The organism is Stenotrophomonas sp. GD03794 (genome assembly GCF_029842145.1).
GTDB lineage: Bacteria > Pseudomonadota > Gammaproteobacteria > Xanthomonadales > Xanthomonadaceae > Stenotrophomonas > Stenotrophomonas riyadhensis.
Map to the genome: position 1 here is coordinate 1 of NZ_JAOCFV010000026.1, position 57,671 is coordinate 57,671.

At 61.6% G+C, this 57,671-nt stretch carries 44 protein-coding genes and 2 pseudogenes (1 of these 46 running past the window's edge); 23 read left to right on the forward strand and 23 right to left on the reverse strand.

Features of this window, described 5'->3' with window-relative positions; translation table 11 throughout:
- From N5D91_RS14430 to N5D91_RS14440, 3 genes are all read left to right on the forward strand, one after another.
- Positions 1 to 896, forward strand: an 896-nt coding sequence (locus N5D91_RS14430) for a site-specific integrase (RefSeq protein WP_279907121.1), incomplete at its 5' end; no start/stop codon positions are given.
- 208 nt (positions 897 to 1,104) lie between these two features.
- Positions 1,105 to 2,832: a hypothetical protein gene (locus tag N5D91_RS14435; RefSeq protein ID WP_219634971.1), complete on the forward strand. Its 1,728-nt coding sequence runs from the start codon at positions 1,105 to 1,107 to the stop codon at positions 2,830 to 2,832.
- Positions 2,833 to 2,861: 29 nt separating this feature from the next.
- Positions 2,862 to 4,988 carry an integrase gene (locus N5D91_RS14440; RefSeq protein ID WP_180854296.1) on the forward strand — a complete coding sequence of 709 codons (2,127 nt, stop codon included), beginning with the start codon at positions 2,862 to 2,864 and terminating at the stop codon, positions 4,986 to 4,988.
- Positions 4,989 to 5,468: 480 nt separating this feature from the next.
- On the opposite strand, the gene N5D91_RS14445 is transcribed toward N5D91_RS14440, so the two are convergent.
- The 4 genes from N5D91_RS14445 to N5D91_RS14460 all read right to left on the reverse strand — a co-directional run bounded on the left by N5D91_RS14445 (position 5,469) and on the right by N5D91_RS14460 (position 8,403).
- Entirely contained in the window at positions 5,469 to 5,627 is a 159-nt protein-coding gene (locus N5D91_RS14445; RefSeq protein ID WP_180854295.1) for a hypothetical protein, read from the reverse strand.
- Positions 5,628 to 5,706: 79 nt separating this feature from the next.
- Complete coding sequence (locus N5D91_RS14450; RefSeq protein WP_180854294.1) at positions 5,707 to 6,342, reverse strand: SDR family oxidoreductase; 636 nt, start codon at positions 6,340 to 6,342, stop codon at positions 5,707 to 5,709.
- Positions 6,343 to 6,387: 45 nt separating this feature from the next.
- Positions 6,388 to 7,359, reverse strand: coding sequence for an alpha/beta hydrolase (locus N5D91_RS14455; protein ID WP_180854293.1), 972 nt, complete (start codon positions 7,357 to 7,359; stop codon positions 6,388 to 6,390).
- 117 nt (positions 7,360 to 7,476) lie between these two features.
- Complete coding sequence (locus N5D91_RS14460) at positions 7,477 to 8,403, reverse strand: alpha/beta hydrolase (protein ID WP_180854292.1); 927 nt, start codon at positions 8,401 to 8,403, stop codon at positions 7,477 to 7,479.
- Between the two features lie 163 nt (positions 8,404 to 8,566).
- On the opposite strand from N5D91_RS14460, the gene N5D91_RS14465 reads away from it, so the two are divergent.
- The 5 genes from N5D91_RS14465 to N5D91_RS14485 all read left to right on the forward strand — a co-directional run bounded on the left by N5D91_RS14465 (position 8,567) and on the right by N5D91_RS14485 (position 14,414).
- Complete coding sequence (locus N5D91_RS14465) at positions 8,567 to 9,475, forward strand: LysR substrate-binding domain-containing protein (protein ID WP_180854291.1); 909 nt, start codon at positions 8,567 to 8,569, stop codon at positions 9,473 to 9,475.
- Between the two features lie 112 nt (positions 9,476 to 9,587).
- Complete coding sequence (locus N5D91_RS14470; RefSeq protein ID WP_180853448.1) at positions 9,588 to 10,091, forward strand: MerR family transcriptional regulator; 504 nt, start codon at positions 9,588 to 9,590, stop codon at positions 10,089 to 10,091.
- A gap of 3 nt (positions 10,092 to 10,094) precedes the next feature.
- Positions 10,095 to 11,651, forward strand: coding sequence for an MFS transporter (locus tag N5D91_RS14475; RefSeq protein WP_219634969.1), 1,557 nt, complete (start codon positions 10,095 to 10,097; stop codon positions 11,649 to 11,651).
- 245 nt (positions 11,652 to 11,896) lie between these two features.
- Positions 11,897 to 12,910 (forward strand): zinc-binding dehydrogenase, encoded by a 1,014-nt coding sequence (locus N5D91_RS14480; RefSeq protein ID WP_219634966.1) that lies wholly within the window; start codon positions 11,897 to 11,899, stop codon positions 12,908 to 12,910.
- Positions 12,911 to 12,956: 46 nt separating this feature from the next.
- Entirely contained in the window at positions 12,957 to 14,414 is a 1,458-nt protein-coding gene (locus N5D91_RS14485; protein WP_180854289.1) for an aldehyde dehydrogenase, read from the forward strand.
- Between the two features lie 234 nt (positions 14,415 to 14,648).
- On the opposite strand, the gene N5D91_RS14490 is transcribed toward N5D91_RS14485, so the two are convergent.
- Positions 14,649 to 15,101, reverse strand: coding sequence for a protein-tyrosine phosphatase family protein (locus N5D91_RS14490; RefSeq protein WP_258011530.1), 453 nt, complete (start codon positions 15,099 to 15,101; stop codon positions 14,649 to 14,651).
- Between the two features lie 188 nt (positions 15,102 to 15,289).
- Positions 15,290 to 15,745: an NIF family HAD-type phosphatase gene (locus N5D91_RS14495; RefSeq protein WP_180854287.1), complete on the reverse strand. Its 456-nt coding sequence runs from the start codon at positions 15,743 to 15,745 to the stop codon at positions 15,290 to 15,292.
- A gap of 960 nt (positions 15,746 to 16,705) precedes the next feature.
- Between N5D91_RS14495 and N5D91_RS14500 the strand changes: the two genes are divergently transcribed.
- The gene (locus N5D91_RS14500; RefSeq protein ID WP_180854286.1) at positions 16,706 to 16,981 is read left to right on the forward strand and encodes a helix-turn-helix transcriptional regulator; all 276 of its coding nucleotides are present in this window, start codon (positions 16,706 to 16,708) and stop codon (positions 16,979 to 16,981) included.
- A 325-nt stretch (positions 16,982 to 17,306) separates the two neighbouring features.
- Here N5D91_RS14500 and N5D91_RS14505 read toward each other — a convergent pair whose 3' ends face one another.
- The gene (locus N5D91_RS14505) at positions 17,307 to 17,957 is read right to left on the reverse strand and encodes a hypothetical protein (protein ID WP_180854285.1); all 651 of its coding nucleotides are present in this window, start codon (positions 17,955 to 17,957) and stop codon (positions 17,307 to 17,309) included.
- Between the two features lie 837 nt (positions 17,958 to 18,794).
- Positions 18,795 to 20,132 carry an AAA family ATPase gene (locus tag N5D91_RS14510; protein WP_219634964.1) on the reverse strand — a complete coding sequence of 446 codons (1,338 nt, stop codon included), beginning with the start codon at positions 20,130 to 20,132 and terminating at the stop codon, positions 18,795 to 18,797.
- 605 nt (positions 20,133 to 20,737) lie between these two features.
- Here N5D91_RS14510 and N5D91_RS14515 point away from each other — a divergent pair.
- On the forward strand, positions 20,738 to 21,319 hold the full coding sequence (locus tag N5D91_RS14515; protein ID WP_180854284.1) for a hypothetical protein: 582 nt from the start codon (positions 20,738 to 20,740) through the stop codon (positions 21,317 to 21,319).
- 12 nt (positions 21,320 to 21,331) lie between these two features.
- On the opposite strand, the gene N5D91_RS14520 is transcribed toward N5D91_RS14515, so the two are convergent.
- Positions 21,332 to 22,234: a WYL domain-containing protein gene (locus N5D91_RS14520; protein ID WP_258011529.1), complete on the reverse strand. Its 903-nt coding sequence runs from the start codon at positions 22,232 to 22,234 to the stop codon at positions 21,332 to 21,334.
- Positions 22,235 to 22,344: 110 nt separating this feature from the next.
- On the opposite strand from N5D91_RS14520, the gene N5D91_RS14525 reads away from it, so the two are divergent.
- From N5D91_RS14525 to N5D91_RS14550, 6 genes and pseudogenes are all read left to right on the forward strand, one after another.
- Positions 22,345 to 23,520, forward strand: a complete 1,176-nt coding sequence (locus N5D91_RS14525; protein WP_180854283.1) for a metallohydrolase — start codon at positions 22,345 to 22,347, stop codon at positions 23,518 to 23,520.
- 68 nt (positions 23,521 to 23,588) lie between these two features.
- Positions 23,589 to 25,769 (forward strand): ThiF family adenylyltransferase, encoded by a 2,181-nt coding sequence (locus N5D91_RS14530; protein WP_180854282.1) that lies wholly within the window; start codon positions 23,589 to 23,591, stop codon positions 25,767 to 25,769.
- Between the two features lie 326 nt (positions 25,770 to 26,095).
- Positions 26,096 to 26,950, forward strand: a pseudogene (locus N5D91_RS14535) (PA0069 family radical SAM protein); the annotation flags it as partial.
- 349 nt (positions 26,951 to 27,299) lie between these two features.
- Positions 27,300 to 30,401 carry a DUF6531 domain-containing protein gene (locus tag N5D91_RS14540; protein WP_239496510.1) on the forward strand — a complete coding sequence of 1,034 codons (3,102 nt, stop codon included), beginning with the start codon at positions 27,300 to 27,302 and terminating at the stop codon, positions 30,399 to 30,401.
- Positions 30,402 to 30,416: 15 nt separating this feature from the next.
- Positions 30,417 to 32,579, forward strand: a complete 2,163-nt coding sequence (locus N5D91_RS14545) for an RHS repeat-associated core domain-containing protein (protein WP_180854281.1) — start codon at positions 30,417 to 30,419, stop codon at positions 32,577 to 32,579.
- Entirely contained in the window at positions 32,576 to 32,941 is a 366-nt protein-coding gene (locus N5D91_RS14550) for a hypothetical protein (RefSeq protein WP_162621978.1), read from the forward strand. Before N5D91_RS14545 ends, N5D91_RS14550 begins: the two co-directional genes overlap by 4 nt.
- A 10-nt stretch (positions 32,942 to 32,951) precedes the next feature.
- Here N5D91_RS14550 and N5D91_RS14555 read toward each other — a convergent pair.
- The 4 genes and pseudogenes from N5D91_RS14555 to N5D91_RS14570 form a co-directional block, all read right to left on the reverse strand.
- Positions 32,952 to 33,182 (reverse strand): annotated as a pseudogene (locus N5D91_RS14555) (hypothetical protein); the annotation flags it as partial.
- 695 nt (positions 33,183 to 33,877) lie between these two features.
- On the reverse strand, positions 33,878 to 34,588 hold the full coding sequence (locus tag N5D91_RS14560; protein WP_180854280.1) for a 2OG-Fe(II) oxygenase: 711 nt from the start codon (positions 34,586 to 34,588) through the stop codon (positions 33,878 to 33,880).
- Positions 34,589 to 34,696: 108 nt separating this feature from the next.
- Positions 34,697 to 35,713 carry a class 1 fructose-bisphosphatase gene (locus N5D91_RS14565; protein WP_180854279.1) on the reverse strand — a complete coding sequence of 339 codons (1,017 nt, stop codon included), beginning with the start codon at positions 35,711 to 35,713 and terminating at the stop codon, positions 34,697 to 34,699.
- 265 nt (positions 35,714 to 35,978) lie between these two features.
- On the reverse strand, positions 35,979 to 37,181 hold the full coding sequence (locus N5D91_RS14570; protein WP_180854278.1) for an amino acid aminotransferase: 1,203 nt from the start codon (positions 37,179 to 37,181) through the stop codon (positions 35,979 to 35,981).
- 171 nt (positions 37,182 to 37,352) lie between these two features.
- On the opposite strand from N5D91_RS14570, the gene N5D91_RS14575 reads away from it, so the two are divergent.
- Positions 37,353 to 39,443: a TonB-dependent receptor gene (locus N5D91_RS14575; RefSeq protein WP_180854277.1), complete on the forward strand. Its 2,091-nt coding sequence runs from the start codon at positions 37,353 to 37,355 to the stop codon at positions 39,441 to 39,443.
- A 154-nt stretch (positions 39,444 to 39,597) separates the two neighbouring features.
- Here the strand turns inward: N5D91_RS14575 and N5D91_RS14580 are convergent, their stop codons facing one another.
- On the reverse strand, positions 39,598 to 39,942 hold the full coding sequence (locus N5D91_RS14580) for a hypothetical protein (RefSeq protein ID WP_180846556.1): 345 nt from the start codon (positions 39,940 to 39,942) through the stop codon (positions 39,598 to 39,600).
- A 146-nt stretch (positions 39,943 to 40,088) separates the two neighbouring features.
- Here N5D91_RS14580 and N5D91_RS14585 point away from each other — a divergent pair, with 146 nt between their 5' ends.
- Positions 40,089 to 40,487: a hypothetical protein gene (locus N5D91_RS14585; RefSeq protein WP_180854276.1), complete on the forward strand. Its 399-nt coding sequence runs from the start codon at positions 40,089 to 40,091 to the stop codon at positions 40,485 to 40,487.
- Positions 40,488 to 40,586: 99 nt separating this feature from the next.
- On the opposite strand, the gene N5D91_RS14590 is transcribed toward N5D91_RS14585, so the two are convergent.
- The 5 genes from N5D91_RS14590 to N5D91_RS14610 form a co-directional block, all read right to left on the reverse strand.
- Positions 40,587 to 43,391: a TonB-dependent receptor gene (locus N5D91_RS14590; protein WP_180854275.1), complete on the reverse strand. Its 2,805-nt coding sequence runs from the start codon at positions 43,389 to 43,391 to the stop codon at positions 40,587 to 40,589.
- 117 nt (positions 43,392 to 43,508) lie between these two features.
- Positions 43,509 to 43,907 (reverse strand): hypothetical protein, encoded by a 399-nt coding sequence (locus N5D91_RS14595; protein WP_180854320.1) that lies wholly within the window; start codon positions 43,905 to 43,907, stop codon positions 43,509 to 43,511.
- A 127-nt stretch (positions 43,908 to 44,034) separates the two neighbouring features.
- Entirely contained in the window at positions 44,035 to 45,063 is a 1,029-nt protein-coding gene (adhP, locus tag N5D91_RS14600; protein ID WP_180854274.1) for an alcohol dehydrogenase AdhP, read from the reverse strand.
- 96 nt (positions 45,064 to 45,159) lie between these two features.
- Positions 45,160 to 45,798 (reverse strand): bifunctional 4-hydroxy-2-oxoglutarate aldolase/2-dehydro-3-deoxy-phosphogluconate aldolase, encoded by a 639-nt coding sequence (gene eda / locus N5D91_RS14605; RefSeq protein ID WP_180854273.1) that lies wholly within the window; start codon positions 45,796 to 45,798, stop codon positions 45,160 to 45,162.
- Positions 45,799 to 45,914: 116 nt separating this feature from the next.
- Positions 45,915 to 46,505 carry a cysteine dioxygenase family protein gene (locus N5D91_RS14610; protein ID WP_180854272.1) on the reverse strand — a complete coding sequence of 197 codons (591 nt, stop codon included), beginning with the start codon at positions 46,503 to 46,505 and terminating at the stop codon, positions 45,915 to 45,917.
- A 239-nt stretch (positions 46,506 to 46,744) separates the two neighbouring features.
- Here N5D91_RS14610 and N5D91_RS14615 point away from each other — a divergent pair, with 239 nt between their 5' ends.
- Positions 46,745 to 47,800, forward strand: a complete 1,056-nt coding sequence (locus N5D91_RS14615; protein ID WP_049399006.1) for a LacI family DNA-binding transcriptional regulator — start codon at positions 46,745 to 46,747, stop codon at positions 47,798 to 47,800.
- Between the two features lie 110 nt (positions 47,801 to 47,910).
- Here the strand turns inward: N5D91_RS14615 and phhA are convergent, their stop codons facing one another.
- Entirely contained in the window at positions 47,911 to 48,804 is an 894-nt protein-coding gene (phhA, locus tag N5D91_RS14620; RefSeq protein ID WP_110710638.1) for a phenylalanine 4-monooxygenase, read from the reverse strand.
- A gap of 125 nt (positions 48,805 to 48,929) precedes the next feature.
- Here phhA and N5D91_RS14625 point away from each other — a divergent pair, with 125 nt between their 5' ends.
- Together N5D91_RS14625 and N5D91_RS14630 are read left to right on the forward strand one after the other, a co-directional pair.
- Positions 48,930 to 49,412 (forward strand): Lrp/AsnC family transcriptional regulator, encoded by a 483-nt coding sequence (locus N5D91_RS14625; protein WP_004153377.1) that lies wholly within the window; start codon positions 48,930 to 48,932, stop codon positions 49,410 to 49,412.
- 87 nt (positions 49,413 to 49,499) lie between these two features.
- The gene (locus N5D91_RS14630) at positions 49,500 to 51,500 is read left to right on the forward strand and encodes a hypothetical protein (RefSeq protein WP_180854271.1); all 2,001 of its coding nucleotides are present in this window, start codon (positions 49,500 to 49,502) and stop codon (positions 51,498 to 51,500) included.
- 39 nt (positions 51,501 to 51,539) lie between these two features.
- On the opposite strand, the gene N5D91_RS14635 is transcribed toward N5D91_RS14630, so the two are convergent.
- Together N5D91_RS14635 and N5D91_RS14640 are read right to left on the reverse strand one after the other, a co-directional pair.
- Positions 51,540 to 52,532, reverse strand: a complete 993-nt coding sequence (locus tag N5D91_RS14635) for a patatin-like phospholipase family protein (protein WP_180854270.1) — start codon at positions 52,530 to 52,532, stop codon at positions 51,540 to 51,542.
- A gap of 183 nt (positions 52,533 to 52,715) precedes the next feature.
- Positions 52,716 to 53,729 carry a TIGR00266 family protein gene (locus tag N5D91_RS14640; protein WP_180854269.1) on the reverse strand — a complete coding sequence of 338 codons (1,014 nt, stop codon included), beginning with the start codon at positions 53,727 to 53,729 and terminating at the stop codon, positions 52,716 to 52,718.
- Positions 53,730 to 53,887: 158 nt separating this feature from the next.
- Here N5D91_RS14640 and N5D91_RS14645 point away from each other — a divergent pair, with 158 nt between their 5' ends.
- Positions 53,888 to 56,158 (forward strand): TonB-dependent receptor, encoded by a 2,271-nt coding sequence (locus N5D91_RS14645; RefSeq protein WP_164162959.1) that lies wholly within the window; start codon positions 53,888 to 53,890, stop codon positions 56,156 to 56,158.
- Between the two features lie 189 nt (positions 56,159 to 56,347).
- Here N5D91_RS14645 and N5D91_RS14650 read toward each other — a convergent pair whose 3' ends face one another.
- Positions 56,348 to 57,193: a phosphatase PAP2 family protein gene (locus N5D91_RS14650; protein ID WP_180854268.1), complete on the reverse strand. Its 846-nt coding sequence runs from the start codon at positions 57,191 to 57,193 to the stop codon at positions 56,348 to 56,350.
- A gap of 261 nt (positions 57,194 to 57,454) precedes the next feature.
- On the opposite strand from N5D91_RS14650, the gene N5D91_RS14655 reads away from it, so the two are divergent.
- Positions 57,455 to 57,671 carry the beginning of a hypothetical protein gene (locus N5D91_RS14655; RefSeq protein WP_164162922.1) on the forward strand. Its footprint extends 662 nt past the window's final position, so the window shows 217 of its 879 coding nt (coding positions 1-217); it begins with the start codon at positions 57,455 to 57,457; its stop codon lies beyond the right edge, outside the window.

The window sequence follows — 57,671 nt, forward strand, 5'->3', positions numbered from 1 at the left end:
GCTGGTCAACATTGACCAAGGCAATCCGGTTCTGCCAGAGCCGTGGCTACCTGAAAAACCGCTTCGCTATCGTGGAGGTGCAGACGCCACAGGGCACCGCTCTCAACCTCGACGTTGGAGTGAAGCTTCCGGGTCTCAATGAGGCGGACGAACACGTTACCGCGCTGCATATAGACACACTCAATGGTGTGTTCGATCAGCTTGGGCCCAGTCCAACCCATGTGGAGGACGGGGAACTCATCATCAACGATGGTCTGACCGGCCCACGCCTTATGGCAGAGCTCTGCAGGCATGCTGGACTTAGAAGAGCAGAAGTCTGCGATCTGAAAGTTCAGACAGTCCTGAACGCGATCACGAATGGAAAGGACAACTTTGTTCAAGTCGCGATCCAGGTGATGGGCAAGGGATCGAAGAAGCGGAAGGTGCCGGTTCCCGTCTGGCTTCTCAACGCGCTCAAAAGATATGCCGTGGAGGAGAGAGCCCGCCTACTTGGGCCGAGGACAGCCAGGGGCGGAATGGACCACGGCTTCCTCTTCGTTCAAAGGACCAAGAACTCGCGCTACAAAGGCAAACCAGTCACTCCCGAAACACTCAATCGCGTCTTCGCCAGAGCGCGAGACGAGTATCTGAAGAAGCTGGCAAGCAAAGACGATATAGCTTATGAGCGTGCATCCCGCGAGCGAATCACGGTCCACGCGCTCCGGCACACGTTCGCCCTACACACCTATGTGGCGCGACAGACAGCCGGCGATCCAGATCCCATCAAGTACATCCAGCTGGTTCTCGGTCATGCCATGCGTCAGACCACTGAGTCCATCTACCTCCGAAGCTGCGAGGCTCACTACAGCGAGCTGGAGAGCGAAATCCTGCAAAGAATCAACGCCAGCTTGAAATGAGCTCAGGCATAAGCCCTCCGTGCAGTACCGCCACTTAGAGTACGAGTGGACACTTCTATCGCTGAACCAACTGAGTCCGATGGCTGGTAAACGAATCTCTCATGCAAGGCACACTCCGCAGCAAGATCGCCAACGCCAAGCCTCTCCACAGCAGGATGCTCAGAGCACAACTCAGTATGGGTGGAGGGTTGATACTACCGATCAGAAGATGGTGGCGGTTTTCGATAGAGAAGCCGGCTTAGAGCCGAACATCGTGAACCTCACCCGCTGGAAGCAAATAGGCACCGCGGCGCCAATCTTTGCCCAAGCCTACTGCCTCGCCTTTCGACACGACGCTAGGTCTACCAGAAGTAGTTCAGCAAACAACTTCATCAGCGGCTTCGTGAAATTTGCGCGGGAGCATCGAATAGAGATCAACTCTCCAAGCGACGTCCCCGAGGGCATCGGAAGCGCCTTCGTCGAGTTCCTCGATGCAACTGAGGATGGCAAAAAGCGGTTCTCGATCAACACACAGCTGAACTATCACAAGACCTACAAGAAAGTGGCTGAGGCGCTGCACAAGCTGGACCCGGCTTGGAAACGCCTATCAGTAGCTCACCAGCCGTTTGCCGGGAAACCGGCCGTCAGCATGCCCAAGGAAGACCCGACCGAAAGGCTTGGGGTGGTGATGACCGCAGCTGCCAAACAGGCGAAGGAGACCATGGATGATGTCTGGACATCCTTACCCAGGCTGCATGAGGAGCTAGCGGCGCTGATGGACGGTGGAAAGCCTAGAACTTCCAGTCCCGAAGCGAAGGTAGCCTGGATACTCGATGAGTTCGGCGGCAACTATCCGCTGCTCAAGACAGTCAGAACCCTGCCGGGCCTGAGGGATATGAAGGAGGATGAGTACGTCGAACTACGCCGAATCGCCCATCCCATCGGCATTGACCTAGTGCCTTTCTTTCTGCTGTTAAGCATGCACACGGGATTCAATGAGCAGACTCTGCGAGAGCTGACGTTGAGTGGGATTGTCCCGATCGAGTTCCTCGGAGAAGCCAGGCTTCTAATCAAATCGTCCAAAAGAAGGGCCGGGCCCAGCCAGATTGGTGCCCCGCAAAGGCGCGCCATTCCTGCCAGCGACTACGAGTTGGCACCCGAACGCCTTATCCAGTTCGTGAGAGATTGGACTGCTCGAATTCGAAGCTTCGCAATTCCCCAGATCCAAGATGACCTGTTTATGCACGTCACCTCTGAGGGTGGGAAGAACAATCGTCGCGGACTCCGCGTCGACAGCTATGCCGGAATCAACGACAACTACAACACCAAGGTCGCCAACTTCATCATGAAGTTCTGCGAGGTTCGCAACATTAAGTACTCAGCGACCAGAGACAGCAGGCTCGCATTCTCCAACTTGATCGACGAGCTATCGGGAGGTGATGCGCTCGAGCTGAAGAGGTTACTGGGCCACAAGCGAATCTCTACTGGACAGGATTCTTATCAGACCTGGGAGATGCAGAAGCGAGGCGCAGAGAAGCTAGCGGGAGCTATTGCAGCGCACCAGCGGTTCATCAACTCTGGAGGAAAGATTGACTCTCGGAGGAGCACTACACAGCACGATCGGACGGCTGCTACACCTGGCTTCATCTGTGCTGATGTATTTCAGAGCCCCCAGTTTGGAGAGCGGGAGGGAAGGATGTGCGCAAGCTACGCGAAATGCCCGGCCTGCCCGCTAGCCGCTTCAGACGCGAACAAGGCTTATGCACTAGCAAGGTTCCTCCAGCTCAAAGAACTTTACGAGTCGAGCATTGGCGAGCTTGGCATCGAGATCTGGAAGAGCAAGTTCAGCGACAGCTACGAAACCCTGACCACCAAGTGGATCCCCGCGGTCGACAGCGAGAAGAACCGGGAAGCAGCCAGTCGAGTCGTTCTGGCGACGCTGCCGTCGCTCGAATAGAAGACCAGCCGTCAGTTCAACTGCCACTAATGCGAGATGAGAACGTGCCAAGTAGCGCGCTGAACGAAGAATCGAAGTTCCTCCACCCAAAGTTCAATGTCGAAGCCAGTTCGAAGCTCTGGCGGTTCGCGTATGACCTCGCTGGCTCCAACCGGGAAGAGGTAATCCTCGACTGGGAGTTTGAGGTTGGGGCGAAGTCGAAGTTCACGGACATCCAGAACAAAGGGCTTCTCCTGGAGTTTCAGAACTTCATGCAAACCGCGATTACGGCAGACGATGCCGGGATCCGTATGGAAGTCGGCAGCATTCCCAGTACCTTCATGGGTCTACGAGAGCTTGCCGTCTTCATGGTCTCTCGCGGACTGAAGAGCATTCGTGAAATGACCTCGGCACTAAGCTGGGAGTACGTGGAAGAGCTAGATGATCAGTACACCGACGTAGTGAACGTGCAGGGACGTGAGCGCAAATGGACGTTCTCGTCTGCCTTCAAGCTTCTGCATCCTCTCGTTCAGTTTCACACTGTGTCTCGAGTGTGCAAGAGCAGGCCAATTGCAGGACCTAGCGAGGCACCATTTGATGGGAGGAGCACCTACAACGTAGTGGTCCATTCCCTGGGCCTCCAGAAGAATGGCCGCCTGGGCCCAATTGAAGACGACATCTCCGTCCCCGCTCTGTCCGAGGCACAGATGTGGATTGAGTGTGGAGCGGAAGATCTTGTAGATCTTGTTAACGATGTGATGCCCGCACTAGAGCAGGCGAGATCGCAAACAGGACCTAGAAGGAATGAAGTTCTGAAGGAAATTCGATCTCGAATCGAGCGCTTTGAGATGAGTACCAATCCTTTGACAGGATTGGCTTGGCACGAATCCCTTGAGCCCTATGAAAGGACGACGGAATACGGCGAGTTCGAAGTGAGCGGGCTTCAAGTACTCAGAAGAGCGATCATAGAGATGCAGAGTGCGTGCACGACCGTCATCCAGGGATGCACTGGAATTAGGTCGCATGAGCTGATGGGACTAAAAGTCTCAAACGAAGCGGCGATTGGCGGAGGCATTGTGGAGACCAGCCGATCGACAGATCTGGTGATGGATATCTTCTCGCTGGTTGGGATCTCTGCCAAGCGTCAGGAAACCCAGCATCGCTGGACCGCGGGCTTTCGACCGTCGGGGACGAACAGTTTGCCAATTATCGTCGTCGCTGTAGACGTGCTCTGTAGGTTGTTCGCCTACTGGAGAGAGCTGTCGGGAAGAAGCGATCTACTCCTTTCGTTCACTTCTGCGAAGTCACTGCCGACTGATGCGTCGAACGTTGGGCGCATGCATACGGCCAAGCATGCCATCCATCAGCGTGAGTTCGCGGCGAATGCTCTGGTGCGCCGTTTAGGCATCTCAAAGGAACAAGCAATTTCCCTGGTGCGCGCAGTGCGTCCGCAGCGTTGGCGCCCCACCTTTGCCCATTTCGTCTATAGATCCAATCCGAAGCTCATCACTCAGCTACGACATCACTTCCGCCACATGAGCGAGCAGATCACAGACCACGGCTACATTGGCAACGATCCAGAGCTGCTCGCAGAGCTTGAGGGTGAGCGGACAATGGAGACTGCCCGCATGATGCTTGAGATCAGCGCCGGAAAGATGGTGGTGGCAGGGCCGGCAGCGGCGCTCCTAAAGAAGCATGCAAGCTCGGTCACGCAGCTGGTGGAAAAAATGGAGGGTGAAGATTCGCTCCAGAAGGCCGCAGCATTGGTGGAGCTTGCGGATATCCGCCTCTGGACGGGTACGTACGCAAGTTGCCTTATCAACATTATTCCTGGCAAGTCCAGCTGCAACTCGCAAGCTGCAATGCTGCCTCGGGCTGCACGCCCCAACTTTGGCGCTCGATCACCAGGTCTCTGCTCATCGTGTCAGTGCTGCGTAATCCTTCCCGAACATCAGGACTTCTGGGAGCAAAGGTTGAAGGCGAATGAGCGTCTCGTCGCGGAGGAACAACGCGGACAAACCTTCAGTAAAGGCTCTGCTGCTGGAAGGCGGGTCGCACAGAGCAGAAGCATCCTCGCTCGACTGACTGAGGTTAGCGAGGTCGTGTCCGCCGATTCTGACGAAACGCCGTCACGTTGTCAGAGTCTGAATGAACCGGCGAACTACGAAGACGATTGAGTTCGAACTTGAGCGAAGCATTCTGCAGATCACTCTTGTGGAGCTGCTCGCGCAACCTGGCGATCTCCGAGCGGGCCTGCTCCAGTGCAGCCCCATTGACTGTCTGGGTCTCCTCCTTGCTGGCTCTCTGGATTGCCTCGTAGACGTGGGCGTGGCGTTCCAAGCCGGGGCGGAAATTGTTACGGCTTATGCCCGCTTCGATTGCGACGGTACGTACAAAGATGATCTTGTGGCCAGCCATCATTCTTGCTCTGATGGTTGGATGAGTTGGCTTTCCAGCCACCAGACGCTTCAGTGCATCCAGTGCGCGGCGTTCAATGCTGTCCAAGAGGCTGTCCACTCCGCTGTCTCAAACTGCGATCGGGTCGTTGCTTACAGCGACCCAGGATCTCCACCCGGTTCGTAAGTTCTCGGGAGGTAAGAATGCTAGCGGAGGAAGGGTCTCACGAGGCGCCTGAGACGCGAAGTTGTGAATTCCGTCTAGAATTCTTCATTGCTGGACGATCCAACGCGGAATCTGATCTGCGCCAGGTAGTCGCGCATTGGCTCCGAGCCACATTGTTCGGCCGCCTGGGCGGCGAAGGATACGGCGGCGGTCCCCAGTTCAACCGCGGCCACTTTGGCGAACTTCTCAAGCATCGGATTCTTCATGGGAGCTGAGCACATTTATCAAAGTCGCCGCCCAGCCCCGAACATCGGGGCTGAGCAATTCGACCCTTCACATGAAGTAGGGCTTGTCGCCATCGGTCCCGGGCTTGTTTGCGCCGATGTTGCCCCTGCTGTGGAGAGTGGGGTTCTCGATGATCTTCACAACCAAATCCGCAACGCTCTTGCGTGAAATGACCGTGCCCTTGAAGGGTTCGTCCTTCTCGGTCGTTTCATAGTCAACCTCATCTTCGTCGGTCAACCACGCCGCACGAATGATCGTGTAGTCGAGGCCTGAGGCTTCAATCAGGTCGGCCGAGGTTCGATAGGGCGGCAGGTACTGGCCAATCTCTTCCTTGTTCCACTCGCCGAAGGCACCAGGCACCTCATCGTAGATCCCCAGGGAGTTGACGAAGATCAGGCGCTTCACACCCTGCGACTTCATCACCGAAATGATGGTTTCGGTCTGCTTGTCCACGTTGCCGGCGAGGTTGGCGTAGACAATGTCCTTACCGTGCATTGCCAGCGCCAAGCCCTTCTTGTCCAGAACGTCGCCGATGACCACTCTCGCGTTGGCAGGCTCGCTGCCTGTGACGTTCTTTGGGTTCCGCAGATACAAGGTCTGCTCGACGTCCGGGTACTGGCCTAGCATCTGGACTGCCCAACGGGCGATCTGCCCACTTGCTCCAAGTACAAGTACGTTGTTCATGTCTTTTAATCTCACTCTGTCGTATGTATCTCGAGACCTAATGCCTCAGCGCATGTGCTTATCCAAGAACTGAAGAACAAGTTCTGGATGCCTGCCAAACCAGTTGTAGCCATCCTTGAAGCGACGCGACGTACCATCGATCCAGATGAGCTGCTTCTCGGCGCTGCCGATCAAGTCAAAGGTCTCTTGGGCATCCCGCGGGTTGGGCGCCGCAGCGTCATCGGTCAGCTGCCACATCAGAACCGGCATCTGCACGTCTGGGGCATAGGGACGGGGGCTCATCGCAGCCGCTGGGAAGCCCCCCAACTTCATGAACTCAAGATCGACAAGCTCCCGATAGCGCTCGATTCCCATTCGCTCGGTGGCCCGGTTCACCAAGCCCTCGGGAGTGGGAACCATCGGACTGCACATGCACAGAACGTTCTCAAACAGTTCCGGGTGCTTTGAGATGGCGACGTACTGGGAGATTCCTCCCAGGCATTGACTGAAGAGCCCCACCTGCATCTTTCCAAGCAGAGGGTGCGCATCCACAAAGCGCTTCACGCCGACGCAGTCACGCCATTCCCACTGGCCAAGCCCACTGACGCCATTGTTGGCAGCCGAACTGTTTCCATGATTTCGCAGATCGTAGGTCAGTACGTTGTAGCCAGCGTCGGTCAGATGCTTGTACTGAAGTACGAAGTCGATCTCGCCATCATCCACGTTGCTCCAGGGCGGCCCGAAGTGGCCCGGGAAGCCGGAACGACACATGGGCGAGGCGTGATTGAAGATGATCAGCTTATTGCTCATTCCGCCCTTGGCTGGAATCAGCCAAGCCTCAAGTGGCGTTCCATCGTCGGACGGGATCGAAAGATCCTCCCACTCAGTCATGCCGTGATCGGAGGGATCCTTATGCAGGAAGCTCCGGAGGGGTCGAATGATGCCCGCCAAGGCCTTGACCATGTTGTGGTCTTCCGGCGAGATGGCGGCAAGCTGCTGCATCGCCTCGCGAAGGCGATCTTGTTCGATGCGTGCCATAGATCTTTCTTCCTGGATTCAGATTTCGGCGCTTCATTGCGAAGCGCAGGACGCTGTCCGGCTCCCCGGCCAGAGCTCTGCCCTGACCGGAGATCGAGTGGTGCTCGTCGCGTCTGGTTACAGGTTGTCTTTGTAGAACGGGACGAGCTTGGCCAGTGCCTGGCCGACCGGCTCAGGCTTGTCGTAGAGGTCGTAGTGAGACCAGCCTTCAATGACGACCAGCTCCTTCTTCTTGGACGCGGCACGACCGATGATCTCGCAACCATCGCGATATGCACCGAAACCACCGACCTTGTCGCCCACGACAACCATGAGTGGCTGAGTCAGCAGAACTTCGGCCAGATGGAAGGCATCCCAGCCTACCGCCGCTCCCTGATGGGAGAACAGCGACCGATTCAGACCGTGTGGCTTCTGCCCCCGTGGAGTGCGGTAATAGTCCGTTGCCTCAAGGACATCGATTTCTTTGATCCCGGCCTGGCGGCCCGCCTCTACGGACGGCGGCAACAGATCATCAACCCGCAGTGCCTCCCCACGCATTTCAGCGGTGCGCTGAGCGGCGATCGCTTCCAATGCACCGATCGGGTCGAAGTTGCTGAATCCTTCGCGGAACAGGCGGCCATAGTTGGCACCGGTGATGGTGCCGACGGCCTTGATCCTGCGCTCGGTCATTGCGGCGTTGATTGAATAGCCACCGCCGCCGCAGATACCAAGAACGCCGATGCGTGCGTCGTCGACGTAGGGAAGCGTCACGAGGTAGTCGACGACGTGGCGGAAGTCCTCCACTCGCAACGTCGGATCCTCAATGAAACGCGGTTCACCGCCGCTGGCGCCCTGGAAGCTCGCGTCGAAGGCAATGACAACAAAGCCTTCCTGGGCCAGTGCAGTGCCGTAGACGTTGCCGGAGGTCTGTTCCTTGCAACTGCCAATCGGGTGCGCGCTGATGATGGTGGGGTAGCGCTTGGACTTGTCGAAGCCAGGGGGGAAGTGGATATCTGCAGCAATATCCCAGTACATGTCGGGGTTGCGGATCTTTACGCTTTCCATGGTGCGTCCTCGGGTAGGGGCTGCGGTCAAATGCCGTTGTTGCATCGCTACGGCGAAAGGGATTGCGTCGCCGGCAGGGAAAGAGTAAGAAAGCGATTGAGTCGGAACAAGATGGTAATTCCGACCGCAGAGTCAAAAATTTGTTTACAGTAGAGACGCCTAGATGGATCCCTCCCTGCTCCCCGCCTTGGCGTGGTTCACCCACATCGCCACGCATCGAAGTTTCACCAAGGCTGCCAATGAGGCTGGCGTATCGAAGGCGGCTCTGTCACAAAGCCTCAAAACGCTAGAGCGGCAGCTGGACGTGAAGCTGTTGTACCGAACGACGCGTGATATGTCGCTCACGGAGGATGGTCAACGTCTCTTTGACAGCGTCAGCCCGGCACTGGGAATTATCGAGCGCTCGCTTCGGGAGCTGAGCGCGGCGGGCGGAGCGCCGTCAGGCCTGCTACGCATCAGCACGTCTCACGTGGCGGCCAAATACCTGATACAGCCCCATCTGGCTGAGTTGGGCAGGCGCTATCCAGAGCTCAAGCTCGAGCTGATGATGGACGATCGCCTATCCAACATTGTTGCCGAAGGTGCCGACGCGGGGATCCGGCTGGGTGAGAGCCTGGCCGAGCACATGATCGCTGTTCCCATCTCGCCCAAGATCGAGCTGGTGGTTGCAGGATCACCAGCCTATTTCGAGCGCAATCCCATTCCCAGAACTCCCACGGATCTGGCTTCGCACAACTGTGTCGGGTTCAGGAGCATGGCCACTGGAGCGATTCACGGCTGGGAGTTCACCAGCCCGGAGCCGGAGTCCCACGAGTTCTCGGTTTCACCCCAGGGGTCGTTCATCACCAACGATGACGAAGCCATGATCGATGCCGCGCTGCAGGGCGTGGGCCTGGTTCAGCACATGGACATCGCGCTCCGCCAGCACCTTGAGTCCGGACGGCTGATCCCGGTGCTTCAGGACTGGTCGCGGCCATTCCCAGGCTTCTACATCTATGCCCCCTCCCGAGATCAGATGCCGGCCAAGGTCAGGGCGCTGATCGATCTGCTGGTGGAAATGCGATCGGCATAGCGCCCGGCAGGTCCCTCACGAAGCTGTCTGGATCCAAAGTCTGAACAGCCGTCCGTTGCAAAGGTGTACGTGAACGTATACGTTTACGTGCATCTTGCATCGGGCCAATGTCATGACCAGCAGCGATACCCAGCCCTCGATCACCGTAAGAGACGCAGCGGAACGGCTCGGCGTGACCCCGAGGACGCTGAAGTACTACGAGGAGCGTGGCCTGGTCGTTCCGCAGCGCAGCGACGGCCGCTACCGGCTGTACAGCGAGGAAGATCTCGCGCGCATGGCGCGGATTCTTCGCCTGCGTTCCCTTGGCTTCTCGCTGCAGGGCATCGCCGAGATGCTCAAGCGCCCAGTTGAGACGCTCGATGATGGCAGCACGATCTACGCGGACGCCTCGCTTCGCGAGATATCCCAAGGCCTCAGTGAGCAGATCGCGGCCCTGGATGCGCGCATCGCCGCGGCACGGAAGGAGCTGAAAGAGGCCGAAGCACTGCGCACCGAACTAAATGACGATCTGGACTACGTCAACGAGCGACTCTCTGGCCAGAGCCAAGACGCAATGCGCGGCAAGCGGATTCTCGCCCGGAGCAAGAGGGCGGCGGGCGAAGGCCAGGAGAGCTAAGTCGTGGACGCTGCTCTGTCTCAGGACGGGGATTCACGAGGGCGCGAGTCCGTCTCAGCCTTGATGACCTGGGCCCTCGCTCTGACCGTGGCGCTGGATTACTTCGACCACGCCGCTTTCACCTATTTCGCCAGCCACATCGCGGGTGGCGTCAGTGCCAGCTCATCTGAGCTGGTATGGGCAAGCAGCGCATACGCCATCACCTCCGTGCTGGGAATCGTTCAGCAGCAGTGGTGGGTGGAACGGCTGGGCTACCGGCGATACATCACCGCTTCTCTGCTCCTCTTTGCTGTGACCGCCGCGCTAGCGGGCATCGCGGAGTCTGCCTTCCAACTGATGCTCGCCCGTGGGCTTCAGGGTTATGCCATGGGCCCCATGCTCAGCGCCTGTCGTATCGCACTGCAGCGGGGCACAGAGGGTGCCCAACGGGCAAAAGGACTGAGAAAGTTTCTCTCTCTGATCCTTCTGGGAAGCGCACTTGCACCACTGGTGGGCGGCTATCTGGTGGTACAGGAAGGCTGGAGCGCGTTGTTCATCGCAACAGCCGTCGCTGCCATCCCGGTTGCCATACTGGCCTACGTCGCGCTGCCTGACCTGGGCGTCCTTCCCCAGGAGGAGCACGGTGAGAGCCATGCCGGACCTTACATCCTTTTCGCCGTTGCCATCTCCGCGCTGCAGATCTCGATGCAGCAGGTGCGATTCGAGTTGTTTGCCAGTTCGCCGGCATTGGTCGCCAGTGCGCTGGCAGGGATCGCAGCACTCAGTTGGTTCGCGCATCACCAATGGCATCATCAAAGGCCCCTGCTGCGGCTCCATGCCGTCAGGCAGCAGACCTTCCGCACCGGGCTGGTGATGTATGTCTGCTTCTACTACGCAAACAATGCGTTGAACTTTCTCACGTCGCGCTTCCTAGAAGGCGGCCTAGGCTATCCCGTCGACAAGGCTGGCCAGATCGTTGGCGCAACCGCACTGCTAGCGCTGCCCCTGGTCTTCATCTACTTCCGTGTGTCGCCGCTGCTGCCACGGAAGAAATGGCTGATCCTGCCTGGCTATGTTGTGGCATTCCTAGTCTGCGCTTGGTTCACCGCGATTCCCCCGAACACAAACCAAGAGTGGCTGGTGCCACCTTTGTTCTTCCGCGGCGCGCTACTTCTGACCATGGCGCTGCCCGTCGCGTCAGTGACTTTCAGCATGTTCGAGGCGGATGACTACAGCCATGCCTACAGGCTGAAGAACGTCGTCAAGCAACTAACGCTGTCGTTCTCGACGGCAACGTTCATCGCGCTCGAACAGCATCGATCCCAGCTTCACTACTCCCGGCTTGCGGAGAACGTGAGCAACTACAACCCGAACTTCAACGAACATCTCGACCGACTGGCAGCAAGCCTGGTTGTCCATAGCGGCGATCTGGCAAAAGCCCGGATGGATGCCATTGCACAGATCTATCGCGAGCTGATGCGACAGGTCGATTTCCTGAGCATCCAGGACGGCTACGTGCTGCTGGCAATCGTCATTGCATTCTCGGGAGTCTTTGCCTTGGCGCAGAGATCCATCCGCTAAATCGCATCAGAAAGCCGAAGCATCACACACCTGTGCCAGAAGCCGGCCCGGGATGACCAAACGCATCTTCAGAGCACGAATTGGCAATCATGGATTGACACTGCGTCAATCCCTCCCGTCTTTTTCGAAGCGCCAGAGCTGCCTAGCATCGCCATGCAAAGGAACCTCCATCGCTTCATCCATTGAAGAAGAGGAACAGAGTAATGCGCGGAATGGTATTCAAGGGAAACTGCGAAGTGGAAGTAATGAACTTCGCAGATCCCGTGCCGGGCCCAGGTGAGGCCATCATCGAGATCAAGGCCTCGGGGATGTGTGGCACGGATCTTCACTACTATCGGCATGGCATGGCCGAAGCCCTGGACATGCTCGGCATGCGTAGCAGGATGACGTCGGACGTCATCATCGGCGGGCACGAGCCCTGTGGCGTCATCGCAGAGATCGGCCCAGGCAGCGAACGCGGCTCGTTCAAAAAGGGTGATCGGGTCATCGTCTTCCACTACGACGGATGCAGCACCTGCGAGCACTGCAGGTCGGGATGGACTCAGCTCTGCGACCAGGGCGCCAAGATCTACGGCGTGTTGGGGGATGGCGGACACGCGAACTACATGAAGGTTCCGGTGACGTCGCTGGTGCACCTGCCCGCCGATGTGAGCTTCAAGGGCGGTGCGGCGATCGCCTGTGGTACCGGTACCGCATACGGCGCGCTGCAACGCCTGGACATCAGCGCCAGAGATACGCTGGCCGTGTACGGGCTGGGCCCGGTGGGCCTTTCGGTAGCGCAGATGGCGGCTGCCATGGGGATTGAAGTCTTCGGTGTGGACATCAATGCGGAACGGGTTGCCCAGTCAAAGCGCTTCGGCGTCGCACATGCCATCGACGCAAGTACTTCAGACCCCATTGAAGAGATCCACAAGCTCACGACTGGCCGAGGCGTGTCCTGCTCGATCGATTGCGCCGGCGGGCCTATTCCTCGCGCCCAGGCCATTCGAAGCACACGCACCTGGGGCCGTACTGCCCTGGTGGCGGTGGGCGGAGAACTGAAGATCGACGTCATGCGGGACCTGATCGGCAAGCAGCGGAACGTTATCGGCTCCTTCACGCTGTCCGAGACTGCCATGGACGAATGCGCGCGCTTCATCGCAAGCCATGGCGTGAAGGTCGACGACCTGTTCACCAGCGAATGGCGCCTGGAACAGGCAAACGAGGCCTATGCCGACTTCAACAAGCAAGCCAGTGGAAAAGGCGTGTTCCTTTTCTAACCTCCTCAACACTATTCAACAGAACTCATCAAACCTGGAGAAGAACATGAAACGCACTATCGACCTCAAGCATCCGGACCGCCTTTTCATTGGTGGCCAGTGGGTCGCACCCGATTCGAATGAAACGTTCGACGTTCTGGACTGCTCTACCGAAGACGTGATTGCATCGGTACCCAAAGCGAACTCTGTCGACATGCAGCGCGCAGTCGATGCGGCACGTGATGCCTTCGACAACGGACCGTGGGCGCGGATGACGCCGCAGGAGCGGGCCGGCTACCTGGAGAAGATTGCGGCACGCCTGGAGGCAAGGAATGATGACTTCGCGCGCGTCTGGTCCCTGGAGACCGGCATCGTCTTCAAGGTCGCTCAGCCTCGCATCGGGCTGTTCATCAGCGGCGCATTCCGCCAGTACGCAGAGATGGCGTCGACGTTCCCATTTACCGAAGAACACCGCTCGGTGACCGGCAATCTTGGCTACCGGGTCTACGAGCCGGTAGGTGTCGTCGCGGAGATCATTCCGTGGAATGGCCCGGCAGGCCTGATGGCCTACAAGACGGCGCCCGCACTGCTGGCCGGCTGCACGTTGGTAATCAAATCCTCGCCCGAAGCCCCCTGCTCGGCTTACATGCTTGCTGAGATCTGCGAAGAGGTGGGTTTGCCGCCGGGCGTGATCAATGTGGTCACTGCCGATCGTGACGTTTCCGAAGAATTGGTGGCCAACCCGGCTGTGGACAAGATCACCTTCACCGGCTCCACCGGCGCCGGCAAGCGCATTGCAGCGGTCGCCTCGGAGCGCGTCGCGCGGGTGACGCTGGAGCTGGGTGGAAAGTCGCCCGCGATCATCCTGGATGACTATGACATCGAAGAGGCTGCAAAGATCCTTGGCAACTCCTACTTCACCTACAACACCGGACAGATCTGCCACAGCTTGACCCGCATCGTGGTCCCGCGAGCAAAGCATGATCAGATGGTGGAGGCGCTTGCCAAGATCGCCCGGGGAGTCAAGTTGGGTGATCCGCTTGCTGAGGGCACTGGGTCTGGACCGCTGGCTAGTGCACGCCAGCGCGATACCGTCCAACGCTTCGTAGACCAGGGTGTTGCCGAAGGCGCAACTCTTGCCGCGGGTGGCAAGCGGCCGGAAGGAATCGAGAAGGGCTTCTTCTTCGAGCCGACCGTGTTCGGCAATGTCGACAACATGTCCACCATCGCTCAGGAAGAGATCTTTGGACCGGTACTCTGCGTTATTCCTGCCAATGACGAGGAAGACGCAATCCGGATCGCCAATGAGAGCCGCTTCGGACTCAACGCCGCGGTGTTCACAAACGATCCGAAGAAGGCCTTCGAAGTCGCAAGGAAGATTCGTGCGGGCACCGTTGGCCACAATGGTCCGCGTACCGATTTCTCTATCGGCTTTGGCGGCTTCAAGCAGTCTGGCGTTGGCCGCGAAGGCGGCGTTGAAGGTCTGGTCGCCTTCATGGAATCGAAGACCGTCGTAATGGCTTGACGTCCAGCAATCTCGCTGTGGGACACGCCGTAGTCGGCAACTGGGCCGCTAGGCTGAAGTACCTTCAGACGAGTGGGCACTGGGTTCCTGCGGGTATTTCCTGCAGGAACCTCTGTAGCTGTACTGCCAGGCGCTCGGGCTCTACTTCAGACCGAAAGCGAATGAGGGGCACTCGTTTGGAGCTATCTCTACGGTTGGTCTTTTTACATGGGCAGGAAGCTGATCCGAGCCTCCCTAGAGGCGATGGCGGGCAGATCCCCACTCGTGCAGGAACTCCTCCTGCTCCAATGTCTCAACAGCACCAAGGCGTACGCCTCTCACGCGCTTGATCGCATCCTCGCTGCTGAGGGAGGTCTTGGTTGCGAGGAGAAGCATGCAGGCGACTGTACCTGCTCTACCAAGCCCCCCCTTGCAATGGACGACAATTCTCTTTCCCTCAAGCAGTGCGTCGCAGAAGCGCGTCTCCAGGTCCTTCCAGCTCTGAAGGAATATGGAGTCGGGCGCTTTGCCATCCACAATTGGCAGACCGTACCACCGTAGGCCATGGGATTTCGCACGCTCCGGTAGAGCAGTGATCTGAAGCTCCTTGAACTCCCATGGCTCAATCAGGCTGATGAGATAGTTGGCGCCCCAAGAACCTATAGCTTGAAGGTCCATTTCCAGATCTCGCGACCAAGAGCCAGTCATTGCAGCTTCTTGATGCTTGCCTGGAGCGAAAGTGACTCCTATGGCTCCTCCACGTCGGCCGACCGGGAGAGTTGCTATCTGAAGAGGGTTGGAAAGACTGGTTCTGGTCATGCAGACTTCGCCGATTAGTTGGTTGGTGCCTTCACGTAGAGAGCCAAGAGGCCTCTAGGCGCCTTCACAAGTTAGCTTCAGTCGCCTTGCCCAGCTGACATGGAAAGCATCATTACCCTTTCCTCGATGCGTCTCCGGGAGATCCGTAAACCGCGGTCATCGGCAGGGTATGGCGACGCGAACAGTGGAGCTTCAACCCAAAACTGGAGTTGGTCGGGCTGGACATAAGGGTTGTGGTCATCCAACAGCAGGGCTTGGCCCAAGCGGGGAGACACGAATCGAAGGTCTTTGGTAGAACCTTTCCATTCGACGTAGCGAGCCTCTGCGAACCAACCAGGCGCATGTCCTTCCTCAGCCAGAAGTGATGCGATTCTTAGCGCGTTGTCCCGAGGCACCGTCGTGAAGAGCACAACCTCGTTGAAGCTGACCCGAACGTAGTCCAGGAAATCGCGAAGGCCTGGTCGAGGAATCTGGCTTACCGCATTGGAGATCAGCGTTCCCTCTAGATCGAGGGCAAGGATGGTGGGACGCATGAGATAGGAGCCTGTCTACGTTTGAGTGCGTCGTAAGAGACGCGATCTGGCTCTGGGCCTGTCTTGCTGGGCACCCAGAACTGGAGGGGCAAGCCAGTAGTCGTCGCCAATGGGCAGCAAGCACTCCAATGCGACATCGACCATCAGCGGTCGCCGCCACGCGGGATCTGGCAAGAAGCTGTAGTCAGACTTGCTTAGTGTTCCCAATGCTTGCTTGTGAGAGAGCCAGTCTGTTCGACTTCGTATCTCGCGGCTCAGCACGGTCACTGCCGCGGATTCGTCGCCGCCGGTGCTCAAGAAATGACTGGCAGCTCCTCGAATTGATGACCAAAGCACATATCGCTTGCGTCCCAGGCTCAGCTCACGCCAGCGTTCTTCCTGCACGCGCAAGATCTCCTCGGCGTGCTGAATCCCGATTCTATGCTTGCGTAGCAGTGACACGAGATAGGCAGCAACCTCGTGGTTGGAAAGCTGACGCCAAAGCCACTGACGGTCGTGCGCTCCAAGCGAGGGGCACCAGGCTCTCAGTGCATGGGTTAGCGAAGCACCCAGATCGTCCGGCAGCTGACTGCTTTCCCGATAGCTCCAGCTCACAGGGTCGTAAAGAGAGCGCCTTGTAGAACCGTTTGACGAGCCCGTCTCAGCCAGAACACCCGCTGCCTTAAGGAATAGCAACAAGTGCTGCGCAATAGCTGGGTCAGCGGCTACAGGTGCGGAGATCGAAGTCGAGCGCTCAAGCGCACACCACGCGCACGCGTAGAACGGCCCAAGCGATACGAGTAGCGCATCAAGGTCTGGCCACGGGGAGATGAGGGTCTGTTGGTCACGCCCATAGATCACTCGATCCCCGGCAGTTCAACCAGCTCCGATGCTAGCAAGCTCCCGGGAACCAGTCCACACAATTTTCATGTATCCGCTGCCTCGGCCATAGATTCCATTCCGCCCCTACAGGCGGACCCGATGGCTACTAAAACGATCTACCAAAGTGCATACCTTCGGTTGGTCGGCCAGCTTCGCGAGCGACGTGAGTCGCTGGGGATCAGTCAAACCAAGCTGGCTTCCCATCTGGGATGGCCCCAGCAGAGAGTTTCTTCGGTTGAGTCCGGCGCACGGCGCCTGGATGTTCTGGAGTTCTGTCTCATCGCCTCTGCCTTGGGGCTCTCCCCTACCGAGGTCTCTGAGCACGTATCGAAGCTGGTGAAGAGTGTGCGTGCCAGCCAGATTAAGGACCGATAGCATCGGACGAATCGCTCGCAGAGATCAGAGCCTCTGGATCCAGCGGCTGTCTCAAGATCCGAACACAGAATCAGAGGTCCCCGTCGAGGCCATCCTTCCCTAGTTCAGACGCAGCACATCATCTTCCCCGAGACGACATATGTAGATCCTACGCGGGAGAACATATACGTCATCGATTCCTATCTCTAGTCGGTACAAATGGCAGCAATAACCGCGTTGGAAAGCAACGAAGGTGAATGCAATTGCCCTAACCAACAGGGACTAGCGTGGGGAGCGTTGCGCTAGCCCCGCTCCTTAGCAGATCCGCCTATCCATGCAGACAGCGCTACCTACGGAAGTAGAAATCCCGATGGATGTCGTTGTCTGCCTCGCACAGGAAATCGATGCATCTCTCCAAGCGCGCCATAGTTTCGTGAAGCGCGATCTCTGAAGGATGCCCGTAAAGCGCATCTTCGAGCCTGTCCCAGCGCATCTCTCTCGTCTTGGGATGGACAAGACGATTTCTATCGTCGAACAACTGCCTGAAATCCCTACGAACTTCTGAATCAGGCGCGAGGGTCCACTGACGGCAGCATACGCCCAAGATTGCGAGCTTCTCTGTGATGCCCACGCGCTCCAGGTTTTGCTGGTAGAACCGTTCGCCTAGCCGGCGAACTCCGTAGGCGTTGAGGAATCCCTCCAGAGCCATGCACACAAAAAGATGGCAGCTAATGGCATGGCGATAGGCGGCCTCGTGAAGCTCAATAAGATCATCCGGCACATCATTCGCAAACACGTCATTGAACCCGGTAGCTCCCCGCACTGTCGCCAACTGCGCTTCCCCAGCAGTCAGCCGCTCCATAGCAAGGAAGTAGGCGTCGGCTTCTTGATAGGCATAACGGTAGTAAGGAGAGTGAGTATCCCACCACGCGCCATCCCGCAGGAGTGGCATCACGGCGTCTTCCAAGTCAAAGGCACTCTGTGAGGTACTGTTCAACGCGAAACTCCAATGCGGTAACTTACTGCCCAACAGTCCAGAGCCTCGATATCGTCATGTACCAAAGCCTAAGAATCATGCTCAATATCAGTAGCAATTGATGCTCTAAGTCCAAGCGTCGCTACTCTCCGCCACGTCTACGTCGAAAAGCCCCCCGGGCGGCTGCCGGTTGGGTCGACCAACCAGTCGCTCCGACGAAGTTATCTCCATCGACGTAGCATAGGCGCGTCGTCGAACTGTTGCACCGCCCTATCTGCCCTTATCCCTCATGGAACCTATGACGTTGCATAACGGCATTCAAGTCGTTGAACAGATCTTCCGACATGCCCAGCTCACTCAGATAGCGACCTAGATGGCAGACATAGAAGGTGTAGCTGCCCTTCTGGCTCATCGGTATGTAGAGTATGCCGGCCCGCCTAATGTGCTTTGAGTACTCATCAAAGTGCGGATGTACGATCCTAAACTTCTCAGGATCATTGGGGTAAGCCACAGGAACGTAACCCTTGACGGGTGGGTCGACATGAACCTCCCGGCTGCTCTTGTACTCATTACAATCAGGACAGCAGACGCACAGGTTGAGTGGCTCAAACATGTATCCTAGGTACATCGCCTTAGGAGCAATGTGCTCGACGGGAGATCCTGCGGCCGACCTGATCGATAGGGGGTTGAGGCAGTACACACACGCCAAGCGTTGCACGCGTCTGTAATGATCTCGGACTTCCACACGGACCGGCTCAAGACTGGCGTCGGACCACATCGTATGGTCATATGCTGGATGAGCACGTACGGTTGCAATTCTATTGAGCGCATCCGGGCTAAAGACAACAGGTTCGTCAATCAAGCCCGCCCCTCCTTGATAAGCGCTGAGAGTGAGTCGATCAACGCTATTAGCTTGTCGCTAGGATCAAGCTTCGAGCGCACTTCGAACAGCCAGTCGATCTCGCGCTCCATTTCGCGCGTAAATGGGCGGCCGACGCGCACTTGGGCGATGAGATTGAAGCATACCCTGGAGATGTACTCGTTCATCATGCCGGGTGCGTCAAACAGCTCCGCCAGTTGGAAGTCTGCGGAGCGATGTTGAAACTTCGACGCAGGATAGAGCTTCCTTTTGCGTAGGTGACAGATGAAGGATCCGGGGCCACTAAGTCTGGAGATGATCTGAGGCGAGTGCGTGGCAATCACAAACTGGCAACCGATGTAATGCGAGAATGCAGACTGCAGGAGCGCCATGAAGCGCTCCTGCCACTCTGGGTGGAGACTGATTTCGGGCTCGTCTATCAGTATCAAAGAGTGGTCTTGAATGTGCCCTGCAACGCCGAGCATCAACACAAGCAAGCACTGCTCACCAGAGCTTGCCCGCTTAAGGCTGAAAGACTGCCGCCGATACTTCTCCACCTCAATGTCCATCAGACGAAGCAAGTTCTCGTCGAACAACCTGAGAATTGCGCCAAGATGTCTAGGCTCTATCACCGCCCCGCTAAGAGTCGCGACGCTACTTCGGAAATCAACAGTGAGGCGCAACGCGCCAGGCGCATCCATAAGAGCAGAGGCGATGTCGAGGTCCCTCAGGACTACTTGCAAGCTATTGGTCGCCTCAAGGATCGATGCGACGCGGGTATCAAAACTATACCTGTAAGCGCCAAACTTGAAGGAGGATCTGTCACCCCTGTGACGGGTTGAGGTGTCACTTTCGAGCGAGCGTTCAAATTGGGGCTTTAAGACAAAGTTGAACACTGGAGAGAACTTCAATGAATTCAGAACACCCAGTAGGTTCAAGCTCGGTGGAGTTTCGGACAGTTTCGATAGCAACCCGCGAGCTGCGGAAGACAGCAGCGATACAGCGGATGAAGCGCCGTATATACCTTCACCGCGCATGCCAACATAGCGGTAGTTCTTCTGTGCTCTCGCATGTCGCCTAGGCGGAGCAGGAAATTTGTCGAACGGACTGGTTGATGCCGCAATGACCACAGGAAAGTCGGGAGCGCCTAGGAGCCGAGCACCCATTAGGTCGTAGTCTTTGATCCGTCCACGAGCAATGTCCGACAGCAGCCGGCTTTTCCCAACGCCGTTCTCCCCCACAACAACCGTATATGTGTTGTCCCTTGCTCCGACTTCAGCCTCGTCGACCAGACGTACCAAGTCACCGTCGTGGTAGATCTCGATCACTCGTTCCATGGGGACCCTCCCTGTCTATCGGGGGAATGTTGGCAGATGTTGGATGGCTATCCAAGATCGAGGTCCCTCCACTCCAAGCACTACATTGTGGGGATGGGATCAAGTCAGATGAGTGTAGGTCCGACTTCGGCCGGAGCCCTGTATGGTCATAGACGTATAGCTGGTCCTCAAACACCACCCATCAGGATCCGATCGTTTCAAGCTGCGAAACACTAAGGATGCACTGCGTTGAAAGCGAGCCTTCCTCCAGTTGGCACGCGGCGAGCGGTACGCATGGCTACCACTGGTCGGCGCCAGCCCCCTACAACGCCGGGCATGGCTTGATGGCCCACAGCGCTTACCAACCAGGCGCCCCGCCCAAGCACCGGCGCATCTCGGCCGGCTACTCCTGGAAGGATCGACAGGGGAGGCGGAGGTTGACCCCGGAGGCATGGGTTATACCTTGGGGACAGATCCCGGGCACTCTACATACATCCCCTATCGGGAAGGCATAATCTAGTCGGGGAAGGAGATCTCGACCACCTGCTAATCTAGTCGACGGGGAGAATGAGGTGTCTGCAAAAGGAGGACTGCTTAGGTGGATCGGGGCCTTTGTAGCTTTCGATATGGCGCTGCTGACATATGCACTGACGCCCGATTGGCGGTGGGGTGCCGCCGAGCCGAAAATGATCATCGGCGGGCTGACGACAGTGCTGTCGCCCCCGATGCTGTACATGATGACGTCAGTGTTGTCACCGGAGCTGAAGGCGGCGATCGTCTTCTGGAAAACTAGGTATCACTTGCCTGGCTATTCGGCATTCTCGAGGCACCTGAAGGAGGATTCGAGAATAGACGCCGACGCAGTTGCGGCACGACGGGGTCCTCTTCCGTCGGACCCGGATGCCCAGCAACGCCTTTGGTACAAGATTTACCGCGACCATCGCAATGATGAGGCGGTCCTTGATGCCAATCGCCGCTATCTCACATTCCGGGATCTGGCAGTAGTCTCACTCATGGTGACCGTGGCGGCTCCCATCACGCTCACTGTCTTTGATCTCGGCTTCGCCCGCGGTCCCGTTGCTGCAGTTTTCTGTCTTCAGTACCTTGGCGCTAGTGTCGTGGCCCGCGTAGCCGGTGTCCGTCTGGTTCGAACTGTTCTAGCCATTGAGGGAACCCAGCCAGGTTCCGCTGCTCCTGGCGCGGCATGATCGCCCCCCCATCTACCGCTCCGGCCGCACAATGGTGGGGAGGTAGGTTGCCAGTTCAGCGCGATTGGCGAGGACGATCTGCTGCGATTTTGCGGATTCGTTCTCCTGCTCCTTGAGACCCAAGCGTGCCAGCAAGTAGTAGCCCATAGCCTGTCTGCACCTCAACTTCAATCTTCCGTCTGACATGCCGTAATCCAGTTCAATAACTCGCCGCGCGCCCTCAGAGAGCGCGGGGTTAGGGGCTATCTCGACATCGATTATGCGGTTCCATTGTTCGTCGCCACTGATCGCGGCTTGAGCGTTTCCAGATGGCATGGCCGTCAAGATTCGGGCGAAGAGGAAGTCGCGGTAGTCCTTGCGCAGGTGACAGTAGGCTCGGATGTGCCATCGAAACCCGTCGTACGCCAACGCTAAGGGAGAGACACACCTTACATCTGGCTCAGCACGCGCCATGGTCTGGTAGGTGATCTCCAGAGCCTTAGCGGACTGAATTGCAGCCAAGGTCTCCCGTAGAAGACCGACATCGACCCGGCGGGCCGGGAAGCTCACAATCTCCGAAGGCGGCGGATTGCCTAAGAAACTTAGATCGGGGCTCAGCAAGCCAGTGGTGATGGCATGCAGCTCTGCTAGATATCGGGCGCTCGATCCTTCGGTAAAGATTGGCGTATAGGTCGGCATTGCCACATACGCGCGTTCCTTGGCGTCGTACTTTGCATTCTGGGGCGCGCGTGCAGCGTATTCAGCAAAATCCAGCGTTGCCTGAGGGGGCGAGATTTTGAAGAACTCCACGAGGTCGGAACGATTGACCTTCCCCCCCCACAAGAGTCGGGAGTCAATGAACTCTAGCCGGCGGGCCTGTCCCCAACGTTCTTTGCGGCCAGAACTTCCTTTCAAGTCATTGAATTTATTGGACATCTATGAAATTCCCGATGGCGGCCACTATTTTTTATGACCTCGTAGTTTTTCGTAGTATAGTGCGTCCAATGGCCACCGGGGGGTGGCCAACACGATGAGGCGTAACTCGAATGAGCAACATCACGTTCTTCCCGGTCGACTGCGGTGACATGACCCTGATCCGCCTCGCGGATGCTGCGGTCAGCTCTATCCTGATTGACGTTAACATCCGCGCCGCGGCGGACGATGCTGACGACACTTCGGTACGTGATGTGGCTTCGGATCTGCGAGCCAGGCTGCAGCGGGATGGACTTGGCCGACCCTATGTAGACGTCTTCATGTTGAGTCACCCCGACAAGGACCACTGTCTCGGCCTAGCCCGTCATTTCTATCTGGGGCCGATCGAGGACTATCCTGATGACAAGAAAGCTGACAAGGACAAGCGGATTGTTATACGTGAAATCTGGTCGTCTCCGTTGGTCTTCCGCCGTCGTTCAAAGGACCATGTTCTTTGCGACGACGCCTTGGCCTTCAATCGCGAGGCAAAGCGGCGGGTAACCCAGTACCGCCATGGTCTAGGGAACAAGGACGGTGAGCGTGTACTTCTGATGGGTGAGGACGTTGACGGCAAGACGGACGATCTCGCCCCTATCGTCATCAAACCTGGCAGCACCTTCAGCCGCATTAATGGTGCTAATAGTTCCTACTTTGAGGCAACGCTGCTCGCGCCCATCCTCTGCGACGACCCGGACATTGTTGAGGAGCTGAAGAAGAACAATTCCAGCATCGTCATCAACTTCGCGTTGGAATCCGTCGAGGCCGGACGCCCCCGCTGCAAGTTCCTGTCTGGCGGTGATGCGGAGGTTTACGTATGGGAGCTTCTCTGGACTGAGTATGGGAAGAGCGGTGCGCTGCAGTACGACCTTCTTCAGGCACCACACCATTGCTCGTGGCATTCGCTGTCATGGGATAGCTGGTCCGAAAAGGGCGAGAAGGCCCAAGTGTCCCCTGAAGCGCGAGCTGCCCTGGGTCAGGCGAAGACAGGTGCCGTGATTGTGGCTAGCTCAAAGCGGATCCTGGATGACAAGAATGATCCGCCGTGCATTCGCGCTAAGAGGGAGTACGAGAGCATCCTGGCTGCTGTGGGTGGAAAATTCATGTGCACCGGAGAGTATCCGCAGTACTGGGAGCAGACTCCGCTGGATCTCCAGGTTTCATTCGGGGCAGTCCGAGTCAGGAAGGCAGGCGCAGGCTCTTCTACGGTAGCGGCACTGGCTGCCGCGCCGCGTGCGGGCAGCCCTCAGTGACTTCAGATTTTCTCGACTGGGGGGTCATCATCCCCAAAGATGAGGCTGATCCATTCCGCGATAGCCGCATGCAAGCCCTCCTCAGGGCCTGCAATGCACATGCGGATATCAATGTTGTGGAGCTGAGACGGCTTGAACACCCATTCGTTGCAGAGATCATAGTGGCCGATGTTGGTGATGGCGCCGTGTCCCCCGGGAACGACGCAGGGATTCACCGCATCGAACGAATGGCACTTCTTTACCGAACTGGTGCCCGATTCCCATTCGAAGCTCGACCTCTCAGGAAGAGCTTTCCGAGAGCGCTGCATCAGTACTCCACGGGCGACCAAGGACCGCCGTCTCTCTGCATTATGGAGGGAGACTGGGAGCTTGCGGAACACAGGTTCACGCCAGAAGCGCTACTCGAGACCCTTCTAGCCTGGCTGGAAAAGACGGCAGATGGGACGATTCATGGGGCCGACCGCGGCTTGGAGCCTGTCTTCTACAGCCTTGGGCAGTGCCTAATGCTCCCGCCGGACTTTGCGGAGGCTTTGAGCGATCCGTCCAAGGAGCTTGCTTTGATGGACGCGTGGGAGTGGGAACGCGGAGTGACATATCGCACGCGCATTGTCGCGTCCGCTTCTCCGGCACGGGCGCCTCATCGCATACTCATCATGGATGCCGCCCCAATCGCGCACCTGCCACTCTCCTCGCCGCCGTCATCGCTTGGCAGTCTTGAAGAGCTGCTTGTTGCTAAGGGAAGCTCGCTGATGCCGGGACTGGCCAAATCCGTTCAAGAGGCTTTCCGGCGATGCTGCAACGCCAACGTCCAGCCGGGTCAGGGGCGAATCATCTTGATCGTTCGTCTTCCGCGGCTAAGAGACGGTGAAGTTGTGAGCATCGACTCGATGGGCTTCAGAATCGATTGTGACCTGGTCGCGCTAGGGCTAAAAATACAGGCACTTGGCCGGTACGGAGAGAACGATACAGTCCAGCCAGTCCTTATACTTGGAGAGGGACCAAGGTGGCCAGAGAAGGGTTGGCAAGATATCGAGGTGCTGCACATCGACGTCAGCCGCAGTCTTGATCGAGACGAGGCGAAGCGATGGTCGGGAATTGAAAACGGTGAGTTCCGCGGCGTAATTGCAGGCGTGGGCGCCCTGGGAAGTGCCCTAATCGATATATGGTCCCGCTCCGCATGGGGCCACTGGGACTACATTGATCCCGACGTTCTGGCTCAGCACAACGTCGTCCGGCATGTCGGCACCCAAGATCAGGTTGGGCTACCAAAAGTCGAAGTTGCCAAACGCCATGCGCGGCGGACGCTCGGGTTTGCCGACCCAGATGTGAAAGCGTTGCAGAATCGGGCCTCGGACCTTGATACAGAGCCGGTACACGCGTGCCTGAAGCGTGGCGATCTCCTCATCGATGCATCAACAACCATCCAGGTAACTAGGGCGTGGTCTGGAGCGGACCTACCTCGAGGTATGGCAGCCTTCTTGACGCCGTCGGGAGATGGCTGCGTGCTTCTTGCTGAGGATAGCGCGCAGGAGATCAGAGGCGCATCGCTTGAGGCCCAGTACTACAGGGCGATCATCCAGCAAGATTGGGGAGCAGTGCATCTCGAAGCAAAGGGTCGCCCACTTCGAAGTGGGGCGGGCTGTCGCGATGTCTCTGTCGTCCTGGGCTACGACCAGGTGCTGCGAAGTGCATCATTGCTTGCAAGGCAGATCAGGAATAGGTCAATGCTTTCCGGTGCAAGTATCGATGTATGGGAGTCTTCGAGCGACGGCAGCATTCGTCACATTGAGGTGGCGGCCAGACGAACCTTTTCGAAAAAGGTCGGAGACTGGGAGATTTTCTGGGACGAAGGTCTCTGCGAACAACTCCTGGGGGAACGAGCCAACTCGCTTCCACTCGAAACCGGAGGAATCCTTCTGGGCGTCGTCGATTTCAAGCTCAACACAATCCATCTCGTGGACGGCCGTCCCGCGCCAAGGGACAGTGTGTCAACTGAGACGGACTTCCAGTGCGGTAGCTACGGCGTGCAGGAAGACATCAATGAGGCTCAGCGACGAACAGCCGGTATGGTCCTTTGGATAGGTGCTTGGCATTCGCACCCCAAGGGCGTGAACGCAGTTCCCAGCATCCAAGATCAGGACCTTCTGTCACATCTCTGCACAAGGCTGGGTGCGCACGGATTACCCGCGGTGATGCTCATCGCCGGCGAGAATGGCATCGACGTATTCCTGCAGGTGAAAGGGACGTAGATCGTTTTACGTGCGGACGAGTTCCCATATCTACTGTCGCTCACTCCAATCCACATTGTCTGCGTGATCCAGCCTGCGCCAAGGTCAGGCATCGTATGAGGTGGTTCCATACTTCAGCCGGCGAGGATGGGTCTTCCGGCTCCCTCGGCCTGCAAGCATCGCTGAATCCCCTGAGCCCCTGCCGGACGCGCTCTAGGCGCTAACCGGCGCTCAATTGCCTCAGGCTACAAGGCGAAGTACTGCTGTCGCTCCGCTAGGCTTAACGGAAAATCTCTTGTGGGCCGACGATGCAGTGAGCACTTTTCTCCGAACACATATAGTGTTGCTGCTCCTACTGCTTCGCGCGCCCCTCGCATGCCTATCTGAACCTGTCGCCAGGCTTGGACTTCGAGACCAAGCTGTTCGCCAAGACCAATGCGCCGCAACTGCTGCGCAAGGAGCTGTCGAAGCCGGGTTACGTGCCGCAGCCGATTGCGCTGGGCATCAACACCGATGCGTACCAGCCGATCGAGCGCAAGTTCAAGCTGACCCGCCAACTGATCGAAGTGATGCTGGAGACCAAGCATCCTTTCTCGCTGATCACCAAGAACGCACTGGTCGAGCGCGACATCGATCTGCTTGCACCGCTGGCCGCGGAGAACCTGGTCAGCGTGCATTTCTCGGTGACCTCGCTGGACCCGCACCTCTCCGCGAAGCTGGAGCCGCGCGCGTCAGCGCCGCATGCACGGCTGCGTGCGATGAAGCGTCTGCATGAAGCTGGCATTCCGGTGGGCGTGATGGTGGCGCCGGTGATTCCGTGGATCAACGACAGCGAACTGGAAGCCGTGCTGGAGGCTGCACACGATGCCGGTGCCAGCACCGCAGGCTACGTGCTGCTGCGCCTGCCACTGGAAGTGGCACCGCTGTTCCGCGATTGGCTGGATACGCATCATCCCGATCGCGCCGCACACGTGATGAGCACGATCCAGCAACTGCGCGGCGGCAAGGACTACGACAGCCAGTTCGGCACGCGCATGCGTGGCCAGGGCGTGTATGCGGAGCTGTTGAACAACCGCTTCAAGCTGGCACGCAAGCGGTTGGGCTTCAATGCGCAGAACAGCCATTGGCCGAAGCTGGATTGCAGCCGGTTCCAGAAGCCGCTGCCGCCGCGCAAGGACTCGCCGCAGGGTTCGTTGTTCTGAGGCAACCATCGGCGGGACCGATCACATTCAGCCGGATGACAGCGATGCGATGTACTTCGCAGTATCGGCGACCGACATTCGCGGACGCGCACTTCTGCGCTGTTCAATCCGCTGAACATCAGATTACTATTCATGCCCCTGAACCACTTGTTCAGGCGCGAGTTGGCACTGATCCAGAAATTCAAGGAACACCAAGAGCATGAAGCTCCGTTCGACAAGTACGTCTGTTACCGCCCTTCTGTTGATCCCATTGATGGTGACAAGTACCTGTTGGGTCCCTGTCGCTTCTGCGAGGAAGGCAACTCACGTCTATCTCCAGAATAACAATGGCAGTTCCGACGCCAAGGACATGGACAGGATCACCGTCACCCATACACGTGGCCCGGCGATCGGATCATCGGGTGTAATCTCCATCGGCCGAGGCGTCACCTACCACTCCGATATCTCCATGCCTGCCAAAACGGCGCTGGAACAGCAAACGGATGATCGCCGTGACGACTGCAGTGAGCGCAAGGGCAATCCTGTCGTGCTCTATACCGGCAACAAGGTAGAGATCGAGCGCGACTTCACCGTCAATGGGGAAATGGGCCTGTTCCTCGAGCGCACCTACAATCACCACTGGAGCGCTGCGGGCCTGTTCGGCAATCACTGGATCAGCAACTTCGACTACAGCCTGGCGTTCTCCAACGCGCAGAAGACGGCGTGGGCACAGCGCCCGGATGGCCGACGCATCAAGCTGATCTGGAATGAGGCCCAAGCGCGATGGAACGAGGATCGTGCCAAGCCGATCGCGTACCTGGTGAAGAACAGCGATGGAAGTTTCACGCTGAACAACGAAGAGCTTGGAATCGAGCGCTACAACACAGACGGCTACATAACCGAACTCCGTAACGAGCAAGGTGTGTACTGGAGCTTTGCCTACATCAACAAGTATCTGCAGACGGTCACCCACTCGTCAGGTCGCAGCATCCAGTTCACGTGGAACAATGGTCTGCTGACTCAGGCCAAGGACCCGGCTGGGAATGTCTACCAGTATGGCTATACCGCCGACGTGTTCGGAGCGGGCCGCGCCCGCCTTGCCAGCGTAACGTTGCCAGGTGCGCCGCAGACGACCATTACCTATCACTATGAAGACGCGCGCTATCTGGGGGGATTCACCGGAAAATCCTATAACGGCGTGCGGTACTCCACCTTCGCATACGATGCCAACAAGCGAGCGACGCTGTCGGAGCATGCCGGTGGGATAGAGCGGCATACCTTCAGCTACCTGGTCGAGAGCAGTGCGCCGGTGGCAGCACCTCCTGCGCCTGCCCGGCCGGGCGGTGTCCGCGGCAGCGAAGAGACCGGGTGGTGTGAGTACAACCCACGCCAGGGTCAGATCTGCATTCAACCCCGCTCGCTGCCGGGTGGTCCGATCCAACTTGCTGCACGTAGCGGGTCACAGAGCACGCTTCTGGCGGCAACGGATGACCGGACACGTCCGGTCAAGCTGAAAGTCAGCGAGACCAACCCACTGGGACGTACCACCACGTATGCCTACGAGGATGGTCGTCAGGTGTCGGTGACCGGAAGCCGGTCATCGACCTGCCCTGCGAGCTACAAGGAGCGAACGTACGATGCCAACGGAAACCCGGACATCGTTCATGACTTCGTCGACAACATCACCGACTTCGACTACAGCCCCGAAGGCAACCTGTTGAAGAAAAGCGAGGCCGTTGGAAGCTCGGCCGAACGCGCCACGCTCTATCAATGGGACGCGGCAGGACGTCATTTGCTGAAAGAAACGCTTGTCGGCGATGGCGAAACCACCTTCACCTACGATGGCAGAGGCAACGTCAGCTCTGCGACGATACGAAATTTGACGGCGGTGGGTGTAAACGGCCAAGCAAGAACCACACATTACACCTACACCTATCACGCTAACGGGCTGACGGCTTCCATCAAAGAGGATGGTCCTCTGGCACAGGACGACATCACGTCCACATTCGATGCGAAGGGAGATCTGTCCAGCGTCACCAATGCATTGGGACACAAGGTGACGTACTCGGCCTACAACGAACTGGGCTTGCCGGGTCGCATTACCGGTATCAATGGTGACGTCCGTGAAATTACCTATGACGCTCGTGGGCGTGTGTTGACGGATCGAATCAATACGGGCTCGGGTTGGGCCACGACGACGACGACCTACAACGCGACCGGCGACATCGCCAGCGTAACCACACCTGTTGGAATCAGGACCCAGTACAGCTACGACGCAGGACGTCGACTGCTGACCGAAGTGTATCCACTGGGCAATGGCACCTGGTCATGGACGCGCCATAGCTACGATACGGCTTCAAACCGCACCCGCACTGAGAAAGCCTTCACCGACTATGCCGGTGACAGCATGGTCAAGGGCGTCGTCGATGGCGTCATCCACGATACACAGTGGAACTGGTTCGTCAGCGGTTGGGCGTGTTCAACGGGTTCACGGAGCTCCATTCTGGTAGACGCGTATGCAGATGGTGGTGTGTACCTTGGAGGTTCGCAGGCAAACCTGGCGAGTGAGCCTGGCGTCGCAGCGGAGTGCGGTACCAGTGGAACGAGCTATCGGTTCGAGATTCCACTGACGCTGGCCAACCGGCAGAAGCTGGGGGATCGCAAGATCGTGGTGTACGGCGTCTCGCCGCTTGGCAGCAGCAGCAATCGTTCGCTGGGCAACTCGGGAGTATTTGCAATACCCAGCGCAAACATCACCGGAGATATCGGAGGTGTTGTGCAGGATGCCGGTTGGAACTACACCGTCGAAGGCTGGGCATGTTCGATCGGTGTGGATGCGTCGATCGACGTGCACGTATACGCGGGTGGAGCAGCGGGCGGCGGTACCTACGTGGCGAGTGCACGCGCGAATCATGCCTCTGATGCGAACATTGCCAACGCGTGTCAAGCGCAGGGCCGTGCTTACTACTTCCGTGTACCCCTGGATGCAGGCATGCGCGCTTCCCATGGGGGAAAGAGCATCTACATCCATGGCATCTCCCCCGTCGGCGGCCACAATCTCACCATCAATCGATCAGGTGCCTTCTCCATTCCGGCCATCACACGGACCGCCGACCTCGTCACTGCTTCTGCTGCGCCCACGCATATCTTCAATGGCCAGTCATCGAGCGTGACCTTCCAGTTCCGCAATACCGGCAATGTCATCTGGACTCCTGGCGACACCTACATGGTGCTCAAGACTCTGCGCACCAGCGATGCCATCGGGCTTTCAGGTCCGGTAGCGCCTGGCGCGGTCGCAACGTTCACCGTGAATGTTGCGCCGGTGAACAGTGGTAGTGGCGTGGCTCAGTTCCAGTACCTGGGTCAGCTGGCGTCGGGGCCTACTGCCTGGGGCCCACAAGGCCAGGTAACCGTGAGAGCAGAGAACGACAAGGGCAGTTGCAACCCGAAATTCTGTGAAGAACCGCGCTAAGGAAAGCCCAGGAACATGTCGAGCATCGCTTTGGCCCTGATAGGGCTCAATACCATTGTTTCCGCAGTGAACTACGAGTATGACGAGCTGGGACGGCTTGTAGCCGAGCGAACCGATCAAGGGCGGAACATCCGTTACGCCTACGATCTGGAGGATCGTCTGATCCAGACGACCGATTCACAGAATCGTGTGACGAAGTTTTCCTATGATCCTCGTGGACGCCTTCTGGTTCAGACCGACGCCAATGGAGGAACGACGCGCCTTGCCTATGACAAGGGAGATCGTCTCACCTCCGTCATCGATCCTCGTGGATTGACAACGACCTATCAAACGGACGGATTCGGGCAACTATGGGCGCAGAACAGCCCCGATACGGGGCGAACCGACCATGAGTACAGCGCGGCCGGTCAGCGGATCGCGACAGTGCGCAGCGATGGTAGTTCGATTGGCTATGGCTATGATGGTCTCGGCCGTTTGATTTCCCAGAATGCGGAAGGTCAGCAACAGACCTACGCCTATGACAACTGCCTCAATGGCAAGGGGCGGCTGTGCTCGCATGCCGCACCGGGTACCAGTGCTCGATTCACTTACTCCCCGCAGGGACAACTGGTGAGCCGAACGGACCAGACCGGGCTGGCAGGCAAGGTCAGCGAAAGTACGGTCAGCTATACGTACGACGGCATCGGAAGGAACAGCACCATTACCTATCCCGATGGAGCCGTTGCCAAGTACGTCTACAGCAGCCTTGGCTACCCGTACTCACTTTCACTGACCAAGGGCGCCGTGACCCAAGAGATCATCGGTGCGAGCGAATACACCGCACTCGGCACGCTTCAACGCATGCCCTATGGCAACGGACTGGTGCAGAGTTACGCACTGGATGCGTCCGGCAGGTTGGAGGCCAAGGCCGTGCGCAACCAGCAGACCACCGCGTTGAGCCGCACTTCGTATCGCTACAACGGTGACAATGAGATCGTTGGGATCAGTGACGATGTGACCGCTAACCTCAGCCAGACACTGGGCTATGACGGCCTGGGGCGGTTGAGCACGCTGGCGCGCTCTGGTGTTACCTATACGCTCAGCCACGACGCGGGTGGGAACTACACTGCGCTCAATGCCGCGACGGAAGCAACGCGCTATGCCATTGATGCGAAGAGCAACCGCATGCTGGAGTTCACCAACCAGGATGGAACCCGCACCTATCAGTATGATGCGCTCGGAAACCGCATCAGCGAAACGTCCGGTAGTCGCGTCTCCACCTTCACCTATGGTCCATTCAACCGCATGGTGCAGAGCAGTGTTGGTGGGCAGCGTACGGACTATCTGCTCAATGCGCAGGGCCAGCGCGTGGGTAAGAGCGGCGCAAGCTCAGTCAGCCGCTTTTTCTACGCTGGACAGAACCAGCTGCTGTCCGAGCAGACGGGAACAACCTGGACGAACTATCTGTGGTTCGGGGGCGAGCTGGTCGGTATCGACCGCAATGGCGCGGTCAGTTTCGTGCACAACGACCACCTTGGCCGACCTGAGTATGCGACCAACAAGGCCCAGCAGGTGGTGTGGAAGGCGTACAACTACGCATACGGTCGCAGCGTTCTGAAGGACGAAATCGGCGGCCTGAACATCGGTTTCCCGGGGCAGTACTACGATGGTGAAAGTGGGCTCTGGTACAACGGATTCCGCGACTACGACGCGAGTGCGGGACGGTATGTGCAGAGTGATCCGATTGGGTTGGCGGGGGGGATGAATACGTACTCCTACGTTGCGGGAAATCCAGTTAGCTACATTGATCCGCTCGGATTGGCCCCTGCTTCGGGTGCGATGGCGGATTGCTTGGAGATGATATTTGGCCAGTCAGTTGCAAAGGTAAATATCCGCAACAAGGCTGTTGTTAAGAATGACTTCGTCACAACTCGTAAGAACTCGATTAGGCTTCCATCGTCTGTTTCTACAGAGGATTTCTTCGCCGACCATAGTTTGGTTCTACATGAGTACTATCATGTGCTTCAGCAGTGGAACACTGGTGAGTTGACGCGAGCCGGCTATCTTGCTGAGGTAGCGCGCTCCAGATCGTGGGAGCAAGGCAACAGGTTTGAGGATGCAGCGATAGCTTTTTCCAAGAGCCATGCCCAGGCTCTGAAGGAATGCCTGCAGCAGCAGACCGAGGAATGTGCCGAATGAAAATGAATCTTTCAGCCGCATTGAGTGTGCTGATTATGTCGGGTTGCTCGACTATCGGTGGAGATATGGTCATCCGAGTGTCGGGGTCGATACCATCATCTTCGACCACATCCCAGCAGGAGAAAGAATGTCAGTTGGAAATGATCTCTGCTGAGACCGGAGACATTCTGAGCTCCAAAGGTGTACGAAGCGAGTTCTCCACGATAATGATGGTTGTCTCAGGACAAAAACCGAAGAATTATTATTTCTCTGCTAAATGCAGTGATGGCAGGCTCTTCCGTTCAGAAGATGTTGCCGTTAGTAGTCGTCGTTCGTACAGCAGGGCGTTCGATCTTGGATCCCTTACCGAAGAATCGCCTTGATCGCATAATCTCATCGACCCAATAAATGGACTGACAGGGGCTTGCGCGGCGCGAAGGCACCAAACAACTGGGACAGGATCCGGTCGGTGGCGATGAACTTGTCGCGACCCTGCGGACGGTTGCCGCGATGAGCGAGGGTGAATGCAGCCGGCGCGGTTAGTTGGCTGCCGGTGCGCGGTGCGATCCTGCGGCCTTGGAACCGGATATCTCTGGGAAGTGGACTGTGCCAACAAGGCTGGTAATCACGCTTTTCCTCGGATTGATTTGCAGCGCGTGCGCATCGCTTTCTGGAAGCCAGAGATCAAGCAGCTTCTTTGTCTGGAATGCCAATTCTGATGTGGCTTGCTGTGAAAGGCCTGACTACAGGGAAGTTTCACTTGCGTGCCACCGGATTGTTGATGGTGACAATGTCGTAGTGGCGTTGCGCGAGTACACAGCGGCCAAGGTTGAGAATGAAAGATACAGGAAGCTGACATTGATCCTTCCCCCGAATCTGGCGGAGGGCGATGTCTTCAGTTTGTCGGAGGGTGATACCAGAGCGTTCTACAGCACTGGTCTTAGCCTGAGACCTGGCAGCACTGGATGCTACGGAAAGGCTGTTTCAGGTAGCGTCGAGATCGTCAGGAAATCCAACCAAAGATCTGATGCGGGTTCGCATCAACGCACGCTTTGATCTCGATAGCCCAGCAGGCTGGAAGGACCACTGCAAGATGCGCGAGTTCAGTTACGAATTGAATGCCATTCAGAGATCGCTGGGTCAGCTGGATGCATGGGAGGGAGTGCCAGCACCTGGGGATTCTCTTATCAGCGAGGGCAGCCCGGGTAGCGGTCTGCCTTAAGGGATAGCACCAACCGCTCGCGCCACGGCACAGGGTCTGGCCGGCGTGCTCCATGATTCAAACGCGGGTGCTGAGATCATCGAGTGACCAGCTTGTATCAACCACCCCCAAACAGCTTCTGCGCACTCTGGAACAGGATCCAGCTGGTCGCGATGAACTTGTCGCCGCCCTGTGGCCGATTGCCACGATGGGTATGAGTAAACGCCGTCGGCGCAATCAGCAGGCTGCCGGTGCGTGGTGCGATCTTCCGCCCCTGGAACAGGAACTCGGTTTCGCCCTCTTCGAATTCGTCGTTGAGGTACAGCGTCCACAACACGTGCCGGTGCAGGGTCTCGGCCTGCACATCCTTGGGGTACAGCTCGCAGTGCCAGTACGGATAACCGCCCTCGCCCGCCGCATACCACTGCAGGTTGATGGCGCCCGGGCGCAGGCAGGTGCGGGCCAGGTCGGCCAGCTGCTGCTGCGGCATGTCAGGGAAGTCCTCGGCAGACAGGCGTCGCGGTTGGCCCTTGCTGTCCTGGATCTGCAACATCAGCGGCGCGATCAACGCCTGTGGATAACGGCGTAGATAAGTCAGCAGGCCGTTGAACACCGCGTGCTGCAGCTGATGGTCGACATCCTGCCAGCCATCAAGGCCGCTGATGCGCAGATCCTTGCTGTGTTTGAGTTCCGGGAACACGCCACTGCCCACGGCACCGGGCTGCAGGCCACGCGCCGCCCGCATGCGCTCGACGATCGCCGCGCAGACCTCGCTGGGGACCGCGTTGTGGATGACCTCGATGAAATCGACCGGGCCCTGCTCGTGCATGCGTGCATTCCTTAGGCGGCAACGGCTTGATGGTGCCGTTTGCCGCCCTCGGTGTCACCCCACGGTCATGTCATCGATCTGCCATGACCGTCGTCAGGCAACCGCCAATCAGCCCTGCGCGTCGTCGTGCGCGTGGTGGTAGCGCACGGCTTCGGCCACTTCCTCGCGCGAACCCAGGAACACCGGCACGCGCTGGTGCAGCTGGTCGGGCTGGATGTCGAGGATGCGCTCGCGGCCGGTCCAGGCGGCGCCGCCGGCCTGTTCGACCAGCAGGCCCATCGGGTTGGCCTCGTACATCAGGCGCAGCTTGCCGGCCTTGGACGGATCCTTCTTGTCCCACGGGTAGATGAAGATGCCGCCGCGGGTCAGGATGCGGTGCACGTCGGCGACCATGCTGGCGATCCAGCGCATGTTGAAGTTCTTGCCGCGCGCGCCTTCCTTGCCCGCCAGCAGGTCGCCGACGTACGCCTGCATCGGCGCTTCCCAGTGGCGCTGGTTGGACATGTTGATGGCGAACTCCTGGGTGGCCGCCGGAATCTGCATGTTCTCGGTGGTGAGCACGAACTCGCCCTTCTCGCGGTCTAGGGTAAAGGCGTGGCTGCCATGGCCGACGGTCAGCACCAGCTGGGTGCTGGGCCCATAGATGCAGTAGCCGGCGGCGATCTGCTTGCTGCCCGGCTGCAGGAACGCGTCATCGCCCGGCAGTTCGACGTTGGTCGGGCAGCGCAGCACGGAGAAGATGGTGCCGACGGAGACGTTGACGTCGATGTTGGAGCTGCCATCGAGGGGATCGAACAGCAGCAGGAAATCACCGCGCGGATAGATGTCCGGCACCGGCTGGCTGTGGTCCATTTCCTCCGAGGCGCAGGCGGCGAGGTGGCCGCCCCAGGCGTTGGCCTCGAGCAGGATCTCGTTGCTGATGACGTCCAGCTTCTTCTGCGCTTCACCCTGCACGTTGCCGGTACCGGCGTCGCCGAGCACGCCACCGAGGGCGCCCTTGCTGACGGCGATGGAGATGCTGGTGCAGGCGCGGGCGACGACCGCGATCAGCTGGCGCAGGTCGGCATTGATGCGGCCGGCGTGCTGTTCCTGGATCAGGAAGCGGGTCAACGAAGTACGGGACATGGTCGGGCAGGTCTCGGCAGCGGGAAAACGCCTATTGTCGCCCGTATGGTGGGGCCGTGCGTGAGCGCGGGAAGGCGTAATCGTTTCCAGATGCGTTGCGCTGTAGAAATGGGGCACTCTGCCTCTGTAGAGCCGAGCCCGCGCTCGGCTGCGCTTCGTCCGTCATACCGCGCAAGCCGAGCGCAGGCTCGGCTCTACAGGAACCAGGATCCAAAAACAAAGGCGCCTTTCGGCGCCTTTGTCTTCAAGCTACTGGTGCGTTGCTTCAGCCCTTGGCGACGGTGGCCACGGCCTTGGCGACGTATTCCAGGTTGTTCTGGTTCAGCGCGGCCACGCAGATGCGGCCGGTGCCGACGGCGTAGATGCCGAACTCGTCGCGCAGGCGTTCGACCTGCTCACGGCTCAGACCGGAGTAGGAGAACATGCCGGCCTGTTCGTTGATGAAGCCGAACTGCGGGGCACCGGCAGCGGCCAGCTTCTCCACCAGGCCCTGGCGCAGGGCATGGATGCGCTCGCGCATCTCGGTCAGCTCCTGCTCCCACATCGCGCGCAGTTCCGGATTGGTCAGCACGCCGGCCACCAGCGCGGCACCGTGGGTGGACGGGCTGGAGTAGATGGTGCGGATCACGCGCTTGACCTGCGACTGCACGGCCTTGGCGTCAGCGGCGGTCGGCGCCACCATCGACAGCGCACCCACGCGCTCGCCATACAGCGAGAACGACTTGGAGTACGAGTTGGCGACGATGAAGCTGTCGATGCCGGCTTCGGCGATGATGCGCACGGCGGCGCCGTCCTGCTCGATGCCCTTGTCGAAGCCCTGGTAGGCCATGTCGATGAAGGGGAACAGCTGCTTCTCCTTCAGCAGCTGCGCGACCTGCCTCCACTGGGTGACCGTGAGGTCGGCGCCGGTGGGGTTATGGCAGCAGGCGTGCAGCAGCACCACGGTGCCGGTGTCCAGCTTGCCCAGGTCGGCCAGCAGGCCGTCGAAGTTGACGCCATGGGTGGTCGGGTCGAAGTAGGTGTAGTCCACCACCTCGAAGCCGGCCGCGCTGAACACGGCGCGGTGGTTTTCCCAGCTGGGGTTGCTCAGCGCAACGGTGGCGTGCGGCAGCAGCTTCTTCAGCACGTCGGCGCCGACACGCAGCGCACCGCTGCCACCGACGGTCTGTGCGGTGGTGACGCGGCCGGCGGCCAGCAGCGGCGAGTCCTTGCCGAACACCAGCTCGCGCGTGGCCTGCGTATACGCCGGCAGGCCATCGATCGGCAGGTAGCCGCGCGGTTTGGCTTCAGCGGCGAGCTGCTGCTCGATCTGCTTGACGGCGCGCAGCAGCGGAATGCGGCCGCTCTCGTCGTAGTAGATGCCCACACCCAGGTTGACCTTGGTCGGGCGGCTGTCGGCGTTGTATGCCTCGGTCAGGCCCAGGATCGGGTCGCCTGGGACCAGTTCCACGTTTGCAAAGAAGGACACGGCGGTACTCGTTCGGTAGACGGAAAGGGGGAGGAATTGCGCCACGCGGCTTACGGCTTTGGGGCCGGAAACAGCCCATCGTAACAAAGCCTGCCGGGGCTGGCCGCCGCCATCGTCATCTGCCGCCCCGTACCATGGCGTGCGTTGCCGCCCGATCCATCAACCTGAATCATGAATCCTGCCGCACGCCGCCGTTGCCTGCCGTTGTCCGCTCTGCTGCTGTCGCCATTGGCGGCCATGGCCGAGCCTGCGCCCACCGCCCTGCCCGCCGTGCAGGTGCAGGCTGCACGGGTGCCGGGCATCGGCCCGTTCGCGCTGCCGGCCAGCCAGGACACGGTCTGGATCGACGCCAGCCGTGCCGGCACCGGCGCACAGCTGTCCGAGGCGCTGGCCGGCGTACCGGGACTACTGGCGCGCGACCGGCAGAACTTCGCACAGGACACCCAGCTGTCGATCCGTGGCTTCGGTGCGCGCTCCACCTTCGGGGTGCGCGGGGTGCGGGTGTTGATCGACGGGGTGCCGGCGACCATGCCCGATGGCCAGGGCCAGCTGTCGCACGCCAGCCTGTTGGGCGCCGAACGCATCGAGGTGCTGCGCGGGCCGTTCTCGGCGCTGTACGGCAATTCCTCCGGCGGCGTGCTGCAGGTGTGGAGCGCGCAGGGCCAGGCCGGCGACCCGTGGCGGTTGCGCGTGAACGCCGGCGCCGACACCACGCTCAGTGTCGGCGCGCAGCTGAAGGGTGCCGGCCAAGCGTTGGACTACAACATCGCCGCCAACCACTTCCGCACCGATGGCTGGCGCGACCACAGCCGTGCGCGCCGCGAATCGCTCAATGCGCGCATCGGTGGTGATCTGGGCGGTGGGCGGTTGGAGCTGCTGCTCAATGCGCTGGATGCCCCCGATGCGCAGGATCCGCTGGGCCTGAGCCGCGCCCAGGTGGCGGCGGATCCGCGCCAGGCCACCGCCGTGGCGCACCAGTACAACACCCGCAAATCGGTGCGCCAGCAGCAGGCCGGTCTGCGCTGGACCCGGGAAACCGGCGCGCAGCGCTGGCAGCTGATGGGCTATGCCGGCCAGCGCACGGTGACGCAATACCTGCCGATTCCGCCGACCGCCCAGGCGAACCCGCTGCACGCTGGCGGAGTGATCGATCTGGAGGGCGGCTATGGCGGCCTGGACGCGCGCTGGGGCTGGCATGGTGACCTCGCCTGCCGACCGTTGGACCTGGTGGCCGGGCTCAGCGCAGACCGCCAGCGCCAGCACCGCACCGGCTACGAGAACTTCATCGGCAGCGCCCTCGGCGTGCGCGGGCGCCTGCGCCGCGACCAGATCGACACGGTGCAGAACGTGGACCAGTTCGCCCAGGCCTGGTGGCAGTGGAGCCCGCGCTGGTCGTTGCTGGCGGGCGTGCGCCACAGCGCGGTGCGCTTCGCGTCCGACGACCGCTACATCGTCGGTGCGAACCCCGACGACAGTGGCCGCCGCCGCTACCAGGCGACCACGCCGGTGGCAGGCGTCAGCTTCGAGGCCAACCCGCAGTGGCGGCTGCACGCCGCCGTGGGACGTGGTTTCGAGACCCCCACCTTCAACGAACTGGGCTATCGCGCCGACGGCCAGGCGGGATTGGCACTGGATCTGGCGGCGGCACGCAGCCGCAGCCTCGAGGTAGGCAGCAAGTGGCACGCACAGGATGGAACCCAGCTTGATATCAGCCTGTTCCGCGCAGATACCGACGATGAGCTGGCAGTTGCCAGCAATTCTGGTGGGCGCAGCACCTATCGCAACATCGGCCGCACCCGCCGCCAGGGTGTGGAACTGCAGTACCGACAGCCGCTGGCCGAGCAGCTGGAGCTGCAGCTGGCGTGGACCTGGCTGCAGGCGGAGGTGCGTTCGCCGTACCTGACCTCGAACACCCTGGTTGCTGCCGGCAGCCGCCTTCCCGGGGTACCGCGCCAGCAGGCCTTCGCCAGGCTGCAGTGGTCCCCCGCCGACTGGCAGTGGGCGATGGAGGCCTCGGCCAGTAGCGATACCGTGGTCAACGACGTGGCGACCGAACGTGCGCCCGGCTTTGCCCTGCTGCATCTGGAGGCCGGCCGTCGCTGGACGCTGCCGGGTGGCGAGCTGCGCGCCTTCGCACGGTTGGAGAATGTGCTGGACCAGGCCTACATCGGCTCGGTGATCGTCAATGACGGCAATGGCCGCTTCTACGAGCCGGGACCGGGACGGCGGGCCAACGTCGGCCTGCAATGGTCGTGGCGCTGAAGGGGTAGTGCCAGCCGCTGGCCGGCATCGCGCCGTGCAGGACGTCAGGAAGTTGCCGGCCAGCGGCCGGCACTACCCGTAAATCGGGGGCCCTGGCCAGAATCGCGCCGTGCAGGACGTCAGGAGGTTGCCGGCCAGCGGCCGGCACTACCCGTCAGTCGGGGGCCTTGGCCGGCACGAACGGCGAGGTCGGGTCGCTGGCCGGGAACGTCTCCTCCAGCGCCTCGTCCTGATTGTCGCTGGCGCGCTGCTTGCGCTCACGCCGCTTGAGCGGGCTCTCCTGGCCGCCGCGATGGCGGTCACCGCCGTCCTTGCGGTCCTGGGCGGCCTGTTCAGCCACATGCTTCACCGGCAGGTGGTCGTCACCGTGCTCGGCGTCGAAGAACGGTGCGCCGGTGCCGCGGTAGTCGGCGTTGTCGGCATCGCGCTTGCCGCGCTGCTCGCCGGGAATGGGCGGGTGGTTTTCCCGCAGCGGGTCTCGTGAGGTCTCTCGGCTCATGGTCTGGTACCTGCACTCGGGGGCTCCCACTACACCGCCCTGCAGGTAAAGCCGCCGCGAATCTGGCGTCATGAACATCTCGCTCACTCGCTGGTAACGCCACCGCGCGTATTCCTGCCCACCCGCCCCCGCTGCAGGAGCCGGCCATGCCCCGTCTTGAACGACCCGCACCGTGCGTGTTCAACGCCCTGCTCGATCCGCTCGGCCAGCGCACCGCGCAGCGCCGCACGCGACGCCATGAGGATCCGCAGGCGGTGGCGCAGGACTACCTGCAGTACATGCTCAGCGACTACGAAGAGCGTCGCGGGCAGAACCACCGCAACTGGCGTGACCTGTGCCCGGTGTATGCCTTCGCGCTGACCACGCACGCCGCTGACTGGCCGCGTGGCGACGCTGCCGATACCTGCGAGGAACTGGCCGAGCACTGGGAACAGATGCGTGGGCAGTCGCGGCTGAGCTGGTCGCAGGCGCGGCCGGTGGTGGAAGACGCCTGGCGCGCGCTGGACCATATTCCGGCGGCGGCGGTGAGGCCGTTGCTGCAGTAACGCTGGGGTTCTGCGTACACGCTCAGGTGTGTCGTAGTTGCCGGCCAGCGGCCGGCAACTACCGGACAGCGACGCCTGCAAGCGCCGCCCTTGCATCGATCAGAAGTCCGCGCGGATGCCGAAGGTAACGCGGCGCCCGGAGAACTCGTACTGGGTCGGGAACGCCTTGTCGATCGTATAGCCGCTGGTCTTTTCATCCAGCAGGTTGATCGCTTCCAGGTTCAGCTTCCAGGTGTCGTTGAGGCGGAAGCCGAGCGATGCATCCAGCTGGCCGTAGGCATCACGGTAGACCGGGTACATGTTGAGATGGATGTACTCGACGTACTTGTCCTTGTAGTTGTACGAGGCGCGCGCGCTGAAGCGGTCGTTCTCGTAGTACAGGGTGAAGTTGTACGCCTTTTCGGCCAGTCCCTCCGGCGGTGTCGGGATCGAGAGATCCGATGCGCCGGTCAGCGAATTGTCCAGCTGCGTGTAGTTGGCATTGATGCCCCACCCTTCCAGCGCCGGGTGCAGCATCGACAGCGGCAGCTGCGCGACCAGTTCCACGCCGCTGACCTTGTACGAACCATCGGCATTGACTGGCTGGTACACCTCGAAGTCGTAGTAGCCATCCAGCGAACCGTTGGCGTTGAGCTTCTCGACGTTCGGCACGATGCCGGTCAGCGACTGCCGCACCACGCCGTCGATCTTCTTGGAGAAGTACGATGCCGCCAGCAGGCCGCCGTTCTGCAGGTATTTCTCCAGGCCGATTTCCCACTGCTTTGCCGTGGTCGGCTTCAGCGCCGGATTGCCATCCATGAAGCGGAAGCTGCTCCAGCTGACCGTGCGCCGGTAGGCGATGTCGGTCAGCGACGGACGCATCAGCGTTTCCGACGCCGCACCGCGCAAGACCAGGCCCTCGGCAATCTCGGCGGTCATGTTGAAGCTGGGCAGCAGCTTGCTGTAATCGCCGCTGCTGGAGATCGGCGTGGCGGTGAAGCCGCTGCTGCCATCGGGCTTCTGCACCGGATGGAAACCGGAGGAGTCGACGTCGGTATCGATCGACCGCACGCCGAGATTGGCGTACACCGGTACGTGGCCGATGTCGAAGTAGAAATCAGCCATGGCATACAGCGCCAGCGTCTTCTCCTTGACCTCGTAATACTGGCCCGGGTCCAGCGGTGTCGCATAACCGGGATAGCGGAAGGTGGCGCGTGCGTAGGCATTGGAGATCTGCTGCCAGTCCAGATCGCTCGGGCGGTAGGCACCACCCGGTGCCAGCTGGCTGATCCACATCGGATTGCTGTCCGCCAGCGTGCGCTTGTTCACCCACGCTGCACTGCCGGCAGAAGGGCCCTGGATCTTGCCGCTGCCGAACTCGCGCTGCTTGGTCTTGTCGGTGTAGCGCGCACCGAACTGCACTGCGCTCAATGCCGGGAAGAACGCCAGATTCATCTGCCTGCGCAGGTCGAGCTGTGCGGCGTACTTGTCGTCCTTCACCTTCTCCACTTCGGTTTCGTACGCCTCGAACAGGTACTTGTCTGCGGCGTTGTACATGTCGAAACCGCCGGTGCTGCTCGGCACCGTTTCACCGCCGTTGCTGGTCCAGCGCGTACGCGATGGCGCATAGGCGACGTGCTTGAGGTTGGCGTAGTCCGAATCCCTGCGTGCACCGGAGTAGCCGACCAGCGCATCGATGTCCCAGCCGCCCACTTTCCAGTCCAGCTTGCTGCTGAACTGGCGATAGTCGGTGTTGGCGTTGCGGTCCTTGCTGAGGATCTCGTGCTGGGTGGCGGTGTAGGCCACGTCCTTGAGCACGGTGATGCCATGGTCGCCCAGCGTGGTGCGGTCGTAGTCGTAGATGCGGTCCAGCGTGCTGCGGCTGGACGCCGAGTAGGCCGCCGCATCGTATTCGTCCTCATGGGTGTCGTAGCCGCCGAGCATCGCGTCGAAACTCAGCGAGAACGTTTCGCTGGGCTTGAACTGCAGCGATGCAGTCGCGCCCCACTGGTCCTGCTCGTTGAGATAGACACGATCACCGACCTTGTCCTGGAAGATGATGCGGCTGGTCTCGTCCTTGTCCATGCGGTTCTTCACCACGATGCCAGCATCGCGCGCCAGCACGGCCGCGGCCTGCGACGAACGCGAGCCAGATGCTTCGAGGAAGCGGCCCATCGGGCGGAAGTTGATGCCGGAGTTGGAATCGGTGCGGTTGCTGCGCTTGGCCTTGGAGAACGACACCAGGCCGCCCCAGTCGCCCCAGGTATCGCTGGCCAGGAACGAGATCTTCGGGTCGACCTTGCCGTTGATCGAGTTGTGCGAGGCCTCGGCCGAGGCGCTGAACTTCGGCTCGGCGTAGTCGAACGGCTTGGCGGTTTCGATGTAGACCGAACCGGCGATGCCACCCTCTTCGTCCGCAGCGGTCGGCGACTTCTGCACCGTGACGGTCTGCACCACGTCGGCGGCGAAGATGTCGAACTGCACGTCGCGACCGCCACTGCCGGAGGCCGTGGCCAGGTTGTTGATCGAGACCAGGGTGAATTCGCTGGGCAGGCCACGCACGCTGACCTTGCTGCCCAGCCCCTTGTTGCGTTCGATGGTGACACCGGGCATGCGCTGCAGCGCTTCGGCCAGGTTCTGCTCGGGGAAATCGGCGACGTCGGTGGCGACGATCGAATCGGAGAAGCCGATGTTGGCGCGCTTCAGATCGACCGCGTGCTCCAGGCTCCTCGCGTAGCTGCCACTGACGGTCACGGTGTCCAGCTGTTGCAGCTGTTCACGGGTATCGCCGTCGGCCTCTTCAGCTTCGGCCATGGCATCGACGGGCAGCACGGCCAGGCTGCCGATCAGCACGGCGTGCACGGCACGGGACAAACGCTTCGCATGAGGGGCTGCAGCGGCAGCCTCCCGGATCTGGTGACGCATCGGATGGATTCCCCGGTTCCCTGTGGTGACGTGCGTCGCGCCTGCCGGATAACCGTGCAGCAGGCCCCTGCGTCGCGTTGCCGACGTTCGGCGCGCACCGAGCCTAGGGAGGAATTATTAAGCCTGTGTTGCGCTGCGCGACGCGCGGCGTCCGAACCACCAGCCGGCCAGCAGCTGCAGCGGCAGTGACGCCAGCAGCGAAATGACGAACCACAGCGGGAAATCCGCGCCTGCGGTCCACATCGCGTAGCCGCAGCCGAGCGTGATCAGTGACCAGATCGAGAACCCATGCGAACGCGGCCAGCACGGTGCGTAGTAGGTGGCGAAGGAAATGCCGGCGATGCCGCCCAGCACACTGAAGGCCAGGTCCCATCCCAACTGCACGCTGTTGTCGCCCGGCGACATGCCCAGCAGCGGGGGCAGCCAGCTGGCGACGCTGCTGACCAGCGCAAGCGACAGCACGCCGCCGATCAGGGCGACGATGGACAGGAACAGGGTCTTGAGCAGGCCGGGCATGCGCGCATTGTACGGCTGCGCGAAGCGCCTGGCGTTGCCGGCCAGCGGTCGGCACAACCGGGGGATAGGCATGGCCGCCGCGTCCGTGGGAGAGGGGGACGGAGCGACGGCGGCCATGCACAGGCGGTCAGGCGGCGAAGTCGAGCACCACGCGGCCTTCGATGGTGCCCGCATGCATGCGCGCGAACACGTCGTTGATGTTTTCCAGGCGGTCGGTGCTGACCGTGGCCGCGACCTTGCCTTCGGCAGCGAACTGCAGCGACTCCTGCAGGTCCAGCCGGGTGCCGACGATCGAGCCACGCACGGTGATGCCGTTGAGCACCATGCCGAAGATGTCCAGCGGGAAGCTGCCCGGCGGCAGGCCGTTGAGCGAGACCGTGCCGCCACGGCGCACCATGCCCAGTGCCTGCTCGAATGCCTTCGGCGACACCGCAGTGACCAGCGCACCGTGCGCGCCGCCGATTTCCTTCTTCAGGAAGGCCGCGGGGTCGGTGGTGCGCGCGTTGACGGTGATCTGCGCGCCGAGCTGCCGGGCCAATGCCAGCTTGTTGTCGTCCACATCCACCGCAGCCACGTTCAGCCCCATCGCGCGGGCGTACTGCACCGCCATGTGGCCCAGGCCACCGATGCCGGAAATCGCCACCCAGTCACCGGGTCTGGTGTCGGTGACCTTCAGGCCCTTGTAGACGGTCACGCCGGCGCACAGCACCGGCGCGATCTCGACGAAGCCCACTTCCTTCGGAAGCAGGCCGACATAGTTGGCATCGGCCAGTGCGTACTCGGCGAAGCCGCCGTTGACGGAGTACCCGGTGTTGCGCTGTGTCTCGCACAGCGTTTCCCAGCCACCCAGGCAGTGTTCGCAATGGCCACACGCCGAGTACAACCAGGGGATGCCGACCCTGTCGCCTTCCTTGACGTGCCCTACCCCGCCTCCCACGGCCACGATGTGCCCCACGCCCTCGTGACCGGGGATGAACGGCGGGTTCGGTTTCACCGGCCAGTCGCCCTCGGCGGCGTGCAGGTCGGTGTGGCAGACGCCACAGGCCTCGATCTTGACCAGTACTTCGCCCGCCCCCGGGCGCGGTACCTGGACTTCCTCGATCACCAGTGGCTTGCCGAACTCACGCACCACGGCGGCCTTCATGGTCGAATTCATGTTCGGATCTCCGTAGTGCGCTTGCCCACAGAATGACGCCGGCTCGAGGCCGGCGCTTTGATCACGATCAAACCTTTGACGATTCGTGCAGCAGGTTCAGCTGGCCAGCACTGACGCCTCGCGGGCCAGGCGCTCGATCGCATCCCAGTCGCGGGTCTGCAGCAGCGCCGGGGTGGTCAGCCACGAGCCGCCCACGCACAGCACGTTGGGCAGGTGCAGGAACTGCGGCGCAGTCTGCGCGCTGATGCCGCCGGTCGGGCAGAAGCGCATATCGGCGAACGGGCCGTGCCAGGCCGCCAGCAACGCAGCGCCACCGGCCTGCACCGCCGGGAAGAACTTGAAGGTGTCGTGGTCGTGCTCCAGGCCCAGGATCAGGTCCGAGGCAGTGGCGGCACCAGGCAGGTACGGCAGGTCGGCATCACGCGCGGCGGCATACAGCGTCGGCGTGGCACCGGGGGACACCGCGAAACGCGCACCGGCCTGCTTGGCTGCCTGCATCTGCGCGGCGTTGAGCACGGTGCCGGCGCCGATCACGGCATCGGGCACGGCCTCGACCATCGCCTTGATCGCATCCAGCGCCTGCGGCGTGCGCAGCGTCACTTCGATCACCGGCAGGCCGCCGCGGAACAGCGCCTGGGCCACTTCGACCGCTTCATTCACATCTTCGGGGGTGTACACCGGAATCACCGGTGCCAGCTTCAACAGCGCGCGCAGGCGCGGATCAGCGCTGGACATCGTCTTGCTCCTTGCCCGACCGGGCATCGCGGATCGCCGCCGGGTCCGGCAGCGCAGCGGCGCATGATGCCACGTGGCTCACGACGGTGCTGGTGGTGCCCCGCCCTGCCCCCGGCTCAGGCCGGGTCGGCCTGCAATGCCTGGATGCGGCGCTGGTACCAGTCGCCACCGAGCGGATCGAACACCGCCGAGCGCTCCATCTGTGCCTCGTACACGTGTACCGAGATCGCCAGTGCTTCGTCGCTGGCGTTGCGCAGGGTGTGGTATTCGTGCGGCGGAATCAGGCTGCCGGCACTGCCGCAGCCCCCGCGCAGCACGGCGTGGCGGCGGAAACGCCAGCGCTCGCCGGCGCACTCCAGCAGTTCATAGCGGGTGATCTCCAGTTCGCCTGACCACACTCCCTCCACACACCACATGGCATCGTGGTCGTGCAGCGGCGTGCCCTGCCCTGGGCCCCAGCTCATGGCAATCACGCTGTAGCCGTGTTCGCGGCTGTGGTACAGCGGGCGTCGCGCGTAATGATCACTGACCGGACGGTGCACGCACTCGGGCAATTCGATGCGGCTGTCCGCGATGGCTTCCCGCAGCGCCAGCTGCAGGTCGGCGGTGATGCGTTCGGCATCACCGGAGGTCATCGCCGCGTCGACTGCGGCGATCAACCGGTCGCGGCCACGGAACGCCGGAAACGGAGAGGTCTGCAGGTCCATGCCCCGACTGTAGCGGAGCCTGGTTAAGGGAATGTTGGCGTTCGCGCGCGTCGCGTCCGCATTCAGGGTGAACACGCGCGGAAGAACGGTTCAGATGCACATCCAGTAGAGCGATCACAATGGAACCTCACGCAGCCGGGCCGGTCGAACACGACACGATCCACATCCGCTGCGACATTCCGCAACTTCGCGCCCACCGGGCGCAAGGCTAGACTTCTCCGACTTACCTGGTTCTATACATGTCAGTGCGAATTATTAGCGATGCCGCGTTGCCGGCATCGAAGGGCAAGGCTGCCACGATCAACGACATCGCACGACTGTCGGGAGTTTCCAAGAAAACGGTTTCAAGAATCATCAACAACTCGCCGCTGGTGCGCAAAGACACCCGCGACAAGGTCGAGGCGTTGATGCGCGAGGTCGGTTACGTGCCCGACCCGCTGGCGCGCGGCCTCGCGTTCCGCCGCTCCTTCCTGATCGGCCTGGTGTATGACGACCCGGGCGCCCAATGCATCGTCGATCTGCAGCATGGCGCGCTGGAAGCGCTGCGCGGCACCGGCTATGAGCTGGTCGTGCATCCCTGCGACAGCCAGTCTCCGGACTGCGCGCACGGCGTGCGGCGCTTCGTGCAGCAGCAGAAGCTGCATGGCGTGATCCTGGGCCCGCGTGCCTCCGAGTCAGCTGCGTTGACGGAGATGCTCGACGGCATTGAATGCCGCTACGTCCGCATCAACGCGCATGTGTCGGATGACGAGGCACAGGCCGTGGTCACCCATGATCGCGACGGTGCAGCCGCGGCAGCGGGCTACCTGCTCTCGCTCGGCCACCGCGACATCGCGGTGATTGCCGGTCCGGGTGACCGCCGTACCGCACGCGAGCGCACCCATGGCTTCCTCGACCGGCTGGCGCAGGTGGGCCTGACCCTGCCGGGTGAACGCGTGCTGGAAGCAGGCGATACGTTCGAGTCGGGCGTGCATGCCGCCGAACGGCTGCTGATGGGCGGACAACGCCCCAGTGCGATCTTTGCCGGCAACGACGAAATGGCTGCCGGCGTGTATCAGGTGGCGTTGCGTGCGGGCATCGCGGTGCCGCAGCAGTTGTCGATCGTCAGCTACGACGACAGCCCACTGGCGTCGCGGCTGTGGCCGCCGCTGACCTCGGTGCGCCGCCATGTGTCCGACATCGGGCGCATGGCAGCGGCGATGCTGGTGCAGGCCGACGTGCCGGATGCGCCGACCGCAACCAGCGTGCATCCGCAGCTGATGGTGCGCGGTTCCTGCCGGGCCGTGGACGCCTGATCGCCCTGCCCTCGCCTGCACTGCCGTGACGGTGCAGGCAGGCAGCAACGAAAACGGCGCATCCAGGTGCGCCGTTTTCTTTTCAATGCGAAGAGGTGTGCGCCGTGCGCTTACACGTCGCCACCGTCGGCCCAGCCTTCGCCGGTGCCCTTCTGGAACACGCGGTCATCGCCCTGCACATCGCCCGCCGGCAGATGCGCCTGATCAGACAGCGCCGCGTAGATCGGGGTGAAGTCCGGCGAGGTCGCCTGCATCAGCTGTTCGAAACTGTCGATGACGAAGTAGGTCTTCTGGAAGGTGTCGATGCGGTACTTGGTACGCATGATCCGCTGCAGGTCGAAGCCGATGCGGTTGGGCGCGGCCGATTCCAGCGAGTACAGCGATTCGCCCTTCGACGACACGATGCCGGCACCGTAGATGCGCAGGCCGTCGGGTGTATCGATCAGGCCGAACTCCACCGTGTACCAGTACAGGCGGGTCAGGTTCTGCAGGGCGTCCGGGCCGATCGCGTGGGCTTTGACGCCGCCACGGCCGTACGCCTCCATGTAGTCGGCGAACACCGGGTTCATCAGCAGCGGCACATGGCCGAACAGATCGTGGAACAGGTCCGGTTCGGCGATGTAATCGATCTGGTCCGGGCGACGGATCCACCAGGTCACCGGGAATCGGCGGTTGGCCAGGTGGTCGAAGAAATCCAGTTCCGGCAGCAGGCCTTCGACGCCGACCAGGGTCCAGCCGGTGGCCGCGCCCAGTACTTCGTTGAGCTGGTCGAAGCGCGGAATCATGTGCGCGTTCATGCCCATCTCGTCCTGTGCATCCAGGAATTCCTGGCAGGCGCGGCCGACCAGCAGTTCGCGCTGGCGCTGGTACAGCGTGCTCCAGGTGGCGTGGTCGTCGGCGCTGTAGGTGTCCCACGGCTGCTCGACGAGCGCGGTGGTATACACCGGCACGTAGCCCTTGTCGGTCTGCTGGTGTTCGACGCGGCGGGGCTGGGCGAGGTCCATGGGGCACTCCTTGACGGGATACCCACGATGCTAGGGCAGGGCGCGCGCAACAGGGTTGCAAAAGTTGCGCCGATTGGCCTTGTTGGCGCAATATCCTTGCGTACTCACCATGTTGCGGGGCAACAATGGCCGGAGAAGTCCAGTTCGATCGCACGGATATACGTCTGCTGGCTGAAATCCAGCGGGATGGGCGCGCCACCAACGCCGAGCTGGCGACACGGGTGAACCTCTCACCCTCGGCCTGCCTGCGTCGCCTGCAGCGGCTGGAAAGCGAGGGCGTGATCGTCGGCTATGGCGCGCGGCTGGAACCGCGCCAGCTGCGCCTGGGCCTGCAGGCCTTCGTGCGCGTGCAGCTGGAAAAGCACGACCAGGCCGCCATCGGCCACTTCGTGGACAGCGTGCAGGGCTGGGATGAAGTGGTGGCCTGCCATGCACTGACCGGCGACATGGACTACCTGCTGCACGTCTACGTGCGCGACCTGGAGCACTTCTCGCACTTCCTGCTGGACCGGCTGCTCAATGCCGGCGGCGTGGCCGATGCCAATTCCAGCTTCGTGCTGCGCACGGTGAAGGGCTTCCAGGCATTGCCGCTGTCGCAGCTGGAATAAACGCGCCGCCGCGATTTGACGGCGCCGGGCGGGTAGCCGAGCATCTCCGCCCTGCGCGCGTCGCAGCGTTCCTTTCCGGTTCCACGCATGTCCGAACTCCAGCACCCGCTGCCCACCACCACGTTCCTGCCGCTGCAGCGCAAGTCGCTGGCGCGCTACGTCGCCCATGGCACGCCACCGCCGACCGCAGTGGAGCAGGCCGGACTGATGGCCGCGCAGCTGTGCCGGACGCGCCTGCATCCAGCAGCCGAGATCGAGCGCCTGCTGCATGATGCCTGCGCGTTGTTTGCCGGCAACGAAGGCGCAGCTGCACAACTGGCTGGCCCCGGTGGCGGTGGCCAGCCGGAGCTGGATGCCTGGCTGACCGCATTGGCCGCCCACGGCGTGCTGCTGGCGCCGGCGGAGATCCTGCAGGACGTCATCGCGCAGTCGCCACGGGAGTACCCGGGCCTGGCCCTGCAGCAGGCCTGCCAGGAAACCCTGGTCGAACATGAGATCCGCTTTCCCGCCACCTTTTCCAGTGACGATGACGAGGCCACGCAGGATGAGGTTGTCGCCGACGATGCGCGGTCGGTCGAACACCATGGCCTGTACACCTCCGAGCAGGCCCGCGTGCTGCGCGCCATCGCCGCCAACCCCGATGAGCTGATCGACCTCGATGGCTATGCCGGCACCGGCAAGGGCCACCTGGTGCTGGCGCTGATGGAGGCGCGGCCGGGCCGCTACACCTACGTGGCGCCCTCGCGTGGGCAGGTGGAAGCTTTCCGCGCCCGCGTGCCGGCCAGCACCGCGGTGCGCCTGCTGACCCAGATCGAGTTCGCCAACCGCGTGGCGCAGCACGCCGCGCGCAGCGGCCAGACCGGTGGCTTCGTTGCCAGCTACCGGCGCAGCACCCGTACTCCGCGCGAGATTGCCGGCCGCATCGGCCTGCAGGGCATCGGTGGGCGCAGCCCGGAGCAGGTGCTGCTGACCGCGTTCGAGGCCATCAACCGTTGGTGCGCGTCGTCGGCCCCGGGCTTGGCGTTCCAGCATTTCGACCGTTCGGTGCCCGCTGCGATGCTCGATGTGTCGCCGTACATGGCGGCCGCCGAGCACGTCTGGCGCTGCATGTTCGACGCCGAGCTGCAGCGGGGCACGCTGCTGAGCCTCAGCCCGGCGCACATCGGCAAGTGGTTGGCGCTGCGCGGCGTCACCCCCCCGCAGGACATGGGCATGCTGCTGGTGGACGAGGCGCATGACCTGAGCCCGTCGTGGAAGCAGTTGCTGGCCGGCCATGCGCCTGGCGTGGTCAGCCTGGGTGATCCGCACCAGTGCCTGACCGGTACGGTGCAGCGCTGGGCGGCGTCGAAGGTGCTGGAAATGCACCAGTCGGTGCGCCAGGGCAACCAGGTCGAGGGCCTGGTCAACCAGACCCTGGCACTGGATGGACTGGGCCAGGAAAGTGGGCCGTTCGTCGGTGCCACCGACCGCGCCACCGGTGTGCTGCATTACCGCGACTGGGCGCAGGTGCCGAGCGAGGGCCTGCGCATCCATGGCAGCGTCGCCGATCTGGCCCTGGATGCGGCACAGCTGCACGCGCTCGGGCTGCGGCCCTACCTGCATCCGGCATCGCTGCGTGCGCTGCGCGGCGTGCTGCAACGGCCACTGGATGCGTGGCGCCGGCGCCGCGACAGCGCATCGGACCAGGAATGGAAGCGCTTCCTGGCCACGCAGGCCGACGAAGGGCACGGCGCGCTGGTTGAACTGTTCGGGTCCGCCGATCGGGTGCAGTCACTGCTGCAGGCGCTCGATGACCAGGACACGCCCGCTGAAGGGCGGGTGGCACTGTGCCTGGCCGAGCACGCGAAGAACCTGCAGTTCGACGTGGTCTCGCTGTCGCCCGGTTGCTTCAGTGCGGGGCAGGGCGGACGCATCTGGCACAACCCGGTGCGCGCGGTCTATCTGGCGCTGACCCGTGCGCGACGCCAGCTGCATGTGCCGGCCGATGGCATGGAACAGCTGCAGCACACGGCGACACTGCAGGAGCAGGCGCGCCAGATGCGCAGGCGCGAGCGGCAGCAGGCCAGCGGTTACCGGCCCGCGCGCTAGCACGAGCGCCGCTGTCTGGCAGCGACACGCTGGCTCAGGTCAGCACTTGTCCTTGCGGCCTATCAGCTTGCCCAGGCGCGAGGCTTCCTCGCACTTCGGCGCGGCCACCGGTGCCGGTGCGGCCGCCGCGGCACGTGCGCGCTGCAGCTGCTGGATCTTCGCGCGGATCTGCGGCATCGCCGCCATCGCGGCCTTTTCGCCTTCCAGGATTGCGGTGCCACGCTGGCTGAAATCGGCGGCGCCGATGTCCAGCACCTTCGGGCGGATGACGATGTCGGCGCGTGCCAGTTCCTGTTCGCCCAGGCGCTGGCCCATGATCGAGATGGACTGGTTGACGATGCCCAGCATGTCGGTCGGCGCCTTGCCGCTGGCCTTGCTGGAGATGTCCACGGCGATCACGAAGTCGGCGCCGAGCTGGCGCGCGGCATCCACCGGCACCGGGCTGACCACGCCGCCATCGATGTAGTTGCGACCGCCGATCTTCACTGGCTCGAACACACCGGGAATGCTGCTCGACGCGCGCACCGCCTGGCCGACGTTGCCGCGCACGAAGATCGCACGCTCGCCGGTCTCCAGCTGGGTGGCGACGGCGGCGAACGGCTTCTTCAGGCGCTCGGCAGGACGGTTGGCAACCTGCTCGTTGACGTAGTCCTGCAGCTTCTGGCCCTGCACCAGGCCGCCGGAGAACAGGCGCACGTCGCGGATGCTGGCTTCGTCCAGCGCGACCGCCTTGCTCTGCATCTGGAACGCGTCCATGCCGCTGGCATACAGCGCACCCACCACGCTGCCGGCGCTGGTGCCGGACACCACGGCCGGCTCGAAGCCATTGGCCTCCAGCATCTTGATCACGCCGATGTGGGCGAAGCCCTTGGCTGCGCCACCACCGAGGGCGATGCCGATCTTCACCGGCTTGGCCTGCGGCACCACGGTGGGTGCCGGCGGCGGTGTGGGGCGGACCGGATCGCCACCGCAGCCGGCCAGCAGGCCGATCAGGGCGACGGACAGCAGCATGCGGGGGCGGAACAGGCTCATCGGCAGTGCGCTCGCGGCGCCGGATTCAGGAAAGGGCGCCAGCATACCGAAGCCATGGCAGGGCGGGCAGGGTGGGAAGCATCGCCCATTCATAAAGGTAGTGCCGGCCGCTGGCCGGCAATCATTGGGAAACTGGCAACGGTCCATGGGGCTGCCGGCCAGCGGCCGGCACCACCGGTCCGGTCAGAACCGGTTGTCGCCGTCCAGCATCCGGCCCAGGCCGCCCAGCACCGAACCCTCGCCGCGGTTCTGGCCGCCGCCCTGCGGCGCGGCCATCCACATGCGGCCGGCCAGGCGCGAGAACGGCAGCGACTGCAGCCAGACCTTGCCTGGACCGGTGAGCGTGGCCAGGAACACGCCTTCGCCACCGAACAGCATGCTCTTGATGCCAGTGACCCGGCGTACGTCCATGTCCACGGTCGGATGGTAGGCCACCACGCAGCCGGTATCCACGTCCAGGCGCTCGCCGGCCGCCAGCTCGCGCTCCACCACGCAACCGCCGGCATGGATGAACACCCAGCCGTCGCCTTCCAGCTTCTGCATGATGAAGCCTTCGCCGCCGAACAAGCCGGTCATGATCTTGCGCTGGAACTGCACGCCGATCTGCACGCCGCGCGCGCCGGCCAGGAAGCTGTCCTTCTGGCAGATCAGGCGGCCGCCATGCTGGTCCAGCTTCATTGCCAGTACGGTGCCGGGGTAGGGCGCGGCGAAGGCGACCCTGCCCTTGCCATGGCCGCTCTGGGTGTAGACGGTGGCGAACAGGCTCTCGCCGGTCAGCACGCGCTTGCCGGCGGCCATCACCTTGCCCATGAAGCCGCCCTGGTCGCCGTTGGCAGCGCCGAACACCGTGTCCATCTGCACCGTGGCGTCCTTGAACATCAGCGCCCCCGCCTCGGCGATGGCGCTTTCGCCGGGGTCGAGCTCGATCTCCACGAACTGCATTTCATGGCCGACGATGCGGAATTCGATGTCGTCGGCGCGGCCGCTGGCGGCGGCGGGGACTGGCGGCGGGATGTTGGGCATGCCCGGGGCCGCGGACTGCAGTTCGGGCACCTCGGCAATCGAGGTCCACCCGCTCATGCCCTGGCACCAGGTCAGGGCGCGCGGGTTGGCCTGCGCATAGCGGCGCGCGGCCTCGTCATCGAGGGGGCCGACGCGCTCGGCCTGGGCGGAGGCATGGAAGTACCACTGGGTCATTGCGACGGCTCCGCGGGGCTGGAAAACCCGAGTCTAGCGAGTGCACCGGGCGCCGGGAGGCGCGGCCATGAACGGCCGGCATTTGCGGGGCAGGTGCTGTATTGCAACAATTATCTGGTAGCGCCGTTTTACCACCCCTCCAAACACAGCCTACCGCCATGTCCCCGACCCGCACTTCCCGTGGCCGATTTCCGGTCGCGCGCCCCCTCGTTGCCGCTCTTTCCGCCCTGCTGCCGCTGGTAGCAGCCGCCCAGGAAACCCCCGCTGCCAAGGATCCGGTTGCCCTCGACGCCCTGCAGGTGACCGCGCAGCGCCGCGTCGAGAACGCCAAGGACGTGCCGGTCGCGGTCTCCGCGATCCAGGGCGAGAAGCTGGATGTGCTCGGCTCGGCCGGCGATGACATCCGCTTCCTGGCCGCACGCGTGCCCAGCCTCAACATCGAGTCGTCCTACGGTCGTGCCTTCCCGCGCTTCTACATCCGCGGCCTGGGCAACACCGACTTCGACCTCAATGCCTCGCAGCCGGTGTCGCTGGTGTACGACGACGTGGTGCAGGAAAGCCCGCTGCTGAAGGGCTTCCCGCTGTTCGACCTGGCCAACGTGGAAGTGCTGCGCGGTCCGCAGGGCACGCTGTTCGGCCGCAACACGCCGGCCGGCGTGGTGAAGTTCGATTCGGCACGTCCGTCGCAGGATGCCGATGGCTACATCCGCGTCGGCTACGGCAGCTACAACAGCTGGAATGTGCAGGGCGCCTACGGCGGTCCGTTGACCGACCGCTGGTCGGCACGTGTCTCGGCGATCTACCAGCGCCGCGACGACTGGGTCGACAACACCCGCGTCGGTGCCCCCAACAGCGGCTTCGAAGGCTATGACGAAGCCGCCGGCCGCGTGCAGTTCCTGTACGAAGGCGACGACTTCGAAGCGCTGTTCAACCTGCACAAGCGCAAGCTCAACGGCACTGCGCGCCTGTTCCGCGCCAACATCATCCAGAAGGGTGGCAATTCGCTGGTCGAGAACTTCGATCGCGACAAGGTGGCCAACGATGGCGTCAACTTCTCCGACCTGAAGACCTGGGGCGGCAGCGCGCGCCTGCAGTGGAACCTCGGCTCGGTGACGCTGCACTCGATCACCGGTTATGAAACCGCCGAATCGCTCAACCGTGGCGACATCGACGGTGGCTACGGTGCGGCGTTCCTTGGCGCCGGCAACTACGGCCCGGGCCTGATTCCATTCTCCTCGGAGTCGGCTGACGGCCTGCCGCACCATCGCCAGTGGACGCAGGAATTCCGCATCGAGTCCAACGAGTGGGGCCGCTTCGACTGGCAGGCCGGCGTCTTCTATTTCGATGAAGACGTGACCATCAACAACTTCAACTACGACTCGCTGACCCCGGGCAACCCGCAGACCGGCCACGTGGTGCAGAACCAGCGCAACAAGGCGTGGGCGGTGTTCGCCTCGGGTGACTTCGACGTCACCGACCGCTTCAAGCTGCGTGCCGGCGTGCGCTACACCCAGGACAAGAAGGACTTCAGCGCCAGCGTGCTGCAGGCCGTTCCGTTCGGCACCCCGGTCAGCGGGCCGTACCTGGCCAACACCGACGTCAACGACGTCAGCTGGGATGTCAGTGGCGTGTACAAGCTGACCGACAACGTGAATGCTTACGCCCGCGTGGCCAAGGGCTTCCGCGCGCCGTCGATCCAGGGCCGCCTGGCCTTCGCGCCGGGCCTGTCGCAGGCCGATTCGGAGAAGGTGATCTCGTACGAAGCCGGCATCAAGGCCGACCTGTTCGAGCGCCGCGCGCGCCTGGGCCTGAGCGTGTTCCGCTACAACGTTGACGGCCAGCAGTTGATCGCGGTGGGCGGCACCAACAACACCGCCACCCTGCTCAACGCTGACAAGACCATCGGCCAGGGCGTGGAGCTGGACCTGGAAGCCTATCTGGCTGACAACGTGCTGCTGACCTTCGGCAGCAGCTACAACGACACCGAGATCAAGGACAAGGATCTGGCGGTAGCGATCTGCGGCGGTGGCTGCACCATCAACGACCCGACCACCGTCATCAACGGTGGCACCTATGCGCTGGTGAACGGCAACCCGCTGCCGCAGGCGCCGAAGTGGATCCACAACGCGACCCTGCGCGTGGGCTTCCCGCTCAGCGATGGCAGCGAGCTGTATGCCTACACCGACTGGGCCTACCGCAGCGCGGTGAACTTCTTCATCTACGAGTCGCCGGAATTCCGCGGCCGTAGTTCGCTGGAAGGCGGCCTGCGCCTGGGCTACAACTGGGATTACGGCCAGTACGACGTGGCCGTGTTCGGCCGCAACCTGACCAACCAGACCCGCGTGGTCGGCGCGATCGACTTCAACAACCTGACCGGCTTCCTCAACGAGCCGCGTACCTGGGGCGTGGAGTTCACCGCGAAGTTCTGATGCGGTTGCTGCGTTGATGCAATGAAGAAGGGCCGGCGCAATGCCGGCCCTTCTGCTTCACACCCACCGGTTGCCGAATGGGGTCAGAGCCCTTTCCAGCGGAAAGGGATCCGACCCCGATGGCATCGGCATTCCGCGCTGGGGTCAGATCCCTTTCCGAAGGGAAGGGCTCTGACCCCGGATCACCGCTTACAGCGCGCTCTGCGGGCGCACCTTCAGCACCGCTTCCTCGGCCGCGCAGTCGCGGCTGGAGTGCAGGCCGGCCTTGCGCGCGGCAGCGATCTCCTTGCGTGCGGCCAGCAGGTCCTTGTTGAACGCGGCGTTGTCATGCAGGCGGGCCACGGCGGCGGCGCCCATGAAGCGGCCTTCGAGGATGTCGCTCTGCCAGTGCACGTTGCAGACCAGGCGGCTCTCGCCGTAGTTGCGGCCGCGGGCCTGGATGGCATCGGCGCGATCCGGTGCGATCTCCGACAGGATCAGGGCCCAGGCCCAGCCGATCGAGGTGTGGCCGGACGGATACGAGCCGTTCTTGCGCAGGCCTTCTTCGTCCTTCGGCGAGCAGGTCGGTTCACCATTGACCATGAACGGGCGCGGGCGCTGGTAGTGGTTCTTGGCGGCCTTGGTGGCGGCGCTGGCGTCGATCCGGCTGCGCTCCAGCAGGCGGTACAGCGCCGGGGTCTTCACCGCATCGACGTCGATGTCGGCGGCGCAGGAGAAGTGGTTGGCGCCTTCTGGGAAGCCGAGTTCCGCATCGACACCGGCCTGGGCGAAGCGCGGGCTGCCACGCAGCGCGCGGGCTTCACGGCTGACCTGTTCGTCGAGGGCGAGGGCGGCCGAACCGGCCACCGGCGGCGCCGGCACCAGGTCGAGGCTGGCCGGTACCGCGCTCTTGTCCAGATAGCCCACCGCCTTGGTGGTGATGTTGGCTTCGACGGCGGTCGGCTTGGTGGCGGTGGCGGTGGCGGCACAACCGGCCAGGGCCGCGATGACGGCGAGGCCGAGCAGCGGGCGGGCAGGGTGGGAAAGCAGCGACATGGACGGGCTCCGGAGGAAAAACATCGCGTCATGATCGCAGCCCGTATGCGGCACCGCAGTGGCCATCGGTCATACGGCCAGACCCGGCATGGTCATCCCGGCGATATGAAAAGCGTCATCGATTGACGTCAGTCTCCTGAATCCGGGCGCAGCGCACGGACTTTCACGCGACTGCACCGCGAGCATCGGCACAACAGCCAGCGCCAGGGCCGTCCAGTTCCAGCCGGGTCGGGGGGATCCGCTGACAGAGGGAGAGAAGCGATGCGCAGCACCGCAACAGGAAGTACCGTCCTGGCCCTGCTCCTCGGGCTGGCAATCGCGCCGACGCAGGCCGCCGATGTGGTCGGCGTGGCCTTCGTGCACGGCACTGGCGCGCAGACCAATGCGACCCAGGACTACTGGCAGCCGGCGATCATCGACACCGTGCGCCAGGGCCTGCCGAACAGCAGCAACTACGTCGTCATCAACTGCGACTTCA

Coding starts and splice junctions, on each gene's coding strand:
- N5D91_RS14435 (WP_219634971.1), top strand. CDS start 1,105: ATGGTGGCGGTTTTCGATAGAGAAGCCGGCTTAGAGCCGAACATCGTG.
- N5D91_RS14440 (WP_180854296.1), top strand. CDS start 2,862: ATGCGAGATGAGAACGTGCCAAGTAGCGCGCTGAACGAAGAATCGAAG.
- N5D91_RS14445 (WP_180854295.1), bottom strand. CDS start 5,627: ATGCTTGAGAAGTTCGCCAAAGTGGCCGCGGTTGAACTGGGGACCGCC.
- N5D91_RS14450 (WP_180854294.1), bottom strand. CDS start 6,342: ATGAACAACGTACTTGTACTTGGAGCAAGTGGGCAGATCGCCCGTTGG.
- N5D91_RS14455 (WP_180854293.1), bottom strand. CDS start 7,359: ATGGCACGCATCGAACAAGATCGCCTTCGCGAGGCGATGCAGCAGCTT.
- N5D91_RS14460 (WP_180854292.1), bottom strand. CDS start 8,403: ATGGAAAGCGTAAAGATCCGCAACCCCGACATGTACTGGGATATTGCT.
- N5D91_RS14465 (WP_180854291.1), top strand. CDS start 8,567: ATGGATCCCTCCCTGCTCCCCGCCTTGGCGTGGTTCACCCACATCGCC.
- N5D91_RS14470 (WP_180853448.1), top strand. CDS start 9,588: ATGACCAGCAGCGATACCCAGCCCTCGATCACCGTAAGAGACGCAGCG.
- N5D91_RS14480 (WP_219634966.1), top strand. CDS start 11,897: ATGAACTTCGCAGATCCCGTGCCGGGCCCAGGTGAGGCCATCATCGAG.
- N5D91_RS14485 (WP_180854289.1), top strand. CDS start 12,957: ATGAAACGCACTATCGACCTCAAGCATCCGGACCGCCTTTTCATTGGT.
- N5D91_RS14490 (WP_258011530.1), bottom strand. CDS start 15,101: ATGACTGGCTCTTGGTCGCGAGATCTGGAAATGGACCTTCAAGCTATA.
- N5D91_RS14495 (WP_180854287.1), bottom strand. CDS start 15,745: ATGCGTCCCACCATCCTTGCCCTCGATCTAGAGGGAACGCTGATCTCC.
- N5D91_RS14500 (WP_180854286.1), top strand. CDS start 16,706: ATGGCTACTAAAACGATCTACCAAAGTGCATACCTTCGGTTGGTCGGC.
- N5D91_RS14510 (WP_219634964.1), bottom strand. CDS start 20,132: ATGGAACGAGTGATCGAGATCTACCACGACGGTGACTTGGTACGTCTG.
- N5D91_RS14515 (WP_180854284.1), top strand. CDS start 20,738: ATGGCGCTGCTGACATATGCACTGACGCCCGATTGGCGGTGGGGTGCC.
- N5D91_RS14520 (WP_258011529.1), bottom strand. CDS start 22,234: ATGTCCAATAAATTCAATGACTTGAAAGGAAGTTCTGGCCGCAAAGAA.
- N5D91_RS14525 (WP_180854283.1), top strand. CDS start 22,345: ATGAGCAACATCACGTTCTTCCCGGTCGACTGCGGTGACATGACCCTG.
- N5D91_RS14530 (WP_180854282.1), top strand. CDS start 23,589: ATGCAAGCCCTCCTCAGGGCCTGCAATGCACATGCGGATATCAATGTT.
- N5D91_RS14540 (WP_239496510.1), top strand. CDS start 27,300: ATGGACAGGATCACCGTCACCCATACACGTGGCCCGGCGATCGGATCA.
- N5D91_RS14545 (WP_180854281.1), top strand. CDS start 30,417: ATGTCGAGCATCGCTTTGGCCCTGATAGGGCTCAATACCATTGTTTCC.
- N5D91_RS14550 (WP_162621978.1), top strand. CDS start 32,576: ATGAAAATGAATCTTTCAGCCGCATTGAGTGTGCTGATTATGTCGGGT.
- N5D91_RS14560 (WP_180854280.1), bottom strand. CDS start 34,588: ATGCACGAGCAGGGCCCGGTCGATTTCATCGAGGTCATCCACAACGCG.
- N5D91_RS14565 (WP_180854279.1), bottom strand. CDS start 35,713: ATGTCCCGTACTTCGTTGACCCGCTTCCTGATCCAGGAACAGCACGCC.
- N5D91_RS14575 (WP_180854277.1), top strand. CDS start 37,353: ATGAATCCTGCCGCACGCCGCCGTTGCCTGCCGTTGTCCGCTCTGCTG.
- N5D91_RS14580 (WP_180846556.1), bottom strand. CDS start 39,942: ATGAGCCGAGAGACCTCACGAGACCCGCTGCGGGAAAACCACCCGCCC.
- N5D91_RS14585 (WP_180854276.1), top strand. CDS start 40,089: ATGCCCCGTCTTGAACGACCCGCACCGTGCGTGTTCAACGCCCTGCTC.
- N5D91_RS14590 (WP_180854275.1), bottom strand. CDS start 43,391: ATGCGTCACCAGATCCGGGAGGCTGCCGCTGCAGCCCCTCATGCGAAG.
- N5D91_RS14595 (WP_180854320.1), bottom strand. CDS start 43,907: ATGCCCGGCCTGCTCAAGACCCTGTTCCTGTCCATCGTCGCCCTGATC.
- adhP (WP_180854274.1), bottom strand. CDS start 45,063: ATGAATTCGACCATGAAGGCCGCCGTGGTGCGTGAGTTCGGCAAGCCA.
- eda (WP_180854273.1), bottom strand. CDS start 45,798: ATGTCCAGCGCTGATCCGCGCCTGCGCGCGCTGTTGAAGCTGGCACCG.
- N5D91_RS14610 (WP_180854272.1), bottom strand. CDS start 46,505: ATGGACCTGCAGACCTCTCCGTTTCCGGCGTTCCGTGGCCGCGACCGG.
- N5D91_RS14615 (WP_049399006.1), top strand. CDS start 46,745: ATGTCAGTGCGAATTATTAGCGATGCCGCGTTGCCGGCATCGAAGGGC.
- phhA (WP_110710638.1), bottom strand. CDS start 48,804: ATGGACCTCGCCCAGCCCCGCCGCGTCGAACACCAGCAGACCGACAAG.
- N5D91_RS14625 (WP_004153377.1), top strand. CDS start 48,930: ATGGCCGGAGAAGTCCAGTTCGATCGCACGGATATACGTCTGCTGGCT.
- N5D91_RS14630 (WP_180854271.1), top strand. CDS start 49,500: ATGTCCGAACTCCAGCACCCGCTGCCCACCACCACGTTCCTGCCGCTG.
- N5D91_RS14635 (WP_180854270.1), bottom strand. CDS start 52,532: ATGAGCCTGTTCCGCCCCCGCATGCTGCTGTCCGTCGCCCTGATCGGC.
- N5D91_RS14640 (WP_180854269.1), bottom strand. CDS start 53,729: ATGACCCAGTGGTACTTCCATGCCTCCGCCCAGGCCGAGCGCGTCGGC.
- N5D91_RS14645 (WP_164162959.1), top strand. CDS start 53,888: ATGTCCCCGACCCGCACTTCCCGTGGCCGATTTCCGGTCGCGCGCCCC.
- N5D91_RS14650 (WP_180854268.1), bottom strand. CDS start 57,193: ATGTCGCTGCTTTCCCACCCTGCCCGCCCGCTGCTCGGCCTCGCCGTC.